We start from the raw sequence: 54,539 nt of genomic DNA on the forward strand, positions 1-54,539 counted from the left end.
GCAACACCGCAAAGCCGGGCAGGTTCTGGGCAGCCATGGTGACAAGATAGAGTGGAACTCCGATGCCGAGCATGGCGGCAATATCGAAGCGCGGCGTGACGAATTCGAGGCCGGTGAGCGCAATCTGCCTCGCTGGCCAGTGGGCAAGCCCGCCCACAAAGCTGATGGCTATGCCAGCGACCAGCGCCGCGATGACGCCCAGAAACGGGTTGAGCAACCGCGCCACGAGAAAGATCGCGAGCAGCGGCAGCACAAGCAGCGGGGATATCCGCATCTCTTCGAAGACGGCGACGACAAATCGGAAGATCACGCCGGCCAGCATGGCCGATGCGATCGGCATCGGAATGCGCTCGATCAGTTGGCCGAGGGGGCGGAGGGCCGCCGTCAGCATCATCAGCACGGCAGCGACGAAGAAGGCGCCGACGGCCGAGGCCATGTCGAAGCCGCTTGCCGCAGCGATCAGCGCAGCACCGGGCGTCGACCAGGCGCAGATCATCGGCATGCGGTAGCGCCAGGACAGCCAGATGCTCGGCAAGGCGGTGCCGATGGCCAGCGCGGCGACCCAAGAGACAGTCTGTTCTGCTGTGGCGCCGAGCGCTTGTGCGGCCGAGAGGATGACGGCAACGGAGGCGGCGAAGCCGACGAAGACCGCGACCAACGCTGAAAAGACGATCGACATGCAAACCCTGCGGCGAAAGCGGCCGGATGCGGCGAGGCGGGTGCCCCTTCAACCAGAAAGTGCTCCCGGCCGGAAGAGGCGAGACGCCGGTCACTCATGCCGAGGCTGCCGATTGAAGCCTGGCCCTGTGCATCAGCGCAGGTGCCGGGCGACCTTGCTCTCCAGCCGCGCGATAAGCGCGGGCGCCATGAAATCATGGTTGTCGGGGATATCGAGGCAAATCAGTCGCCCCATTTTCATGAATCGGCCGAAGCGCTGCTGCAATTTCGTACCGTGGACACGTTCCATGACGAAGGTGATGTCGGCCCAAAGCGACCAGCTCGCCAGTCAGGGGCACGTCGGCATCCCGGTTCGTGCCTGCCGACGCGACCTCGAGGTCAGGCCGCGTCGAGAAGATCTGTTCGGCGGTGGGGCTGCGCAGGCGGTTCCGGCTGCAGACGAACAGAAGTTTCGTCATGCGGCGGACCGGAGAAGGGTGGCGCGGGCGAAGACAGGCTCCGCCCGCGCCACAGCCCGGCTCACGCCGCCTTGCCGCCGAAAGTCGGGTCGAGTTCGCCCTTCGCGTAGCGCTTGGCCATTTCGGCGGTGGTCGCGACGCGCTTGATCTTGCTGGCCTGGCCGGCGGTGTTGAATTCTTTCAGGCGCAGGGAGCAGAGCTTCGTCATCGCCTCCATGGCGGGCTTGAGATATTTGCGCGGATCGAACTCGCCGGGGTGCTCGGAGAGGATCTTCCGGATCTGGCCGGTCATCGCCATGCGGTTGTCGGTGTCGATGTTGATCTTGCGCACGCCGTGCTTGATGCCGCGCTGGATCTCCTCGACCGGCACGCCCCAAGTCTGGGGCATCTTGCCGCCATACTGGTTGATGATGTCCTGGAGGTCCTGCGGCACGCTGGACGAGCCGTGCATGACAAGATGCATGCTCGGCAGCTTCTTGTGGATCTCCTCGATGACGTTCATCGCCAGGATGGCGCCATCGGGCTTGCGGGTGAACTTGTAGGCGCCGTGCGAGGTGCCCATGGCGATGGCAAGCGCATCGACCTTGGTTTCGGCAACGAACTTCACGGCCTCTTCGGGATCGGTCAGGAGCTGGTCGTGGCTGAGCTTGCCTTCGAAGCCGTGGCCGTCCTCCTTCTCGCCCTCGCCGCTTTCAAGCGAACCCAGGACACCGAGCTCTCCTTCGACGGAGATGCCGCCGAGATGGGCCATGTCGACGACGGTCCTTGTCACGCCGACATTGTAGTCCCAGTCGCCGGGCGTCTTGCCGTCGGCCTTGAGCGAGCCGTCCATCATCACCGAAGTGAAGCCGGCCTGGATCGCGGTCATGCAGGTCGCGGCCTCGTTGCCGTGGTCGAGATGCACGCAGACGGGGATATGCGGATAGATTTCCGTGACGGCGTCCATCATGTGCTTCAGCATGATGTCGTTGGCATAGCTGCGGGCGCCACGCGAGGCCTGGATGATGACGGGGGCATCGGTCGCGTCCGCCGCCGCCATGATGGCCAGCGCCTGCTCCATGTTGTTGATGTTGAAAGCGGGCACGCCATAGTCGTTTTCGGCAGCGTGATCGAGCAACTGGCGGAGCGTAATACGGGCCACGATGGAACTCCCCTTGAGGCAATGGATATGGGGAGCGTTTAAAAGCGAACTGCGACAAAGGTAAAGCGAAAGCGGGAAAGGGCCTTAAAATCAGGCGCCGCGCGCTTCCAGCACCCGGACACGCTCCTCTATCGCGGCGAGGTCCTCGGCGAACGTGCCGGTAACGGATTTCGCCATGACAAGGAGGCCAGCCGTGTCGCGGCGCTGCTTGCGGACGAGATCTTCGAGTCCGTCGAAACGAGCATTCACGCCGGCAAAAAGCTTACGATGCTCCGCAAGGTCTGCCTGAATCGACTTCAGGATTTCGAACATCGCTGTCTGCGCGTTCTCGCTCATGATGAGAACATAGCATAAACATGCTCTGTCGCAAGGGCAGAGCACAGGGGGCGTCTCAGCCCTTCCGAAGCGCCTCGACGCCCGGCAGGGCCTTGCCTTCCATCCATTCGAGGAAGGCGCCGCCCGCGGTCGAGACATAGGTCAGGTCGTTGGCCACGCCGGCATTGTTCATCGCTGCAACGGTGTCGCCGCCGCCGGCGACCGCGACGAGATTGCCCGCTCTGACGCGCTTTGCCGCGGCCCTGGCGACGGTGACGGTCGCCGTGTCGAAGGGCGGCAGCTCGAAGGCGCCGAAAGGGCCGTTCCAGACCAGCGTCTTGATCGAGTCGAGCCTGAGCACGACCTCGGCGACGCTGAGCGGGCCGGCATCGAGAATCATCTCGTCGGCGGCGACTTCGCCGATCTGGACGACGCGGTGGCCGGGATTTGGCCTGAATTCGCGGGCGACCAGCGCATCGACAGGCAGCATGATCTCGCAGCCTGCGGCCTTGGCCTTCTCCTCGATCTCGCGGGCGGTTCCGGCAAGGTCATGCTCGCAGAGCGATTTGCCGACATTGACGCCGCGCGCCGCGAGGAAGGTGTTGGCCATGCCGCCGCCAATGACGAGGACGTCGACCTTCTTCACGAGATTGCCGAGCAGTTCGAGCTTGGTCGAGACCTTGGCGCCGCCGACGATCGCCATGACCGGGCGGGCGGGGTTGTCGAGGCCGGCGGACAGCGCCTCGAGTTCGGCCTGCATGGTGCGGCCGGCATAGGCCGGCAGCACATGGGCGAGGCCTTCCGTCGAGGCATGGGCGCGGTGGGCGGCGGAAAAAGCGTCGTTGACGAAGAGGTCGCCATTGGCGGCGAGCGCCTTGACGAACTCAGGGTCGTTCTTCTCGTCGCCGGCGTGGAAGCGGGTGTTCTCCAGCAGCAGAACCTCGCCGTTCTTCGCGGCGGCGACGGCCCTGGCGACGTCCTCGCCGATGCAGTCGGACACGAAGGTCACGGGGGCACCCAGCGCATGCGCCAGCGCCGGCACGACCTGCTTCAGGCTGTTCTTCTCGTCGGCGCCCTTGGGCCGGCCGAAATGAGCGAGCAGGACGACCTTGGCGCCCTTCGCCGACATCTCGCGGATCGTTGGCAGGATGCGGTCGATACGCGTCGTGTCGGTGACCTTGCCGTCCTCCATCGGGACGTTGAGGTCGACGCGGACAAGCGCGCGCTTGCCCGCGAGGTCGGCGTCGTCGAGCGTCCTGAAGCTCATCGCGGCAGCAAGCCCCCGAACAGCCCCGGCACGCCGAATTTCAGCACCAGGATGGTGAGGATGACGGTAAGGACGGCCGTGACGACCGCCGTAGTGAAGAGGGTGGCTGCGCGCGGCGTCGCGTCGACGCGGTCGCGAAGGCTCGCCATCTCACCGCGGATCGCGGCGAAATCCATGGTTCCGGCGGCGGCATCGACCTTGTGGGCGCTGCGCTCCAGCGAAGCCTCGGCGCGGGTCAGGACGGCTTCGTAGCGGGCGAACTTCTCCTCGATGCGCGCGGCCTTCTCCTCGATCCGGGAGAGCTGGTCGAGCTGGCGCGGCTCGGTGAGGAGCGCGGCATCGGGCGAAGCGGTGGCGCTGCCGACGACATAGGGTGTGCCGTAGGTCGGTGCGGGTGTGACGGTCGTCGGGACGGAAGCGTCGGCAGGCGACGCGACGGTCGGCTCGATCTTGGCCATGGTCGTTCCGTTCGATTCGAGAAGGGAGCGGGGCCGCGCCAGCGCGGCTCCGGCAGGTTTCGAGCGCGGAGGGCATTGCCGATGCGGAAAACAGGTTCCCGCGTTGTCGCGCAATGCCCTTGCGTCGGATCAGAGCAGCTTGCCCATGGCGACGGCGGTGTCGCTCATGCGGTTCGAGAAGCCCCACTCGTTGTCGTACCAGGCGACGACGCTGACGAACTTGTCGTCCATGACCTTGGTCTGGTCGAGCGCGAAGGTCGACGAGGCCGGGTCGTGGTTGAAGTCGATCGAGACGTTGGGCTGGTCGGTGACCGCGAGGATGCCCTTGAGCGCGCCACGCTTGCTGGCCTTGACGATGGCGTCGTTGATCTTCTCGACCGTGGTCTTGCGCTTGGCGATGAACTTGAAGTCCACCATCGAGACGTTGGGGGTCGGCACGCGCACCGAGGAGCCGTCGAGACGGCCCTTGAGCTCGGGGATGACGAGGCCGATCGCCTTGGCGGCGCCGGTCGAGGTCGGGATCATCGAGAGCGCGGCGGCGCGGCCGCGGTAGAGATCCTTGTGCATCGTGTCCAGCGTCGGCTGGTCGCCGGTATAGGCGTGGATCGTGGTCATGAAGCCCTTGTCGATGCCGACGGCGTCATGGAGCACGCGCACGACCGGCGCGAGGCAGTTGGTGGTGCAGGAGGCGTTCGAGACGACGACATGGTCGCTCGTCAGCTGACCGTCATTGACGCCGAAGACGACGGTCAGGTCGGCGCCGTCGCAGGGCGCCGAGACCAGAACGCGCTTCGCGCCCGCGGCAAGATGCGCCGAGGCCTTCTCCTTGGTGGTGAAGATGCCGGTGCATTCCAGCGCGATATCGACGCCGAGCGCCTTGTGCGGCAGATCCTTGGGGTCGCGCACGGCGGTGACCTTGATCGGGCCGCGGCCGACATCGATCGTGTCGCCGGAAACCGTCACCGTGCCGGGGAAGCGGCCATGGACGGAATCGAAGCGGAAGAGATGGGCATTGGTCTCGACCGGGCCGAGATCGTTGATCGCCACGACCTCGATGTCCTTGCGCTTCGACTCGATGATCGCACGCAGTACGTTGCGTCCGATGCGGCCGAAGCCATTGATCGCCACCTTGACCGTCATCTCAAACCTCTCCTTCAGCCCTAACCACAGCGCTTGCACGCCATTCATGCGGGCAATTCGGCCAAAGCGTGGCCGAACGCAAGTGTTTCGATGAGAAAATCATCGCCGCTGCCGGGGCTTTCTCACGCTTTAGGCGATGATCAGCCGTTATGGCGCTTGATCGCGGCCTCGGCCACCGCTTCCGGCGTGATGCCGAAATGCTTGTAGACCTCCTTGTAGGGTCCGCTCGCCCCGAAGGAGGACATGCCGACGAAGATGCCGTCATGCCCGATCACGGCATCCCAGCCGAAGCGCACGCCGGCCTCGATCGCGATCTTCACCGGAGCGGTGCCAATGACGGCGGCCTGCGTCGCCTCGTCCTGCGCCTGCAGCAGTTCAAGCGAGGGCACGGAGACGACGCGCGCCTTGATGCCCTTCTCGGCCAGCAGCTTGCGCGCGGCGACCGCGATCTCGACCTCGGAGCCCGAGGCGAAGAGCGAGACCTCGGCTTTGCCGGCCTCGGCCGGCAGAAGCTCGTAGCCGCCCTTGGCCGAGCGGTTGGTCGCGGTCGCATCGGTGCGCAGCTGCGGCAGGTTCTGGCGCGAGAGGGCGAGCACGGTCGGCCCCCCGGTGTTCTCCAAGGCGAACTGCCAGGCCTCGGCGGTCTCGATCGTGTCGGCCGGGCGGAAGACGTGCATGTTCGGCATGGCGCGCAGCGAGGCGATCTGCTCGACCGGCTGGTGCGTCGGGCCGTCCTCGCCGAGGCCGATCGAATCATGGGTCATGACGTAGACCACCGGCAGGCCCATCAGGGCGGCAAGCCGCATCGAGGGGCGGGCATAGTCGGCGAAGACGAGGAAGGTGCCGCCGCCGGTGCGGAAACCGCCATGCAGGGTGATGCCGTTCATCGCGGCGGCCATGCCGTGCTCGCGGATGCCGTAGCGGACATAGCGGCCCTTCGGGGTCTTCGGCGTGAAATCCTCGGCCGCCTTGGTGCGGGTGTTGTTGGAGGGCGTCAGGTCGGCCGACCCCATCACCAGCTCCGGCATCACCGGCGTGATGGCCTCCAATGCGAGTTCCGAAGCCTTGCGGGTCGCGACCGCCTGTGGCGCGGCGATCAGCGCTTTCTTGTGGGCAAGGATCACCTTGTCGAGCCTGGCCGGGATTCTGTGCGCCAGGCGGCGGTCGAATTCGGCGCGCTTGCGCTCGGAGAGGGCGCCGAAGCGGCCCTTCCATTCGGAGTGCGCGGCGGCGCCGGCCGCACCGAAGCCGCGCCAGGCCTTGAGGGTGTCGGCTGCGACCTCGAAGGCGCCTCCGGTGATGCCGAGCGCCTTCTTGGCGGCGGCGAGTTCCTCGGCGCCGAGCGGCTCGCCATGGGCCTTGGAGGTGCCGGCCTTCTTCGGCGCGCCGAATCCGATCACCGTCTTGCAGGCGATCATGGTCGGCTTGCTCGACTTCTGGGCGCGGCGGATCGCGGCCTCGATCGCCACGGGATCATGGCCGTCTACCCGCTCGGAACGCCAGGCGCAGGCCTTGAAGCGAGCGACCTGGTCGACCGAATCGGAGATCGTCAGCGGGCCGTCGATCGAGATGCCGTTATCGTCCCAGAGCACGATCAGCTTGTTGAGCTTGTGGTGGCCGGCGAGCGCGATCGCCTCCTGGCTGATGCCCTCCATCAGGTCGCCGTCGGAGGCCAGCACGAAGGTATGGTGGTCGACGACTTTCTTGCCGAATTCGGCGGCGAGCATGCGCTCGGCCATCGCCATGCCGACGGCAGTCGCCAGGCCCTGGCCGAGCGGACCCGTGGTGGTCTCGATCCCGGCGGTCATGAAGTTCTCGGGGTGGCCCGGCGTCTTGGAGTCGATCTGGCGGAACTTCTTGAGGTCGTCGAGCTCCATGCCGGGCACGCCGGTCAGGTAAAGCAGGGCGTAGAGCAGCATCGAGCCATGGCCGGCCGAGAGCACGAAGCGGTCGCGATCGGGCCAGCGCGGGTCGGCGGCATCGTATTTCATGACGCGGGTGAAGAGCACGGTGGCGACGTCGGCTGCGCCCATCGGCAGGCCGGGGTGGCCGGATTTCGCCTGCTCGACGCCGTCCATGGCGAGGCCGCGAATGGCGTTGGCGAGCTTGTCGTGCTGGGTGCGGTCGGTCGATGTCATGATGGTCTATGGCTCCGTCTGGCGGGAGGACGAGGCCGCGGCCAAATCCTGCGCTTGCGGCAGGCCGGGGACGGTCCGAATTCCGATGTCGCTGTATCGTTTCGAATGGTGGCCCGGATTAGGCCGCTGGCTCGGTTCGAGTCAATTCGGCCGGAGCCCGCGCCGGCTGCCGGAGCGGCGCCGCAATCGGCGTCTGCTGCAACCGCGAAAGCAGCAACCGGGCTCAAGCCCTTGGGATCGGGCGGCATCTCCGGCAGGGAGATTCACGTTTTCAGGCGACATGGGCTAGGGTCCCGAATCGTGTGAGCCGGCTTCGATCTGAAGGGGGAGCGACGGTGGCGAGCCTGATGCTGGAGAATGCCCTGACGCGGCTCGATGGCGCGCTGGCGCAACTCGAGGCCGCTGCGCGGCGGCGCGTCGACGCCGAGCGCGGGCGGGCCAATCTGGAAACGGAACTGGCACTGATGCAGGATGATCGCGCGCGGCTCGCGGCCGAGCTCGACGGGGCGACGGCGCGGCTCGGCGATGTCGAGACCGCGGCGGCCGATGTGGACCAGCGCCTCGAGCGCGCCATGAATGTCATCGGCGCCGTGATCGCGCGTGCCCAAGCCGATGCCGAGCCGCAGGATGCGGCCGGCATGGGGCCGGGCGAGCTGGAACCAGCCTATCCGGAGCCGGCGGAAGCCGGGCCCGGGCAGCGGGAGCATTGAGCGGGGACAAGCCATGCCGCAAGTCAATGTCACCATCGCCGGCAAGGCCTACCGCATGGCCTGCGGAGAGGGCGAGGAGCCGCATCTCGAAGATCTCGCCCGAATCTATGACGGCAAAATCCAGGAGATGCGCCAGGCTTTCGGCGAGATCGGCGACATGCGCCTGCACGTCATGGCCGCGCTGATGGTTGCCGACGAGGCCTCCGAATTGCAGCGGCGCGTCTCCAGACTGGAAGCCGACCTCGCTTTGCTGCAGGGCGATGCGGGCTCGGCCGACCGGCGCCTCGGCGAGGTCGAGGACAGGGCTGCCGAGGCGCTGGTCGCCGCGGCCGAGCGGATCGAGGGCATCGCGAAGAGCCTGATTCCGACGTCGGTCGGCTAAAGCACACTGGCGCTTTGCCGGCGCATTCCCTACATTGTTGAAGCTGGGCTGCCTGGTGCGTGCAGAGAATGTATTCCCGGGCCCATACGACTCCCTAGGGAGCTGTCCCTGACCGGGTCCCTGGACCCGGACACACGGCGCCCACCTACTTTGTAGGTGTCCCGGGATCGAAATCTCCACGGCCAAGGTGGCTCAGCACTGTTCCATGACGGATACCTCCTCTCCGATCAGCGCCGCCCAACGGAAATCCGCGCTGCGCGGGGCCGCGCTGGCGCATCGTGACGCGCTCGAAATCGACGACCGCCTCGAATGGGACCCGCTGATCGCAGAACGCGTGCTAGCCCTGCCAGCCTTCGGCGAGAGCGCCGGCCCGGTTTCAGCCTATTGGCCGATGGGCTCCGAGGCCGATCCACGCCCGATCGCGGAGGGCCTGCATGCGCAGGGTCTACCGCTTTGCCTGCCGGCCATCGTCGCGAAGCGGATGTTGTTCCGGCGCTGGGCGCCCTATGAGCCGATCGTGCCCGGCGGCTTCGGCACGCTCGTCCCGCAGCCCGCGCAGCCCGAGGCCGTGCCCGCCATCCTGATCGTGCCGCTCGCAGCTTTCGACCGGCGCGGTTACCGCATCGGCTACGGCAAGGGCTATTACGACGCGAAGCTCACCGAGCTGGGCGACGTGATCAGCATCGGCATCGCCTATGCCGCGCAGGAGATCGATGCGGTGCCGGACGAAGCGCATGACCGGCGCCTCGACTGGATCGTGACCGAACGCGAGACGATCCGCTGCGGTTGATTCCCGGCCGCATTCGCGCGACGGAGGGGCTTGGTTCCGTCCGGACAAGCTCACATGCGTTTTCTCTTCCTCGGTGATGTCGTCGGCCGCCCCGGGCGGATCGCGGTGCAGGACCGCCTGCCGACCTTGCGCCGTGCCTGGGCGCTGGACTGCGTCGTCATCAATGGCGAGAACGCGGCGGGTGGCTTCGGCATCACCGAGACGATCTGCGACGAACTCCTGGCGGCGGGGGCGGATGCGGTCACGCTCGGCAACCATTCCTGGGACCAGCGCGAGGCGCTCGTCTTCATCGAGCGTCAGGACAGGCTGGTGCGCCCGGCCAATTATCCGAAGGGCACGCCCGGACGCGGCGCCGCCGTGATCGAGGCCAGGAACGGCGCGCGCGTGCTCGTCGTCAATGTGATGGGCCGCATCTTCATGGATGCGCTCGACGACCCGTTCCAGGCGATCGAGCGCGAGTTGTCGGCCTGCCCGCTGGGCGAGGTCGCCGACGCCGTGATCGTCGATTTCCATGCGGAGGCGACCAGCGAGAAGCAGGCGGCAGGCCATTTCCTCGACGGCCGCGCCAGCCTCGTCGTCGGCACGCATACCCATGTGCCAACCTCCGACACGCGTATCCTGCCGGGTGGCACGGCTTACCAGTCCGATGCCGGCATGTGTGGCGACTATGATTCTATCCTCGGCATGCAGAAGGAGGAGCCGGTGCGGCGCTTCCTGCAGAAGACGCCGGGCGCACGGCTCGAACCTGCGACCGGCGAAGGCACGCTGTCGGGCGTTGCGGTCGAGATCGACGATGCCACCGGGTTGGCGAAGGCGGTCTGGCCGATCCGGATCGGGCCGCATCTGAGCGAAGCGCTGCCGACGGGCTGGCTCGGCGGCTGAGGCTGGCGAGCGGCCGCAACTACGATTTGGCACTCCTCGCGAGCAGTCCTGCCCCAAGCATCGCCAGACGGCAGACCGTTCGGACGCCCAGGGCGCCGATGTCGTTCTCCGGCACGAACTCGACGAGGTTGAAGCCGATGATCGGTGCGCGAGCCGCCACACCGTTCAGCAGTTCGACGATGTCGGCATAGCCGAGCCCGCCCGGCGCAAAACCGGTGATGCCGGGCACCACGGACGGGTCGAGGCCGTCGACATCGAGGCAGATGACGACCGGGCGGCCCTCGGGCACGCAGTTGCTGGCATGGCCGAGGCCTTTCGCCCGCAGCGTCCGCATGTCGATGATCTGCGATCCCGCTGCTTTGGCATCGGCGACATCCGAGGGGCGGGCGCTGCCCATGCCGCGCGCGCCGATCTGCACCATCGCCTTGACGCCGGCGAATTCCGACGCCCGCCGCATCGTGCTCGACAGGCCCCAGCGCTCGCCCTGGACCTCGTCGCGCCAATCGATATGCGCGTCGATCTGGACGATGGTGATGTCGGTATGCGCCGCAAAGGCGGCCAGCGCCGGGATCTGGACGCTGTCGTCGCCGCCGAGCAGCAGCGGTGCCGCTCCCCGGCTCAGCAATCTGGCGTAGGTCGTCTCGATCCGAGCGCGGTTGGCGGCGAAGTCGCTGGGGTCGAAAGCGATGTCGCCGCTATCCAGCAGCCGTGTTTCGGGCGGGAGCAGCGGGCCGCCGAGATCGAAATCGTAATGCGCGCGATTGGGCCCATGGCGTTGGCTGGCGGCGCGGATGGCTGCTGGCGCGGTGCCGCATAGGAGAGCGCCGGAACCATAGGGCGTCGCGCCGGGGATGCCGATCGCAACGACGGCTCCCTTCGCAACGGCATCGACCGCGACGATGTCGGAACCGAGGAAGGCGGAGCCGCCGGCGGGACGGTCGGGACTGTCGAGGCGCATGCGAAAACCCTGAGTGCGGCGAAGGCCCGAGATATGCGGCGGCGGTCGGCCGTCAGGCAAGCGAACTCATGATCATGGCGCTGTGCCGGCTTGCCTGTCTGCGAAAGCGACGCCTATAAGGCCGACGATCCGCCGCGTGCCCGTGATGGGGCTGCGAGCGTCATTTGACCGCTGCAAGATCAAGAGGCTGAATTCCCATGGCCGGCCATTCCCAGTTCAAGAACATCATGCACCGCAAGGGCAAGCAGGACGCGGTGCGCGCCAAGCTGTTCTCGAAGCTCGGCCGCGAAATCACCGTCGCCGCCAAGATGGGCATGCCCGATCCCAACATGAACCCGCGCCTGCGCATGGCGGTGATCGCCGCGCGCGCCGAGAACATGCCCAAGGACAATATCCAGCGCGCCATCAACAAGGCCGCCGGCGGCGAGGGCGATAATTATGACGAGGTCCGCTACGAGGGCTATGGCCCGGGCGGCGCCGCCGTCATCGTCGAGGCGCTGACCGACAACCGCAACCGCACCGCGTCTGCCGTGCGCTCCTACTTCACCAAGTCGGGTGGAGCGATGGGCGAGAGCAACTCGGTGTCGTTCATGTTCAACCGTGTCGGCGAGGTCAGCTATCCGCCCGCGGCCGGCGATGCCGACAAGGTGATGGAGGCCGCGATCGAGGCTGGTGCCGACGACGTCATCTCCGACGAGAACGGTCACACCATCCTGTGCGCTTTCGACAGTCTGAACGAGGTCTCCAAGGCGCTGGAAGTGTCACTCGGCGCGCCGGCCTCGGCCAAGCCGGTCTGGCGCCCGACGACCTCGGCGCCGCTCGACGAGGAGAAGGCGGCCTCGATGATGCGGCTGATGGAGGCGCTCGACAATGACGACGACGTCCAGAACGTCTTCGCCAATTTCGAGATCGCCGACGACATCATGGCGAAGCTCAGCGCCTGAGCGGGGCTCGCGTCATTCTCGGGCTTGACCCGAGAATCGGGTCCAGGATTGAGCCGGGAGCGCCAGCGTCGACGAGATGCCCGGGTCAAGCCCGGGCATGACGCGTGGGCCTAACGCCCGACCAATCCATCCCACAGCGGCAGGCTCACCATCGCGCTTAGGAAGATCACGGCATAGGCGATGCGACGGAAGGTGCTTTCGCTCGCCAGCTGGAAGCCATGCGTGCCGGCCCAGAGCGCGACGCCATAGCCGGCGAAGAGCGGCACGGCCATCATCATTGCGGCCATCGTCAGGATGCCCTTCTGCCAGAGGATCGCGCCGCTGATCAGCGTGGAGATGCCGAAGAAGGTCTGCAGGTTGGCGCGCGTCTTGTGCCGGTCGTTGCGCTGGGCGCCGAGCCAGAACACCGCGAGCGGCATGCCGCCGATCGAGGCCATGCCGTTGAACAGGCCCGACAGCACGCCGACGCCGAGCGAGAGCGGAATGCCCGGCCGGCCGTGATAGCGCCAGCCGGAGGCCATCAGCGCGACGGCGGTGAGGACAAGCCCGGCGAGGATCCAGCGCATCGTCTCGCGGTCGAGCCAGAGCAGCAGCCAGAGGCCGGCGGGCAAAGCGAGCGTCGCGGTCAGAAGCAGCGGCAGGACCTCGCGCCACTCGGCCTGCCTGGCGTTGCGCGCCGCGATCGGCAGGGCGAACGGCAGGTCGATGCACCAGATCAGCCCGAGAGCCGCCACGGGGCCGATCACCATCGAGGCCAGCGGCATGAACACCATCGCGAAGCCGAAGCCGGTGAAGCCGCGCACAAGGCCGCCGAGCATGGTCGCCGCCAGCAGGACGGCCAGGCCGGCGGCGGAGACGCCGGGAAACAGGGAGCCGAGGAGATCGTTCATGCCGTCCGGGGTCGCAGATGAGAAAGCAGGCGCAGTCCTTCGCACCAACAGCCAAGCGGGCGCAGGGGCAACCCCTCTCCTTGTGATGCGACCGATGCGCGGCGCTCATCGGTTGGCGGAGGATCGAAGGGGATCGTTAGGATGATGCATGGAACAAAGCGTGTCCAAGGGCTAGGCTGCGCACGACATGAACCCACCGATTCGCATTCTCGGCATCGACCCCGGCCTCCGGAAGACGGGCTGGGGTGTCGTCGTTTCGGAGGGCAGCAAGCTTGGCTTCGTCGCCTGCGGCTGCGTCGAGAGCGAGGCCGCCCTGCCGTTGTCGGAGCGGCTGCGGCAGTTGCATGAAGGATTGACGCGGATCGTCGCATCGTTCGCGCCCGACGAGGTCGCGGTCGAGGAGACCTTCGTCAATCGCGATCCTCAATCGGCGCTGAAGCTCGGCCAGGCGCGCGGGGTCGCCCTCGTCGTACCGGCGCTGGCCGGGCTCAGCGTCGCTGAATACGCCGCCAACCTCGTCAAGAAAACGGTGGTCGGTGTCGGTCATGCCGACAAGAAGCAGATTCAGATGATGATCCGCGTCCTGTTGCCCAAAGCCGAGACCAGATCGGCCGACGCGGCGGATGCTCTGGCGGTCGCGATCTGCCATGCCCAGCATCGCGGCATGCGTGCGCTGGTCGCGCAGATGCGGGCGGGGTGAGAGTGTGCCGGATGACGGGGGAAGCATGACATGATCGGCAAGCTCAAGGGCATCGTCGATTCCTATGGCGAGGATCATGTCATCCTCGACGTGCAGGGCGTCGGCTATGTGGTGCAGTGCTCGGCGCGCACGCTGCAGCGCCTGCCCAAGCCGGGCGAGGCCGCGGTGCTCTCGATCGAAACGCATGTGCGCGAGGATGCGATCCGGCTCTACGGCTTCATGTCAGACAATGAGCGGGACTGGTTCCGGCTGATGCAGATGGTCCAGGGCGTCGGTGCCAAGGTCGCGCTCGCGATCCTCTCGACGCTCGATCCCGGAGCGCTCGCGACCGCGCTCGCCACCAACGACAAGGCGGCGATCGCGCGGGCGCCCGGCGTCGGGCCGAAGCTGGCGCAACGCATCTGCGCCGAACTCAAGGACAAGGCGCCGGCCTTCGGCCATGTCGATCCGGGCGTGGCACAGCTCGCCGGCGCACTTGGCGACAAGACGCTGCCGCAGCCCGTGGCGGATGCGGTCTCGGCACTGAGCAATCTCGGCTATCCGCAGGCGCAGGCGGTGGCGGCCGTGGCGGCGGCGTCGCGCGAGGCGGGCGAGGGCGCGGGGACGGCGCAACTCATCAAGCTGGGGTTGAGGGAGCTGGCGAAGTGAGCGGCAGCAGCAGGCTGACCGTCGCTCCGGTCGAGGACAAGTCCGCTTTCCTCGCGCTGATGCTGGCGAGCTGGGGCTCGCACAGCATGATGATCGACCTCACCGTCTATGATTGCGCGGAGCTCGATCTGCTGGGCGTCGCCGGCAAGGACGGGGCTATCATGGCCTATGCGAGCTGGACGATGCGGGGGGATGTGGCGCTGCTTTGCGCGCTGCATTCGGTCGCGCCGGGGCAGGGTGCCGCGGTTCGCTTGCTCGAAGGGGTGAAGGCGGCGGCGCGGGCGCGGGGGGCCGCGCGGCTGAAGGCGATGCTGACGAACGACAATATGCCGGGCCTCGCCTTCTACCAGACATGCGGCTTCCGCTTTTCCCGGCTCCATATCGAGGCCATCGACAATTTCCGCTCGGTGGTTCCGACCATCGTGCGGACGGGTTACATGGACATCCCGATCCATGACGCGCTCGAACTGGAGATTGAGCTTTGAGCGAGGCGCGCCGCCCCGGACTGCTCTCTGCCGAGAAGCGCGAAGACGACAGCGAGACCTCGCTGCGGCCGCTTTCGCTCGTCGATTTCACCGGCCAGGCGGCGGCGCGTGCAAACCTGCAAGTGTTCATCGAGGCGGCAAAGGCACGCGGCGATGCGCTCGACCATGTGCTGTTCGTCGGCCCGCCGGGCCTGGGCAAGACGACGCTCGCCCAGATCGTGGCGCGGGAACTCGGCGTCAATTTCCGCTCGACCTCGGGGCCGGTCATCGCCAAGGCCGGCGACCTCGCGGCGCAGCTCACCAATCTCGAAGAGCGCGACGTGCTCTTCATCGACGAGATCCACCGGCTCAACCCGGCGGTCGAGGAAATCCTCTATCCGGCGATGGAGGACTACCAGCTCGACCTGATCATCGGTGAGGGGCCGGCGGCGCGCTCGGTCAAGATCGACCTGCCCAAGTTCACGCTCGTCGGAGCCACCACCCGGGCGGGCCTGCTGACGACGCCGCTGCGCGACCGTTTCGGCATCCCGATCCGTTTGCAGTTCTACACGGTCGAGGAACTGCAGAGCATCGTGGCGCGAGGCGCGCGCGTGCTCGGCGTGCCGATGTCGGATGACGGGGCCAACGAGATCGCCAAGCGCTCGCGCGGGACGCCGCGTATCGCGGGACGGCTGCTGCGGCGCGTGCGCGACTTCGCCATCGTCGACGGCGACGCGATCGTGACGCGCAGCGTTGCCGACAAGGCGCTGAAGCTTCTCGATGTCGATCCGATCGGCCTCGACCAGATGGACCGGCGCTACCTGACCACGGTGGCGATCAATTTCGGCGGCGGCCCGGTCGGGATCGAGACGATCGCGGCTTCGTTGTCGGAGCCGCGCGACGCGATCGAGGAGATCATCGAGCCCTTCCTGCTGCAGCAAGGCTTCATCCAGCGCACGCCGCGTGGCCGTATCCTGACGCCGCACGCTTTCCGGCATCTCGGCATGCCGGAACCCAGCCGCGAGGCGGCGCAATTCGGGCTGTTCGGGGACGGGGAGGAATGACGATGCAGGTTTCGAGGCGGGCGTTCGCGACGGTTCTGACCATGCTCTTGCTGTCCGGTCCCGCTCCTTCCCTCGCGGCCGAACCTGCCCCCGAGGCCCCGGTCCGCGAGGGCTACGCGATCACCATCCGCCAGCTCGCCGGTTCCGGGCCCAATCCGGTGCCGGCGCCCTGGCAGCCGCCGCATCGCGACAGGCTGATGAGCAAGGGGCTGGCGCTGCTGTTCGCGCGCGACGACCTCTATCAGAAGGAGGCCGGTGAAATCGGCAATCTCGGTGCCGATCCCTTCCTCAGCGGGCAGGATGGCGAGGTGAAGAACCTGCGCGTCACGGTCACCGGGAAGCCGGCGAACGGCAAGGCGCTCGTGACCGCGTCCTTCGTCAGCTTCAAGCAGCCGGTCAGCGTCCGCTTCCGCATGATCGACGAGGGCGGTGCCTGGAAGATCGACGACATCGTCAACCGTGTCGACGGCAAGGACTATCCGGTTCGCGAAACGCTGACGCAGCCCTATGCCTGCGGGTCCTTCATGAAGAAGCCCTGCAAGCGCTGAACGCGTGCAGGGCCTCGTCTCCTTGCCCGCGCTTCGCTTGTCAGCCTGTGCCGAAAGGCTCAGCGCGCAAATTTGGAGCGATGCATCGCAGAGCGCTGGCCGCCGTGGTCGAGCGCGCCGGACTTGGCCGTCTTGCGGGTCGTGACGGATTTCATGCCGGTATCGGCGGTACGGCTGGTCGGGCGCTGCGCCGCCTGCTGACGTTGCTTCAGCGCCAGCGCCTTGCGGGCGAGGCTGCGCTGGCTCGGCTGGTGCAGCTTCTCGGTGCGGCGGGTCTGCTCCGCCCCGACGCGCTTGAGCGCGACGGTGAGGGCGTCGGCCTTGGCCTTGGTGCCGCTGTTGTCGCTTGCTGCTTCCGTGCCCTGCGGAGCGACCTTGCCGCGGAATTCGCGGCGCTGGCGGCGAGCCCTGTCGCGGGCCTTGTCGCGACGCTCGCGCAGTGTCTTCGCGAGATCGGGCAGGTCGGCGTCCGGCACATCGCCGATCGCCCTGCTGCGGGTGCGGGCGACGAGGTCGAACTCGCTTTTGTCGAGGAGCCGTTCGAGCTGCTTGGTCGATAGCGACATGGGTTTTTCCTTTTCTTGTGGTTCTGGTCTCCCTGGAGGAACAACGCCCCTGCGCCCGGGTTCCGCGGCGCGGCGGCATCTCCCCTGCCGACTATGCCGCCCCGCATCCGCAGTTTAAAGCTCGCACCTCCCGCCGCTCGTTTTTTGCGATGTCATGACCGCCTCTCACAGCCTGCCCGTCCGGGTCTATTATGAGGACACGGATTTCTCCGGCGTCGTCTACCATGCCTCCTATCTGCGCTTCATGGAGCGCGGGCGCACCGAACTGATCCGCTCGCTCGGAATCGGGCAGCGCGAATTGTTCGATGGCGCGACGGCGCTGGGATTCGCGGTCCGCAGCATGGCGATCGATTTCCTCAGGCCCGCCGTGATGGACGACCTCCTGACCATCGAGACGCGATCGGTGGCAGCGCGGGGCGCGACCATGGATGTCGAGCAGCGCGTGCTGCGTGGCGAAGAGGTTCTGGTGACGGCAAAGGTCAAGGTCGCCTGCGTCGGCGGCGGGCGGGCGCGGCGGATTCCCGATGGCTTGCGGCTGCGTCTCGGGATCGAGGATTAGCGCTACGTCTGATTAGTCTTCAGGAAGAAGATCATGATGGTGAGGATATACATCAGCGAATTGCCGATGCTGAGGATCGTGGTCTTGAAGGCGGTCGCGGCGTCGATCTGGGCCGAGACGCCGTTGATTTTTTCCTGAAGCGCTGTCAGTTGCCGGCTGGCATCGGCGATCATGCCGCTTTCGAAGGCCTGCAGTTGCTGCACGATGTCGGGCTCGCCGTAGTCCTGCTGGACGATCTCCTCATAGGGCTGCATCCGCGCCTTCCATTCTTCCGGATAGAGCGTCCCGGCGACGCGGCGCATCGAGCCCTGGGCATTCAGGCGGAACAGCTTGTCGAGCGCGTAGCGCAGCTTCGCCTGGCTGTCCTGACCCGCCATCACCAGCAGCAGCGAGCCGCGATCGAGCTGGAAACGCTCGACGTCGCGGGTGAAGCTGTCGAGCTGGCGAGAGGTCTCTGTCATCTTGTCGCGCTGCTGCGTCAAGGCGGCAATCTCGGCATCGACGGAGCGCGACATCGCGAATGCGCCGATGGCCGTCAGTATCGCGGGGGAGGATAGGAGGATCGCGTTGAAGGTCGTGCGATTCCAGACGAAGCGCCGGAAAGACCGCATCAGCGGGTTCCAGAGGCCATGGCGGAAGGCGCGGGCTGCCCGGTCGAACAAGGCCATGACGACGTTCCATCTGCGCCCCTCGGGCGCCCGAGCCAAGCATGCCCGCGCCGTCGGGCGGCGTCGAGCGGCAAGCGCGCAGCGTGGCATAGTGTGTCGGTCGGCCTTGTGCCGAGGGCTGCCTTCTCCGGGCGGCTGTCGACGGCTGCACGCCTGCATGTTAGCGCTCGTCACATGAGCTGGAAACGCGACAAGCCGGAGCCGCCGCCACGCGGCTATCACCATGGCAACCTCAAGGAGGAGCTGGTGCGGGCGGCGCTGGGGCTGATCGGCGAGAAGGGCCCCAACGGCTTTACCTTCGCCGAGGCCGCGCGGGTCGCCGGCGTGAGCCCGGCTGCGCCCTACCGGCATTTCCGCGACCGCGACGACCTGCTGGCCGATGTCGCGACGCGCGGCTTCGTGGTGTTCGAGGCGGCGCTGGCGCGGGTCTGGGACCAGGGCCGGCCCGATCCGGAGACAGCTTTCCACCGGCTGGGGCGGGCCTATCTGGCTTTCGCGCATGACGAACCGGCCTATTATTCGGCGATGTTCGAGGCCGGCGTTCCGCTCGATGCCAGCCCGGAGCTGCGCGCCGCGGCCGACCGCGCCTTCAAGGGGCTGCGCGCCGCCTCCGAGGCGCTGATCGCCCTGCTGCCGGTGGGAAAGCGCCCGCCGGCGCTGATGATGGCGCTGCATGTCTGGTCGATGTCGCATGGCGTCGCCGCCCTGTTCGGGCGGGCGGATGGCGGACGCCGCCCGCTGCCGATGTCGGCGGCCGAGCTGCTGGAGGCCGGCATGCTGATCTATCTGCAGGGGCTCGGCATCGGGCGCGACGCCGGTTCGGCCATCCACGACTGACGCCCGCGATGATCGATGCTTGACAAAGCGCAGGGGCAGGACCATTTATGTAAATGTTATTTACATTCACGCTCTGTCATGGTGAGGGAACGATGCCGATCGTCGAGAAGCTCGATGAATATGGGAAGGGAGCCTGGATCGCCTTCGCGGTTCTCGGCTTCATCGTGTTCTGGCCTCTGGGTCTGGCGACCCTGGCCTTTCTTTTCTGGAGTGGACGCATGGGTTGCGGATTTGGCGGTTCCGACCGCTACGAGCACAGGATGAACCGGCTTCAAGGCAAGATGGAGCGCCTGCGCGAGCGCATGGGTGGCCGTGAGGGCGGCTTCGGCGGAGGCTTTGGCGGCGGTTGGCACCGCGGTCCGTCGAGCGGTAACCGCGCCTTCGACGAATACCGCGCGGAGACGCTGCGCCGCCTCGAGGACGAGCAGAAGGAGTTCCAGGACTTCCTGGGCCGCCTGCGCATGGCTCGCGACAAGGCGGAGTTCGACCAGTTCATGGCCGATCGCCGTGGCGACGGGCCGGCAGCCCAGCCGAGCGCCGGCTGAAAGCGCCCGCGAAGCCTGCCGCTTCCGGCGGCCCCGATATCTCCAGCGTCCGCCCCGGGAAACCGGGGCGGGCGTTTTCGTGGGATGTCAGGCCGGATTTCCCCCGCCCCTCACAGACAGGTCGGTCAGGCGCGCGCGATCCAGCCCCGCCAGGTGAAGGCAGCATAGAACATGGCGATGTCCGAAAACCCGGCATCGCGCAGAATGCGTTCGTCTTCGTGCGGATCCAGCAGGTTGAGATGCGCGTCGACCGCATCGCGTCCCCTGGCGGCTTGCTGTGGGTCGGCACCCGATGCAACCGCATAGGCGGCGTATCGCGCCAGCCAGTCGGTCCTCGACGAGGGGTCCTGCGGGAAGCTGCTATGTGCGGCCACGAACGGCGCGCCGGGCTTCATCCGGGCACGGATGGCTTGCGCGGTGCGAAGGCGCTCCGGTGCATCAAGGAAATGCAGCGTGAGCAGGCAGGTGGCTGCATCGAAGGGACCGGGCGGCGCATCGTCGATATAGCCGTGAACCAGTTCGACGCGCTCCATCAACGGCCCCAGCGTCCGGCGGGCCATGTCGAGCATAGGCTCGGCCGGATCGACGCCGACGAAGCTCCAGCCCGGGTGAGCCAGGGCAAGCGCGTTGAGTTCGAGGCCACCGCCGGCTCCCAGCACCAGCACGCGGGCTGCAGCGGGAGCGTTCTCAGCGAGCAAGATCGCCGTCATACGGTGCAGCGCGTCGAATCCCGGAACAAATCGCGGCGGACCATCGGCATAGCCGGCGATAGCCTCATGGTTTTTGAAGCTGTCGAGGACAGAGCGGGCGCCTTGCGTCGATTCAATCGTCATGGGCATGAACTTTCCGGTCGTCTTCTCAGGGCCAGACGCGCATGGAAATCGGTGCTCAGCGTCTGGAGCGTGATCCCGCCGAGTCTCGCGAGCAGGAACGCCTCGGCCTCGTGGAAGCTGTCGGCCAGTGCGGCATTGACGGCCTGTTCGACCAGGCAGGTGGGCTGTTCGCTCCGGTGGCCGATCGCGAGCAACGCAGGGTCGCCGAGCGCTTCATACACATCTCGCAAGCTGATCTCAGCCAGATCGCGGGCAAGGATCCAGCCGCCGCCATGGCCCTTCTCAGAGCGGACGTAACCGCGCTCGCGCAGGCCGGCCAGGATCCGCCGGATGACGACCGGGTTGGTCTGCATGGCGCGAGCCAAGACTTCGGATGTGACCGGGCCGGCAGATTCGGCCATGTGCAGCAGGACATGGAGGACGCCCGACAGGCGGCTGTCATTTTTCATGTAACTTATGTAGTTGCATGATGCGGGAAGGGCAAGCCCTCAGGGCGCTGCGGGTGGGCCAAAAGGTCGCTGCCGCCGGGGCGTATACCCGGCATTAACCTTGCTGGAGGCTTAACTCCATCGCGAGTATGCGTTTCGCAGGAAACCCCGTTTCGGCCCATCTTTCGCCGGATTCAAAGGCGATTGACGGGGACGGCATTTCCCCGGATCGCGGATCGGGCGGCGTCGCGGGGTCACCCGCGTCGCGTATGGCGGGGCGTTGGCCGGGAGACCGGCTCAAGCCGCCAGGGCAAAAGGATGACAGAATGAACCCCGCCGACGTCGCGCAGGCCGCGCCGCAGATCGACATGTCGTTCTGGACCCTGTTCTGGCACGCCCATATCGTCGTCAAGCTGGTCATGATGGGCCTGCTCGGCGCCTCGATCTGGTGCTGGTCGATCATCATCGACAAGACGCTGCTCTACCGGCGCACGCGCCGCGACATGGATGCCTTCGAGGAGGTGTTCTGGTCGGGGCGTTCGCTGGAGGAGCTTTATCGCGACCTCGCCGCCAAGCCCGCCAACGACATGGCAGCCGTTTTCGTCGCGGCGATGCGCGAATGGAAGCGCTCGTTCGAGAATGGCGGGCGCTCGGTCGCCAGCCTGTCGCAGCGCATCGACAAGGTGCTCGACGTCACGATCCAGCGCGAGACCGAGCGGCTCGAAAACAAGCTGCTGGTGCTGTCGACGATCGCGTCGGCCGCGCCCTTCATCGGCCTGTTCGGCACGGTCTGGGGCATCATGCATTCCTTCACCGCGATCGCGGTCTCCAAGAACTCCTCGCTCGCCGTGGTGGCGCCCGGCATCGCCGAGGCGCTGTTTGCCACCGCAATTGGCCTCTTCGCCGCGATTCCGGCACTGATGGCCTATAACAAGCTGCAGTCCGAGGTCGCCAGGGCGTCGAGCCGGCTGGAGGCCTTCGCCGACGAGTTCTCCGCGATCCTGTCGCGGCAGATCGACGAGCGGCTGGCGGCGTGAGGGGCTGAGCCATGGGCATGTCAGCAGCATCCGGCGCCAAGTCCGGGGGACGACGCGGCCGGCGCGGCCGCAAGCACGGCGCCATCGCCGAGATCAACATGACGCCGTTCATCGATGTCATGCTGGTGCTGCTGATCATCTTCATGGTCGCGGCGCCGCTGATCGCGACCGGGGTGCCGCTCGACCTGCCGCAGACCGGCGCCAAACCGATCAATGTCGACCAGAAGCCGATCACGATCGCGATCGACGGCAAGGGCCAGATCTTCCTGCAGGATCAGCCAACGCTGGAGCCGGACCTGGTCACCAAGCTGCAGGGGCTCGCGAAGCAGGGCTTCGACGAGCGCATCTATGTGCGCGGCGACCGCATGGTCGATTACGGGCGCGTCGCCTCGGTGATGTCGACGATCACCTCGGCTGGCTTCAAGCGGGTCGCGCTCGTCACCGAGCCGGCGACGAAGTGACGACGGCTATAGCGAGGGTTTTTCGGGCGTGAAGCTTTCGACCTCCGAACCGGGCATGGTGATGTCGGCGCTCGGCCACGCGACGTTCCTCGTCGCGGGGCTGTTGGCGTTTTCCTCGCCTGCGCCGTTGCCGGAGAACGAGGAGGCGATCGCGGTCGAGATGGTCGATGCGAGCGCGCTGAATCAGGTCACGCGCGGCGAGCGCAAGGCCGAGAAGGTCCAGGCGCAGCCGATCCAGCGCGCCGAGCGCCAGTCCGAGATCGTCGAGCGCAAGGAGGAAGGCGAGGCCAAGCAGGACGCGCCCGCGCCGCCGAGCCGCCCGGCCGAACTCAAGACCGCCGACGACAACGCATCCGCCCCGCTGCCGCCCTCGCGCGCCGCCAATCTGCCGAAGCCCGAGCAGAAGCCGCCGGAGCCGGTCAAGCAGCCGCCGCAGAAGACCGGCCCGAGCGCCGCCGAGATCGCCGAACAGAAGCGCGAGGAACTGGCGAAGCTGGCCGAGGAGGCCGAACTCGCCTCGAAGGCCAAGCAGGCCGAGGAGGCGGCCAAGGCCGCCGCCAAGGCGAAGACCGAGGCTGAGGCGAACGCGCGGGCCGAGGCCCAGGCCAAAGCCAAGGCGGAAGCCCTGGCCAAGGCCGAAGCGGCGGAAGCCGCGAAGGAGAAGGCTGAACTCGCCGCCAAGGCGAAGGCCGAAGCCGAGGCCAAGGCCAAGATCGCCGCCGCCGCCAAGGCCAAGCAGGAGGCAGAGGCCAAGGCCAAGCGCGAGGCGGAGATCGCCAAGAACTTCAATCCGAGCGACATCTCCAAGCTGCTGCAGTCGAAGGAACAGGCCCAGTCGACCGGCTCGGCCGCGCCGCAGGTCAACCGCACCGCGTCGCTCGGCACGGAGCGGGGGGCTTCGCAGAAGCTCAGCCCGTCGTTGCGCGGCCAGTTGATCGGCATCATCCAGGACCAGCTCATGAAGTGCTGGAATGTGCCGATCGCGCTCGCCAATGCGCGCGGTGCCGTGGTGCCGCAGGTCCGGATGAAGCTGAACACGGACGGCTCGCTCGTCGGCCAGCCGGGCGTGGTGAATTCCTCGTCCGATCCGCTTTTCGCGGTCGCTGCCAGCTCGGCCCTGACCGCCACCCGCCGCTGCGCGCCTTTGCGCATCCCGGCTCAATTCGCCGCCTATTATGACGACTGGCGCGATGTCGTCGTCAATTTCGACGCAAGGGACGTCCTGTGACCCTGATGGACCGCAATTCTCTCCCGCTTGTGACGGCCGCGCCGACGCGCCGTGGGATGCTCGCTCTTGCCGGAGCTTCGCTGCTCGCGCCTGTGGCCGCTCGTGCCGAACTCGTGATCGATCTGCGCGGCGGCTCGTTCCAGCCCTTGCCGATCGCGATCGCGGACTTTGCCGGCGAGGGCGGGGTGCTGGTCTCCGGCGTCGTCACCAACAACCTGAAGCGCTCGGGCTACTTCGCTCCGATCGACAAGGGCCGCCACCCCGAGAAAAACCCGCCCTTCGATGCCGCGCCCGAGTTCGGCGCCTGGAAGGCGGCCGGCGTGCAGGCGCTGGTGACCGGTCGCGTCTCGCGCGACGGTTCCGGCCGGATCAAGGCCGAGTTCCGGCTCTGGGACGTCACCACCGGGACGCAAACCGACGGGCAGCAATATTTCACCGACCCGAACAATGCCCGCCGCGTCGGGCACATCATCTCGGATGCGATCTTCACGAAGATCACCGGCGTCGGCGGCTTCTTCGACACACGTGTCGTCTTCGTCGACGAATCCGGGCCGAAGGAGAACCGCCGCAAGCGCCTCGCCATCATGGACCAGGACGGCGCCAATGTGCGCTACCTGACCGACGGCAGCGTCTCTGTGGTGACGCCGCGCTATTCGCCGGTGTCGCAGGAAGTGACCTACATGTCGCAGCGCATGGGCGAACAGCCGCGCGTGCATGTGCTCAACATCGAGACCGGCCAGCGCCAGATCGTCGGGAACTTCCCCGACATGACGTCCAGCCCGCGCTTTTCGCCCAACGGCGCCAGGATCGCGCTCAGCCTGCAGCAGGGCGGCAACGCCAATCTCTACTCCATCGATATCGGTTCGCGCACGACGATGCGGCTCACCTCGACGGGTGCGATCGACACCTCGCCGTCCTATTCGCCCGACGGCACTCAGATCGTCTTCGAGAGCGACCGGGGCGGCTCGCAGCAGCTTTATGTGATGAGCGCCGGGGGCGGCGAGGGCAAGCGCCTCTCCTTCGGCCAGGGCTCCTATTCGCAGCCGACATGGTCGCCGCGGGGAGATCTGATCGCCTTCACCAAGCGGGGTTCCGGCGGCTTTGCCATCGGAGTGATGCGGTCGGACGGCTCGGGCGAGCGCCTGCTGACCGAGGGCTTCCACAACGAGGCGCCGAACTGGGCGCCCAACGGCCAGTACATCATGTTCTTCCGCGATCCGGGCGGGCAGTCCGGCGGCAAGCTCTACATGGTCGATATCACCGGCCGTGTCGAAATTCCGGTGCCGACCCCGGCCTTCGCCTCGGACCCGACCTGGTCGCCACTCCTGACGGCGGCGCGCTGACAAATCTCGTCATTGCTTCGCTGCGCGCGCAATGATGCTGGACGTCCATTCCTGGCCGGGCATTCCAGACTGGGCTGACGGATGCAAATCGGTCACATCCGGCCAAAACCGGCTCTTCACAGGATTTGGTTAACCATACGCCGCAATGCCGCCACTTCGCCTTGTTCTGGCAAGGTCTCGTTTAGGTTGACGCTTCATTGATGCATGCAAGTGCATCGCAGCCCTGTTCATTCAACGTCGTCCGTGAAACGCGCCTCGCACAGATCGAACGCCCCGGAGTCCATCATGTTCGCAACCCTTTTCGCTGGCGGCCGCGCCGTCCGTTTCGCCGCTGCCATCGCCGCCTCGCTGGCGCTCGGCGCCTGCGCCAACAACCAGAACGCCGATGCAGGCTTCGGTGCCGGTGGTGCCGCGACGCCCGGCAGCGCACAGGACTTCGTCGTCAATGTCGGTGATCGCGTCTTCTTCGAGACCGACTCGACCGACCTGACCCCGACGGCTGTCGCGACGCTCGACAAGCAGTCGGCCTGGCTGCAGCGCTACCCGCGCTACACCTTCGTCGTCGAAGGCCATGCCGACGAGCGCGGCACCCGCGAATACAACTTCTCGCTCTCGGCGCGCCGCGCCCAGACCGTGCGCGACTATCTGTCGTCGCGCGGCATCCAGGGCAACCGCATGCGGATCGTCTCCTACGGCAAGGAGCGCCCGGTCGCGGTCTGCAACGACATCTCGTGCTGGTCGCAGAACCGCCGCGTCGTGACGGTGCTCGATGGTGCGGCTGCCGGGGGCGGCGTCTGACGCAGAACGCAATTTCGAGGCAAGGGCCGGCGCCTTCCTTTCGGGAAGGCGCCGGCCCTTTCATATTTTGGCCGTGGTCGTGACGTGTTATAGGCCGGCCTTCTCGCTCAACCCCGGTTTCCGATGATGCTCCGACAGTTTCGCCTCGATGCCAGGGTCCGTTCCGGCCTCGCCGCGCTTGCCCTCGGTGTGGCGGTATCCTGCCTCAGCCTGCCCGCGACGGCGCAGGATGCTGCCGATCTGGTCGTGCGGACCGCGCGGATGGAGAATCAGATCCGTCAGCTTTCGGGGCAGATCGAGCAGTTGCAGTTCGAGAACAAGCGCCTGAGCGAACAGCTTCGCAAATTCCAGGAAGACGTCGATTTCCGCCTGACCGAGCGCGGCGGTGGACGTTCGAGCGGGGCTGCCGCGCCGGGCAATGCCGCGCCTCCGGCGGGTGCCGCTCCCCGGCCGCAGCCCCAGCGCCGCGGCGATGCCTTCGATCCCAGCGTACAGCAGGGCGCGGCGGGTGCGCCGCGTCCGCTCAATGGCAGCATCGGCGCCATCCTGGAGGACGAGTTCGCCGAGGGCGGCGCGGGCCAGGGGCCGCTCGACCTGCAGGGCGTCGGACGCAACGTGCCGCAGGGCGGGCTGCCTCCGCAGACCGCTCCGCGCGGGCCCAGCGTGGCTGCCGCCAGCGGGCCGGCGAGCGCCAAGGACGCCTACGACCTCGCCTATGCCTCGATCCTGCGCAAGGAATACGAGCAGGCGGAGATGGGTTTCCGCCAGTTTCTGCAAAGCTATCCGCGCGACCGCCTCGCCATCGACGCGACCTATTGGCTGGGCGAGAGCTATCTGCAGCGCAAGCGTTACCGCGAAGCGGCCGAGCAATTCCTGAAGGTTAGCAGCGACGCCCCGAAATCGACCAAGGCGCCCGAAAGCCTGCTGCGCCTCGGCATCTCCCTGAATGGGCTCGGCGCCAGGGACCAGGCCTGCGCAACCTACGCCAAGGTCGGGGTCGAGTACCCGTCCGCGCCGAATTCGGTGCGGCAGGGTATCGAACGCGAGCGGCGGCGTTCAGGCTGCGCTTGAGCGCGGTCCCACAGACCTCCAGCGATCATCCGCCGCTCGGCAGCCGGGAGGCCGCCGCGCTGTTTGCCGGCCTCGCCCGCAAGGCGAGGCTGCTCGTCGCCGTTTCCGGTGGACCGGATTCGGTTGCCCTGCTGGCGCTGCTCGCCGAATGGGCACGGGAGCCGGGCCGGCCGGCGCTGCATGCCGCGACTGTCGATCACGGGCTGCGCGCGGCCTCCGCCGACGAGGCTGAGGGCGTTGCGCTCTTGTGCGGCAGGTTGGGAGTCCCCCATAGCATCCTGCTCTGGGAGGGCCGCAAGCCGGTGGCCGGCCTGCAGGAGCGGGCGCGCGCCGCCCGCTACGGCCTTCTCGCCCGGGAGGCCGAACGGATCGGCGGGGCGGTGCTGGTGAGCGCGCATACGCAGGACGATCAGGCCGAGACATTGCTGATGCGGATGGCGCATGGCTCCGGCCCCGGCGGGCTGGCCGCGATGCGCGAGCGGGCCGACAAGGGCGGGCTGATGCTGGTGCGGCCGCTGCTCGGTATGCCCAAGGCGCGGCTCGTCGCGACGGCCGGGGCGCTGGGTCTGCCCTTCGTCATCGATCCGAGCAATGGCGACCGGCGCTTCGAGCGGGTGCGCTGGCGCGCCCTGATGCCGGGACTTGCCGAGGAGGGCCTGAGCGCGGAGCGACTGGCGCTGCTGGCAAGGCGCATCGCCCGGCTCGACGAGGCCGTCGCGCTGCGGGCGCAGGCCCTGCTGCCGGTCTTGCTGTTGCCGGCCGGTCCGGCGCCGGTGTTGCGCCTGCAGTTCAAGGCGCTGCTGGCGGAGCCTGAGGAAATCGCCCTGCGCGTCGTCGCGCTCGCGCTGAAGGAGGTCGCCGGCGAGAGCGGCGCCGCGCTCCGGTTGGAGCGTCTCGAAGCCTGCGTCGAGACGTTGTGCGAGGCAGCACGGAACGGGGCGCCGGCGGCGCGAACCTTGTCCGGCTGTGTGGTAGCCCTCGGCTCCGACGGGGTGCTGACCTTGCGACGCGAAGGTCCGCGCCGGCGCGGCGTTCACCCTGCGACGTCATAGGAGAGCGCCGTTTTTCTGTTTCCCTTGGCAAGGGCCCCCGTCGCACCTAGATTAGTCGGGCAAACGCGTTTGAACTTGCAAACTCCTGGCCTCTTCCGGTTGGTCCGGCAGGCCCGATCGGACAGATGATGAATCCGAATTTCCGCAATTTCGCCCTCTGGGTGGTGATCTTCCTGCTGGTGCTGGCGCTCGTCACGCTGTTCCAGAGCCCGAGCCAGCGCGCCAGCACGAACGAGATTCCCTACAGCCAGCTCATCAACGAGTCCGAGGCCGGGCGCATCTCGAACGTCGTCGTGGCGGGGCAGGAGATTTCCGGCACCTTCTCGGATGGCCGCAGCTTCGTGACCTATGCGCCCTATGGCGATCCGCAGTTGCTGAAGACGCTGGCCCAGAAGGGCGTGCAGGTTTCGGCCCGCGCTCCGGCCGAGGGCACGCCCTGGTTCATGGCACTGCTGGTCAATTCGCTGCCTTTCGTCATCTTCATCGGCCTGTGGATCTTCATGTCCCGGCAGATGCAGAACGGTGCCGGCCGCGCGATGGGCTTCGGCAAGTCCAAGGCCAAGCTCCTGACCGAGGCGCATGGTCGCGTCACCTTCGAGGACGTCGCGGGCATCGACGAGGCCAAGGAAGACCTCCAGGAGATCGTCGAGTTCCTGCGCGACCCGCAGAAATTCCAGCGGCTGGGCGGGCGTATCCCGCGCGGCGTACTGCTGGTCGGCCCTCCGGGCACCGGCAAGACCCTGACGGCGCGTGCCGTTGCGGGCGAGGCCAACGTGCCGTTCTTCACCATCTCGGGTTCGGATTTCGTCGAAATGTTCGTCGGCGTCGGCGCCAGCCGTGTGCGCGACATGTTCGAGCAGGCCAAGAAGAACTCGCCCTGCATCATCTTCATCGACGAAATCGACGCCGTCGGTCGTCATCGCGGTGCCGGTCTCGGCGGCGGCAATGACGAGCGCGAGCAGACGCTGAACCAGCTCCTCGTCGAGATGGACGGCTTCGAGCCGAACGAGGGCGTGATCATCATCGCCGCGACCAACCGGCCGGACGTGCTCGATCCCGCGCTGCTGCGCCCGGGCCGCTTCGACCGCCAGATCGTTGTGCCGAATCCCGATGTCGCCGGGCGCGAGAAGATTCTCAAGGTCCATGTCCGCAAGGTGCCGATGGCGCCGGATGTCGATCTGCGCATCCTCGCCCGCGGCACGCCCGGCTTCTCCGGCGCCGATCTGATGAACCTCGTCAACGAGGCGGCGCTTCTGGCGGCCCGCCGCGGCAAGCGCATGGTCACCCATGCCGAGTTCGAGGATGCCAAGGACAAGGTCATGATGGGCGCCGAGCGCAAATCCATGGCGATGTCCGAGGAGGAGAAGAAGCTCACTGCCTATCACGAGGCCGGCCACGCGATCGTCGGCCTGTATGTTCCGGCCGGCATCCCGGTGCACAAGGCGACGATCATTCCGCGCGGCCGCGCGCTCGGCATGGTCAAGTTCCTGCCGGAAGGCGACCGCTACTCGATGAAATACAAGGAGTTCACCTCGCAGCTCGCGGTCGCCATGGGCGGACGTGTCGCGGAGGAGATGACCTTCGGCCGCGAGAACGTGACCTCGGGCGCGACCGGCGACATCCAGCAGGCGACCAAGATGGCCAAGGCCATGGTCACCCAGATGGGCTATTCCGACGAACTCGGCATGGTGGCCTATGGCGACAACCAGGAGGAGGTCTTCCTCGGCATGTCTATGGGCCGCAGCCAGAGCGTCTCCGAATCCACGGCGCAGAAGATCGATGCCGAGGTCAAGAAGCTGGTCGATACCGGCTATCAGGACGCCAAGAAGATCCTCACCGACAATCACGAGCAGTTCGTGGCGGTCGCCGAGGCCCTGCTCGAGTTCGAGACGCTGACCGGCGAGGAAATTCGCGATCTGATCGCCGGCAAGCGCCCCTCGCGCGATCTCGACGATACGCCGTCCGCGCCGCGTGGTTCTGCCGTGCCGAGCGCCGGCAAGGGCCGCAAGCGTGGCGAGCCCGATGCCGGGCTGGAGCCGCAGCCGCAGGCCTGAGGCGGGATTTTCTGGATTGATCGGGAAGGGCGCATCGCAAGGGCGCCCTTTCTGCTTTGGGGTGACCGGAGCGCTTCAGCCGAGCGCCAGCGGCGTATGCCTCGCCTCGCCACGCGATGTCCCGTCATGGATGACGAAGGTATTCCGGCCGCTCTGCTTGGCGGCGTAGAGCGCCGTGTCGGCATGGCTGGCGGCGTCGGCCAGCGTCTCCTGAGCTGTGACGAGACAGGCGCCGATACTGACCGTGACGGGCAGCGACAAGTCCTCCGCCAGCATGACGGGCATGTCGCGCACCGCCGCGATGATCTTGGCCGAGACCGAAGACAGCGAGGCGGTGCTGGCATCGTCCAGCAGCAGGATGAACTCGTCGCCGCCCCAGCGGGCGCAGATGTCGTAATTACGCAGGTGTTCGCTCAGGCGGCGGGCGACTGCGACGATGACCTTGTCGCCGGCATGATGGCCGTGGATGTCGTTGACCGGCTTGAAGTCGTCGATGTCGATCAGCAGCAGCCCTGTCGGATGCCCGGCGCGGCTGGCCCGGTTCTGCTCGGCGGCGAAGGCGCGCTCGAAACCGCGGCGGTTGAAAATACCGGTCAGCGGATCGAGATGAGCGAGGCGTTCCAGCGTCTGGGTGCGCTCCTGCACCATCTGCTCGAGGCGGTCTGTGTTGTCGCCGACGGCCTTCGCCATGTCGCCGAAGGCGCGCGAGAGCCGGCCGATCTCGTCATCGCCGGAATCGGTCGCGACCGTGTCGAAGTGCCCGGCCTGGACGCGCTGCACGCCGCCTTCCACGCGCGCCAGCCGGTCGAGCACGCGACGCTTGAACAGCAGCGTCATCAGCGCGGCCGCAGCCAGCAGCATGACGGCGAGCAGCAGTGCGATCGGGACGAAAAGGCGCCGATCGATGATCTGGTCGACATCCATCAGGGTGACGTTGAACCAGCCGAGCCTATCGAGATAGCCGACGCCGACGAGCACCTGACGGCCCTCGATCTGCATGAAGCGCGAGCGGACGAGCGCGCCGCCGGCGGTGACCTGTTCCATCATCGTGGCCAGTGCACTGCGGTCGCGCTCGCGATCAAGCTGGAGGAAGATCGTCTTCTTCGCCTTGATGTCCTTGGTCAGGCTGTGGAAATCGACCAGCTTCGGGTCACGATGCGCCTGCACGGCGCCGTTGCGGTCGACGAACATGCTCTGCACGCCGGTCTGCGGGATGTCGACAACCTCGCGGATGAACTGGCTCAGGTCGACGCCGGTGCCGACGACGCCCAGTACCTGTTCGCCGCGGCGGATGATGCAGTTGATCCAGACCTTGGTGACCTTGAGGTTGTCGTCGTGATCGACATTGAGATGGCAGCCGGAACCGAGCGCCGCCGTCTTGTAGTACCAGCCGTCCCGGGGATTGGTGCGGGAGAGGACGTAGCGCCTGCGGCCGTGCTCGTAATTGTTGTCCTTGTCGTTGAAATAGTAATTGCCCGAGCCGTCGAGCACCACGAAATAGCTCTGGTCCTTGAAGGAGAGCCGGTAGTGCTCGAGTTCGGCCAGGCCGCGCTCGGCCTTGCCCGGATCAGCCTCGTCCTGCGCCCATTCCAGGATGGCCGGGGAGCGCGCCACCGTCTCGGCCAGCGAGACCTCGCGCATCAGCGATTCCAGGCCGCGATAGCGGTCGAACAGAATCTGCTTTTCGGCGAAGAGCGTGCCGAGCTTCACCACCGTGCTGTCAACGAGCCAGATGAAGACGCCGGCCGTCGGCAGCGCGACTGCGATCAGGATAGCCAGGGTCCAGCCCAGCACCCGGGCCCGGAGGCCCCGGGGCAGCAGCGCGGCTCCCGCGACGAATCTCATCGGTACGACGTCTCCTCGGGCCGGCCGCTGCGAAACGCTGCGAGCCGGCAGCGCTGGAATCCTGTCGGCAAGGCTTTAAGAAACCGCCAAGGATTGCCGCCGGCCACCAGCGCTCCCGTCAGAACAGGCCTTCGATGCGTCCTTGGGCGTCGATATGGATGCGTTCGGCCGCCGGAACGCGCGGCAGGCCCGGCATCGTCATGATGTCTCCGCAGATCGCCACGACGAACCCGGCGCCGGCCGAGAGCCTGACCTCGCGCACGGGAACGATATGGCCAGTCGGTGCGCCGCGCAGGGTCGGGTCGGCAGAGAAGGAATATTGCGTCTTCGCCACGCAGACCGGAAGGCGTCCGTGACCGGCGGCCTCGAGTTCGGCGAAGCGGGCGCGCACCCTGGCGTCGCCGGAGATGCCATCGGCGCCATAGATCTCGCGGGCGATGGTTTCGAGCTTGTCCCAGAGCGGCAGGGCATCGGGGTAGAGCGGCGCAAAATCGGCCTCGCCGCTCTCCGCCAGCGCAACGACCTTGCGCGCGAGGTCCTCCGTGCCGGCGCCGCCATCGGCCCAGTGCCGACAGATCACGGCCTCGACGCCGAGATGGTTGCGGCAGAAGCTCGCGATCAGCTCGTGCTCGGCCCGGGTGTCGCTGGTGAAGTGATTGATCGCGACGATCGGGGGCACGCCGAACTTGCGGATGTTGCCGACGTGGCGCGCAAGGTTGGCAAGGCCGGCCTGCAGCGCCGCCAGGTCCTCCTGGCCGAGCGCTTCCCGAGCCGCGCCGCCATGCATCTTCAGCGCCCGCACGGTCGCGACGACGACGGCGGCGGCGGGCTTGAGCCCGGTCTTGCGGCATTTGATGTCGAAGAACTTCTCGGCGCCAAGATCCGCGCCGAAGCCGGCCTCGGTCACGACATAGTCGGAGAGCTTCAGCGCGGTGCGCGTGGCGATCGCCGAATTGCAGCCATGGGCGATGTTGGCGAAGGGGCCGCCATGGACGAAGGCGGGGGTTCCTTCCAGCGTCTGCACCAGATTGGGCATCAGCGCGTCCTTCAGGAGCACGCTCATCGCGCCGGTCGCCTTGAGGTCGGCCGCCGTCACGGGGTGCTTGTCGCGCGTCCGGCCGACGACGATCCTGCCCAGCCGCGCCTCGAGATCATCGAGATCGGTCGCCAGGCAGAAGATCGCCATCACCTCCGACGCGACGGTGATGTCGAAGCCGTCCTCGCGCGGGAAGCCGTTGCTGGCGCCGCCGAGCGAGGAGACTGTTTGGCGCAGGGCGCGGTCGTTCATGTCCATGACGCGCCGCCAGGTGATGTGGCGCGTGTCGAGGCCGAGGCCGTTGCCCCAGTAGACATGGTTGTCGACGAGAGCCGCGAGCAGGTTGTGCGCGCTGGTGATGGCGTGGAAGTCGCCGGTGAAATGCAGGTTGATCTGCTCCATCGGCACGACCTGCGCATGGCCGCCGCCGGCCGCGCCGCCCTTGACGCCGAAGCAGGGGCCGAGAGAGGGCTCGCGCAACGCGATCACGCAGCGCTTGCCGATGCGAGTGAGACCGTCGCCGAGCCCGACCGTGGTTGTCGTCTTGCCTTCGCCGGCGGGCGTCGGGCTGATCGCGGTGACGAGGATCAGCTTGCCGTCGGGGCGGGTCGCGAAATCCGGGATCTCGTGCGTGTCGACTTTGGCGATGAACTTGCCGTAGGGGTGGAGGGCGGCTGCCGGGATGCCGGCCGTAGCCGCAGTATCCGCGATCGGCTGAAGCCTGGCCGCGCGCGCGATCTCGATATCAGTCGGCATCCATACCCTCTTCCTGGTCCCGTCCGCCGGTTCGTGCCGGTGCGGAATCGTTTCGCGACACTGCCGCGAAAGCGGGCGCTCTGCCACTGCTTTCGCGGCAGCGGGAGTGCTGCTGCGCTGCAGGCCGGGCCGGAAACGGATATGTCATTTGACGTGCGACGCTCCTGTCCCGCCTGCTAGTGCTGCGCGGCGAGCGCCAGTTGGCCTTGCCGGCTTGGGCGCGGGCTGGCAATGGCCTAGTTTGGAATCGTACAAAAATGCATGCCGGTCGGCTCGGGGGAAACGGCCATGTCTGAGCGATTGTGGCCGGTCGGCGGCGGCGAGGTCGGGGCGCTCCTGCGGAGCTGGACCGGGGCCGAGACCGTGCTTGGCCCGTCCTCGGCATGGCCCGAGCGGCTGAAATCGACGCTACAGCTCGTTCTGGCCTCTCCGACACCCATGGTGATGTTCTGGGGGCCGTCCGGGCTCTTGCTCTACAATGACGCCTATGGGGTGATCGCCGGCGCGAAGCATCCGGGAATTCTCGGCCTCGGCGTGTTTGACGCCTGGCCGGAGGTGATCGATCTGCACGAGGAGGTGATGCGCACCGTGTTTGGCGGTGCGCCCCTGTCCTATCGCGATCTGCCGCTCGTCCTGCACCGGAACGGGGTGGCGGAGGATGTCTGCCTGAACGTCGATTACAGCCCGATCTTCGATGAGGGCGGGGAGGTGCTTGGCGTTCTCGCCGTCGTCATCGAGACGACGGCGCTGGTCGGCACCCAGCGCGCGCGCGACGAGGCCGAGCAGGCGCTGCGCAGACGCGAACGGGAGCTCGCCCAGGTCCAGAAGATCGGCAAGGTCGGCGGTCTCGAGGTCGATCTCCGCGACGGCTTCCACAACAAGCGCTCTCCGGAATATCTGCTGATCCACGGGCTGCCGCCCGAGGCCGTGCATGAAAGCCATGAGAATTGGGTTCGGCGCATCCATCCGCAGGAGCGGGCGATGGTGGAGAGCCATTTCCGCGAAACCCTGGCCGGGACGGCCCGCGACTACCAGATCGACTATCGGATCATCCGCCCCTCGGACGGCGCCGTGCGCTGGATCTCGGCCGTGGCGCAGATCGAGCGTGACGAGGCCGGGCAGCCGGTGCGGCTGGTCGGGGCGCATCTCGACATCACCGAGCGCAAGGAGGCCGAAGCGCAGCAGCGCCTGCTGATGCAGGAGCTGGCCCACCGGGTGAAGAACACGCTCGCCATGATCCAGGCCATCGCCTCGCAGACGCTGCGCGGCGCCACCTCGCTCGAAGCCGCCAACGAGACCTTCAGCGCCAGGCTGGCGGCGCTTTCGCGCGCCCATGATCTCGTTGTCGGAGGCCACAGGGCCAATGCGCGCATGGTGGATATCGCCGGAAGCGTCGTCGGCATCCAGGGCGACCCCGCCCGGTTCCAGATCAGCGGTCCGGACGTCCTGCTCGGCCCGCGGCCCGCGCTCGCGCTGACCCTCGTGCTGCACGAGCTGGCGACGAACGCGGTCAAATACGGCGCCCTCTCGAACCAGTCGGGAATCGTCGTCCTGTCATGGCGGGTCGACGAGATCGACGGCGCGCCGCAGTTCCGCCTGCGCTGGCAGGAGAGCGGCGGGCCCCCCGTCGTCGCGCCGTCGCGGCGCGGCTTCGGCTCGCGCCTGATCGAACGAACCTTCCCCTCGGCGCAGGGGCGGGCCGAGAGCGCCTATCTGCCGACGGGGCTCGTCTTCACGCTGGACGCTCCGCTCGAGGCGCTGAAGGACGGCCGCGAGGAGAACGGCGAACCGGCCTGAGGCCGGCGGCGCTGTTCACCTCCGTCGCTACCGCATCGGCTTTTCCGAAAACCGGAAACCCGTTTTCGGGCCGATGCTTCAGCCGGCGAGGTGGACGTTCTGCGGGAAGAGGAACTTGCGGGCCTCGTCGTCGAACTCGGTCTTGAAGGTGAAGGCGTCCTTGAGCGCGACGGCGCGCTGGGCGGCCGGGCGTGCCGAGATCTCGTCGAGATGGCGCTTCACATTCGGGAATTTCGTGGCCCATTCCTCGCCGACCGCAAAGGAGAGCCGCGTCGCCCAGCCCCAGACCGACATGTCGATCAGCGTGTAGGTCTCGCCCAGCATGTAGCGCTGCTTGCCGAGCTGAGCGTCGATGATGCCCCAGTGGCGCTCGGCCTCGCGGGCGTAGCGGTTGATCGCATAAGGGATCTTTTCGGGTGCGAAGCGGGCGAAGTGCACGGCCTGGCCGCAATAGGGGCCGATGCCGGTCGCGACGAACATCAGCCAGGAGAGCATCTCGCCGCGCGCCTTGGGCGTGTTGTCAGGCAGGAACTGCCCGGTCTTCTCGGCGAGGTAGAGCAGGATCGCGTTGCTGTCGAAGACCGTCACGTCGCCATCGGTCAGCGCCGGCGTCTTGGCATTGGGATTGATCGCCAGGAACTCCGGCTTGAACTGCTCGCCCTTGCGGGTGTCGACCGGCACCATCTCGTAGGGAAGCCCGGCCTCCTCCAGGAAGAGCGCGATCTTCGCCGGGTTCGGCGAGGGGTGGTAATAGAGCTTGATCATCGCGGGCTCCTCGGGCGGCGGGACGCGTCAGCCCTGGTGTCGGTCGTTCTGTCGGGCGGCATAGGAAACCAGATCGGTCAGGGCGGCAATACTCACATCGGCATCGAGGCCGAGTTGCTCGGGCTGCATCCGCAGCGCCTTGAACATCAGCGCGGGCCCGATCGTGCCGGCGCCGGCCAGTTCCCGGCGCAGGGTCTCCCGGGGAAGGCGTGCGATCCGGGCGACGCGAAAGCCGTGAGCCTTGGCGCCGGCGATGTCGAAGCCGTTCGAGGAAACGAAGAGGATTTCCTGCCGATCCAGCCCGAGACGCATCTCGACATGCCGGTAACCGCGCGGATCCGGCTTGTAGACGCCGATCTCGTCGACGCTGATCACGGCCTCGAACAGGCCGCCGATGCCGGCCTGGGCGACCAGCCGTTTCAGCATGGCGGCGCTGCCATTGGAAAAGATCGCCAGTCGCAAGGGAGCGAGCTCTTCCAGCGCCTGCCGCGCCTCCGGATACAGCGCCAGCCCGTCATAGGCTTCGGCGATCTTCGCGACGAGATCCGGCGTTGCGGCGAGGCCGAGCGTCTCCAGCGTATAGGCGAGAGAATCCTGGGTGACGGTCCAGAAATCCGCATAGCGCCCCATCAGGGCGCGCAGCCAGGTGTATTCGAGCTGCTTCAGCCGCCAGATCTGGGTGATGACCTCGCCATGGCCAGGGAAGGCCGCATCGGTGACACCCGCGACGGATTGCACGTCGAACAAGGTGCCGTAGGCGTCGAAAACCAGAGCCTTGATCGCCATGGCCACCCTCGTGCCGCGTGCTTTTGTCATCTCTTCTTAGCACTCGCGTTTTCGGCGCGCGGCGTGATACTCGCACAATGGCTTTCCCGATTGCTCACAGGTCGACCATGTCCTTGCGTCCCGTCATGCTGATGATCCTCGATGGCTGGGGCTGGCGCGAGGAGAGCGAGAACAACGCCGTCCGGCTGGCGCATACGCCGAATTTCGACCGACTCTGGGCAAGCTCGCCGCGCGCCTTCCTGAAGACCTCGGGGCTCGATGTCGGCCTGCCCGAGGGGCAGATGGGCAATTCGGAAGTCGGCCATCTCAATCTCGGCGCAGGGCGGGTGGTGATGCAGGACCTGCCGCGCGTCAACCAGGCGATCCGGGACGGCTCGATTGCGCAGGTGCTGGCCGCGTCCGGGCTGATCGCCGCGCTCAAGGCGAGCGGCGGCTCCTGTCATCTGCTCGGGCTGGTCTCGCCCGGCGGCGTCCATGCGCATCAGGACCATGCGGTGGCGCTGGCGCATATCCTGGTCGGGCAGGGCATTCCGGTGTGCGTCCACATCTTCACCGACGGGCGCGATACGCCGCCGCGATCGGCGGCCGGCTTCGTTCGCGATTTCATCGCCGCCCTGCCGCCGCAGGCCAAGATCGCGACGCTGTCGGGCCGCTATTTCGCGATGGACCGCGACAACCGCTGGACGCGTGTCCAGCAGGCCTGGCAAGCGATGGTGCTGGGGGCGGGGCGGGTCTTCGCGGATGCTCCAGCGGCAATCGCGAGCGCCTATGCCGAGGGGATCAATGACGAATTCATCCCGCCGGCGGTGATCGGCGGCTATACCGGCATGCAGGACGGCGACGGCCTGCTGAGCTTCAACTTCCGCTCGGACCGGATCCGGGAAATTCTCGACGCGGTGCTGTTCCCGGATTTCTCCGGTTTCGTGAGGCCGCGCCGGCCGCTTCTGGTCAAGGCCGTCAGCATGACCTCCTACAGCGCCGAACTTGACCAGGTCATGCCGGCCTTGTTCGCGCCGCAGACGCTCGCCAACGGGCTCGGCGAGACCGTCGCGAAGGCAGGTCTCGCGCAGGTCCACATGGCCGAGACGGAGAAATATCCGCACGTCACCTATTTCTTCAACGGCGGCGAGGAGACGCCCTATCCGCGCGAGGACCGGATCATGGTGCCCTCGCCCAAGGTCGCGACCTATGATCTCCAGCCGGAGATGTCGGCATCGGAACTGACCGACCGTGCCGTCAAGGCGATCGCGTCCGGCCGCTACGACCTCGTCGTGCTGAACTTCGCCAATCCGGACATGGTCGGCCATACCGGCGTGCTCAGCGCGGCGATCAAGGCGGTCGAAACCGTCGATGCCGGGCTCGGCCGCATCGCTGATGCGATCGCGCAGGCGGGAGGGGCGCTGTTCGTCACCGCCGATCACGGCAATTGCGAATTGATGGTCGATCCGGTCACCGGCGCGCCCCACACGGCCCATACGACCTTTCCGGTGCCCGTGATGGTCGTCGGCAGCGGGGCCAAAGGGCTCGCGGACGGGCGGCTCGCCGATGTCGCGCCGACGCTGCTGGCGCTGCTCGGCATCGCCCAGCCGGCCGAGATGACCGGCCATTCGCTGCTGCGCTGAGCGTTCCGCTCGCGCCCAAGCAAAAGCGGCGCGGACCAGGGTCCGCGCCGCCTTGATGGTCAGGTGTCGGGTTCAGTATTTGCGGACGGTCGGGGCCGGCGCGTAGATCGGACGCTCGACCGGGCCGCAGCAATCCGGCTCGCCGAAGTTCCAGCGCATGCCGATCTTGATGTCGTGGCTCTCGATTTCCTTGGCCTTCAGCGGCGCATAGGTCTGCGGCAGGAAGGCGTTGCGGATGTAGCCGGACTGGCCTTCGCCGAGGTTCAGGTAGCGATAGCCGACTTCGAGGGTGAGGTTCTTGTTCACCTCGTAGCCGACGCCCGCCATCAGGGCCCAGGCGACATTGGACTTGGTGCCGTTGCCGGCCGTGCCGAGCGTCGCCGAGGACGGGCCGCCGGCGAAGACGATGCCCTGGTCGGTCAGGCCGCTGATGCGGTTGCTGGCGTAGCCGATACCGCCGCCGATATAGGGCGTCAGGCAGTTCCAGGTCCCGAGATCGACATAGGCGTTGAACAGGGTCACCATCGAGCTGAGATTGCCCTTGTAGGTGTTGGTCTGCTGAACGATGCCGAAGCCGTTATTGTAGCTCAGCGAGTCGCTGACGCCGATGGTCGAGGAGCCGCGATATTCGCCGGTCACGTCGACACGGAACCAGTTGCTGAAGCGATAGCCCGCGCCGATACCGGCAAAGACCGAGAAATTGTCCGTCTCGCCGAAGAAGCTGCCACCGACGGCGGCAACGTCCTGCTGGTGGTACTTGCGCACCCTGGTCTCGCCGACACCGATGTCGCCGCGGAGATAGAAGCCGCTGTTGATCGTGCCCCTCAGGACCGGCGGCTCCGGGGGAGGCGGAGCGTAGGCGAGATCCGCGGCGGTGGCGGCGGAGGCCCCGAGCGCCAAGGCGCCTGCCAGCGCGAAAGTTTTCAGGCTGCCCATGGCAGTGTCCCTTGAGTTTGCGCGACGCCAAGAACGCGGCCCGCGCGAGTTACCGACAGGACAACCATGCTCGCAATTTCTTAAATGAGACTTAACCTTAGCAATTAACCTCAAGAAAGTCTGAAGGGCGGGCGAATACTTTCCGAGGCGTTAATCCCGCCGCGAGCGGCCGGGCCGTCATCACGGACACGCGGCCTCCGCGGCGGCGCACTGGCGCCCATCGAGGGCGCTGGAGCTGCATGATCAAGTCCGGGCCAGGCCCGGCATGATGGAATGGCTCGAGCGATGGCGAGCGTCGCTCAGGCCGCCGCCTTGGTCACCGCATCGACGATGTCGTCGACGGCGCGCATCACGAGGTCGCGGTCGTCGCCTTCGGCCATCACGCGGATCACCGGCTCGGTGCCGGAGGGGCGGATAACGAGGCGGCCGCTCTCGCCGAGCATCTGCCGCGCCGCCTCGATGGCGGAGACGACGGGCTTCTCCGAAAGGGGCTGGCCCTGCTTGTAGCGCACGTTCTTGAGGATCTGCGGCAGCGGCTCGAAGGCGTGGCAAACCTCGGAGACCGGCCTGTCCTGTCGCTTGACGGCTGCCAGCAACTGCAGCGCCGCGACGAGACCGTCCCCGGTCGTGCCGAAATCCGAAAGAATGATGTGGCCGGACTGCTCGCCGCCGAGATTGAAGCCGTGGCTGCGCATATGCTCGAGCACGTAGCGGTCGCCGACCGCAGTGCGCGCGAGGCTGAGGCCCAGCCCGGCGAGATAGCGCTCGAGGCCCAGATTGGACATTACGGTTGCGACCACACCCGGCTGCGACAGGCGGCCATCCTCCTGCCAGTCGCGTGCGATCACGGCCATGAGCTGATCGCCATCGACGACATGGCCGAGTTCGTCGACGATCAGCACGCGGTCGGCGTCGCCGTCGAGCGCGATGCCGATATCGGCGCGCAGCTCGCGCACCTTCGCGATCAGGGCGTCCGGCGCCGTCGAGCCGACATTCTCGTTGATGTTGAAGCCGTCCGGTTCGACGCCGATCGAGATGACCTCGGCGCCGAGCTCCCAGAGCGCTTCCGGCGCGACCTTGTAGCCGGCGCCATTGGCGCAATCGATGACGATGCGCAGGCCTTCGAGGCTCATATTCCGTGGCAAGGTGCGCTTGGCGAACTCGATATAGCGGGCATGGGCACTGTCGATGCGCTTGGCCCGGCCCAGCTCAGGTGACTTGGAAAGACGTGGCGAAAGATCGGAATCGATCAGCTTCGAGATCGCGGCTTCGACCTCGTCGCTGAGCTTGTAGCCATCGGGACCGAACAGTTTGATGCCGTTGTCCTCGTAGGGGTTGTGCGAGGCGGAGATCATCACGCCGAGATCGGCGCGCATCGAGCGGGTCAGCATCGCCACGGCGGGCGTCGGCATCGGGCCGAGCAGCATCACGTCCATGCCGACCGAGGTGAAGCCGGCGACCATGGCGTATTCGATCATGTAGCCCGACAGGCGGGTGTCCTTGCCGATCACGACACGGTGGCGGTGGTCGCCACGATGAAAGGCAAGGCCCGTCGCCTGGCCGACCTTGAGGGCGAGGTCCGGCGTGATCACGCCATTGGCGCGGCCGCGGATGCCATCGGTGCCGAAATATTTGCGTGTCATGTTACAGATGTCCAAATCGGGGGTCGAACCCGTTCCGGCGCGTTTTATAGCGGGAATTGGTTTCCGCCTTCTCACGTTTTGTGACGGATCGTAGACGGTCCGCGGTTTTCTGCTTCGCGCGCCAAATGCCGTGTCATCCCTGGCAGGCCGCAAAGCGGCGCCGATCGGGAATGACGGGAGGGGAAAGCATCCTCACCCGAAGGCGAGCTGGACTTTCATCGCGCGCGACTTGTCAGCGGCGAGGTCGAAAGCCTCGATCGCGCGCTCGACCGGAAGCGTCGCGGTCAGCAGCGGCGAGAGATCGATCGTCTTCGAGCCGATCATGGCCACGGCCCAGTCGAACTCCTCATGGAAGCGGAAGGAGCCGCGCAGATCGAACTCCTTGGCGACGACGACGTTCATCGGCAGCGTGAAATTACCGCCGACGCCGATCTGGACGATGGTTCCGCCCGAGCGCAGGACATCGAAGGCGCCGGTCAGTGCGTGCTGGTTGCCGGAGGCCTCGAACATCACGTCGAAGGCACCTTTCTCGGCGCCGTATTCGGCCTTGAGCCGGTCGGGCTCGGCCATCACGTTGATGGCGCGGCTCGCGCCCATCTTGAGCGCCGTTGGAAGCGGGCCGTCGACCACATCGGTCGCGACGATCTCGGCCGCGCCGGCTGCCTTTGCCGCGACGATGGCGAGGATGCCGATCGGGCCCGAGCCGGTGATGAGGACGCGCTTTCCGAGCAGCGGGCCGGCGCGCTTGGCGGCGTGCAGGCAGACGGCGAGCGGCTCGGCGAAGGCGGCCTCGGCCGCCGTGACGTGATCTGCGACCTTCACCGCCTGCCGCTCCTCGATGACGAGCATTTCGCGGAAGCCGCCCTGAACATGGGGGAAGCGCATGGCGCTGCCATAGAACAGCATATCGGTGCAGTGTTGCTGCAGCCCCATCTGGCAATAGCGGCAATGGCCGCAGGCGCGGCTCGGATTGACCGCGACACGGTCGCCGACCTTGACCCGCGTAACCTCGGCGCCGACGGATTCGACCCGGCCGGCGATCTCGTGCCCGAGGATCAGGGGCTCGCGGACGCGGATCGTGCCGAAGCCGCCATGCAGATAGTAGTGCAGGTCCGAGCCGCAGATGCCGCCGGCCTCGATCTTGACGCGTACCTGCTGCGGGCCGGGCTCGCCGGCGGCGACCTCGTCGACGCGGAGATCCTTCTCGGCATGGATGACGACGGCACGCATGGCGGCTTCTCCCTGCGAGGGGTGACCATCGCCATCCCTCATTGTCTAATCGTTTGAAAGATGCTTACCGAAAGCGGCGGCACCGGCGCAAACGCAAACTGCCGCGCACGCCCCATTCGTCGCGAGGATCGGCCATGTCTCTGTCGCTGTTCAATCTCGAGGGCAAGATCGCCCTGGTCACGGGTTCGGGGCAGGGGATCGGGCTCGCCCTGGCGGAAGGCCTCGCGGAGGCGGGTGCGCATGTCGTGCTTAACGGTCGCGACAGGGCCAAGCTGGACAGGGCGGCGCAGACCATGTCGGCGGCCGGCCGCAAGGTGTCTGTTGCGCCTTTCGACGTCACCGACCAGCCGGCCGTCGAGGCGGGGGTGGCTGCGATCGAGGCCGAGATCGGGCCGATCGACGTCCTGATCAACAATGCCGGCATGCAGAAGCGCGCGCCCTTCACCGAATTCCCGGTCGAGGGCTGGCATGAGGTGATGGCGACGAACCTGCATTCAGTGTTCTACGTCACGCAGGCGGTGACGAAGCGGATGCTGCCGCGCAAGCGCGGCAAGGTCATCAGCATCGGCTCGGTGATGAGCGAACTCGGCCGCGCCACCATTATCCCCTACACGGCTTCCAAGGGCGCGGTGAAGATGATGACGCGCGGCCTCGCCGCCGAGCTCGGCAAGCACAATATCCAGGCGAACGCGATCGGGCCGGGCTATTTCGCTACCGAGATCAACAAGGCGCTCATCGCTGACGAGGCCTTCACCGCCTGGGTCTGCAGCCGCACGCCGGCCGGACGCTGGGGTGAGACGAAGGAGCTGATCGGCGCCGCGATCTTCCTGTCCTCGGCGGCATCCGACTATGTCAACGGCCATCTGCTGATGGTCGATGGCGGGCTCACGGCTGTCGTCTGAGGTTTTCGCCTCGATCGTGCCCTGAGCTTCGTTTTCTGGCGGGTGGCTAGCTGCTGCGGGCCTTCTCGGCGCGCTTCTCGAACTCTCGCCGGATCGACTCGATCGCCTCCTCGTCGAGCTCTTCCAGATCCATCAGCTCCTCGCGGGCGCCCTCGATCTTCGAAAGCAGCTCGTCGAGCTTGATCTGCATCGCGGCGGTGTCGCGGTTCTGGCTGTTCTGGATGATGAACACCATCAGGAAGGTAACGATGGTGGTCGAGGTGTTGATGACCAGTTGCCAGGTGTCGTTGAAGCCGAAGACCGGCCCCGACGCGGCCCAGATTACGATGACCGACAGCGCGACGAAGAATGTCTGCGGCTTTCCCGCCCAATGGGCCGTTGCCTGCGACAGGCGCGTGAAGAGCGAGCGGCGCGGCGATTGCTGATCGGCCATGGCATGTCCCCCGGCGCGCGGGATGGGCGCGCCGGATCAACACGGATGACGGGCGATGCGTTCCCCGATGCGGCTCAGGGCGCCGTCAGCCTTTCCGCATGCCAGGCGATGTGCTGCGCCATGAAGGTCGAGATGAAGTTGTAGGAGTGGTCGTAGCCGTCGCGCATCTGCAGTTCGAGCGGGATGCCGGCCGCGGCACAGGCGACCTCCAGGAGCTGCGGCCGCAAGCCCTCGTCGAGGAAGCCGTCGGCGGTGCCCTGGTCGACCAGCAAATCCTTGACGCGATGGCCGTCGGCGATCAGCAGGGTCGCGTCATAAGCGCGCCAGCTCCGCTCGTCGGTGCCGAGATACTTCTCGAAGGCCGGGCGCGACCAGCCGGCGGTCGAGGGCTGCGCGATCGGCGCGAAGGCGGAGACGGAGGCGTAACGCTGCGGGTTCTTCAACGCGAGGGTGATCGCGCCATGGCCGCCCATGGAATGACCGAAGATGCCCTGGCGAGCCATGTCGACCGGGAAATGTCGGGAGACGAGGCCCGGCAATTCGTCGCGGATGTAGCTCTCCATCCGGTAGTTCTTCGCATAGGGCTCCTGCGTGGCGTCGAGATAGAAGCCCGCGCCCGAGCCGAACTGCCAGTTGTCGGGCTCGTCGGGCACGCCCTCTCCGCGCGGGCTGGTGTCCGGGCAGATGATGGCGATTCCGTTGGCGGCGGCGGCCGCGCGGTACTCGCCCTTGTCCATGACGTTCTGGTGCGTGCAGGTCAGTCCCGAGAGATACCAGAGCAGCGGAACCGGGCCGTCCTCGATCTGGTGCGGCAGATAGATCGCAAAGGTCATCGGGCCGGCGCAAGCCGCGCTGTCATGGCGATAGACGCGCTGCGAGCCGCCGAAGGCCTTCGAGGAGGAGAGGAGTTCCATGTGGGGTTCCTTCAACGGTCATGGCACGACGCCCGTCATTCCGGTGCGGCCAAAGGCCGAACCCGGAACCCACGACCGGGCGAGCCCTCACCCGGTCGGTTGTTCACGCGTCGTAGCCAGTCGTGGGTTCCGGGTTCAGCGCTTCGCGCTGCCCCGGAATGACGGAGGTCGTGCTTCAGTGCCCGGCAGATAAGGCGGGAAAGCGGCGCCTCAGTAGACCACGACGCTGCGGATCGACTTGCCCTCGTGCATCAGGTCGAAGCCGTGGTTGATTTCGTCAAGGCTGAGCTTGTGCGTGATCAGGTCGTCGATGTTGATCTTGCCGTCCATGTACCAGTCGACGATCTTCGGGACATCGGTGCGGCCGCGCGCGCCGCCGAAGGCCGTGCCCTTCCAGACACGGCCGGTGACGAGCTGGAACGGGCGGGTGGCGATCTCCTTGCCGGCCTCGGCGACGCCGATGACGATCGATTCACCCCAGCCGCGATGGCAGCATTCGAGCGCCTGGCGCATAACGTCCGTGTTGCCGGTGGCGTCGAAGGAGAAATCGGCGCCGCCGCCGGTCAGGTCGACGATCGCCTGCACGACCTTGTCGTTGCCGACCTCCTTCGGGTTGATGAAGTCCGTCATGCCGAACTTCTTCGCCATCTCGACCTTGGCCGGGTTGATGTCGACGCCGATGATCTTGTCGGCGCCGACCATGCGGGCGCCCTGGATGACGTTCAGGCCGATGCCGCCGAGTCCGAAGACCACGACATTCGCGCCCGGCCAGACCTTGGCCGTGTAGATCACCGCGCCGATGCCGGTCGTGACGCCGCAGCCGATGTAGCAGATCTTGTCGAAGGGAGCGTCCTCGCGGACCTTGGCCAGCGCGATCTCGGGCAGGATGGTGAAGTTCGCGAAAGTCGAGCAGCCCATATAGTGGAAGATCTCGCCGCTATCGCAGGAGAAGCGCGAGGTGCCGTCGGGCATCACGCCCTGACCTTGCGTCGCGCGGATCGAGGTGCAGAGATTGGTGCGGCGCGACAGGCAGGACTTACAGCTCCGGCATTCCGGCGTGTAGAGCGGGATGACGTGGTCGCCGGCTTTGAGCGTGGTCACGCCGGCGCCGACCTCGCGCACGATGCCCGCACCCTCATGGCCGAGGATCGCCGGGAATTTCCCTTCGGAATCGAGGCCCGACAGCGTGTAGGCGTCGGTGTGGCAGATGCCCGTCGCCATGACCTCGACAAGCACCTCGCCGACCTTCGGTCCGCCGATCTCGATGGTTTCGATGGTGAGCGGCTTGCCGGCTTCCCAGGCGACTGCGGCGCGTGTCTTCATCGGATGGTTCCTTCTTCTCGGGCGTTATTTCAGATAGGGGCGGATGATACGCATGATCTGGGCGATCTCGGCGTCGCCGTCGGCGATCCGGTCTGATCGATCGCCAGGTGCCGGAGCATGCAGCGTCTCGCGCAGATGGCTTTCCAGGACTTCCGCCATCAGCCCGGTCGCCGCGCCACGCAAGGCGGCAATCTGCTGGAGCAGGGCGCCGCACTCCGCGCCTGCCTCCACCGCGAGTTCGAGAGCCTGGGCCTGGCCTTTGATCCGGCGGAGCCGGGCAATGGCGCGCCGCTTCTCCGATGGGGTGTGAGGCATGACGTCCGTATACTGGGAGGGAGTATCTAGGCCGTGGTTCTAGGATACTGTGCCTGGGGCGTCAACGCGGCCGAGCGCACGGGCCCGGGGAGCCGGCTGCGACCTGTCGCGAAATCAGGCGCAAGGGGATACCGTTGGCGAGATTGATCGTCAGAGGCCGGCGGCCTGCGTACTCAGCCCTGCCGCCTCGCCTGCAGATAGGCCTTGCGGCGTCGGTAGGATACGAAGGATCGCGCGGCATAGCCGAGCAGGATGCCGGTCAGCAGCAGGACAAGCGCGCCCGCCGGCCTGGCGAGGATCGCGCCGATGACGACGCCCATCGCCAGGGTCGCTCCGGCGTAGACCCTCACCGTCTTGCGGGGATCGTCGCCGGCAATGCGCCAGACGAGCGCGATGCGCGCTTCGTCGAACCAGTCCCTGAAGTTATGCATGCCGTCCTCAGTTGCGACGGCAGGCTTCTAACAAGCAGATATCGCCACTTCAACTTCGGGCGTCGGGATCGTCAGGAGGGCTGTGTTCTCCGGCCGTTGCGGAAGCCCTCCCGATCTCTTCAGAAGCTGTAGGCGGCCTTCACCTTGACGAGGTGCTGGCTGAAATTGACCAAATCGAGATCGCCGGGCTGGCCCTTGGCCTTGCCAGCGACCTGGACATTGTAGGCAGCCGAGATCGCAAACTGCTTCGTCGCCTGCCAGAACACGCCCGGGCCGGCGAAGGTGGCGTAACCGGCCTGTTTGTCGAAGCCAAGCGTGTTGTGGGCGCGCTGGTGGCGAACCTCGCCGCTGAGATAGACGCCGTCCAGCACCTGCCAGGCGAGCGAGCCGCCGATGGTGAAGGTGGAGGAGCGCCCATAAGGGTCGGGCCCGGTCCAGGTCAGGTCGTGGGAGAGGTTGAGCGCGGCATAGAGCTTGCCGGGGACGAGCGTCTTGTCGGCGAACAGGCGCAGGCCCGCATTATAGGTGGTGAAGCGGCCGGCGCCGTCGGGGTCGATGCGGTTGAAGCTCGGGTCGATCACGGCAGTCAGGCCGATGCCGTGCATGTCGCGGCCGAGGATTTTGTACTTGGTCTCGAGGCCGGCACCGAAGCTGCGCTCGTCTGCGCTGACGCCACCGAGGGAGGCCTGAGAGAGGCCGCCGAGCAGATAGGGACCGACCTCGAGGCAGGGCAGGAGGCCGTAGGAGCCCTGAAGCTGCAGGCCATGGCTGTTGGATGAACCGAAGCGGGTGCCATAGGCGCCGCCATAGGTCAGGCTCGTGCCGAAGGAGCCGGGATCGGCCACGTCCGAGCCGGTGGTGAAGCCGAAGGCGTCGGTCGGGATGCCCTCGCTCTCGGAACAGGCGGACACGACAGGCGGTGCGACCGGCGCGCCCTTGCGCGAAGGCAGATCGGCGGCGAGCGACACGCTCGCGGCGCTGGAGACGAAGGCGGCGACGGCAAGGTGCTTCAGGGACATGGCGCGGGTTCCGGTGGCGGCGGGATTCAGTTTTATGCAAATGCGAATGAATTGCAACAATTCGGACTCGCATTGTCGACCGGCAGGATCATCGGCCGGTTTTCGCGCCGCGGCGAGGGTTATCGCGCCGGTTTAAATGTAATAATGTTACATGTTGCGGCGGCGCAACATTCGGGCCGCCGGCGTCAGCCCGGCACGGTCAGGCTCTGGATCCGGCCGAGTGCGAGCGGCGCGATGTCCGCGAGGTCCTGCAGCGGCTTCCATGCAGCCGCATGGACCTCCTCGATCTGGGCGACGAGGGCCGAGGCCGGATCGGCCAGGAAGAGATATTGCAGGTCGTGATGGACATGGGCGGGCTCGTTGCGGGCGGACTTGCCGGGCACGTCATGGCTGTCGATGACGAAGGGCAGATCGCCGCCTTTGTGCCAGGGGTGCAAGGCGAGGCCCTGCACGCCAGTCTCCTCCAGCGCTTCGCGCGCAGCCGATTCCGCGAAGGTCGCTGCGTCCTCCCAATGGCCACCGGGCTGGAGCCAGCGGCCGATCACGACATGGTCGATCAGCAGGATGCGGGCATGGTCGGGCGACAGCACATAGGCGCTGGTCGTGACATGGCCGGGAAAGGTGTCGCGCCGGTCGAGTGCATCGCCCTGGGCGATCTGCCAGCGCAGCAGCGAGAGATGCTCGCGCGGGGAGGCGACCTCGGCGCGATAACGCGCGACGGCTTCGATGAGGCGGGTGCTGAAGGTGGTGCTCATGACAGCGCGATAGATGATTCGGGTTTGCCGCGCAGCCCATGACGTAGGGGCGGTGCGGCTGAAATCGCCAAATCCGTGCGGATTCCGCAGCTGTAGCGCCCGGATTTGCTTGCGCAAGGTGGAGAGTTGTGGCTTTGAGCGTGCGCTTCCCAACAAGGCCGCGAATGTCTGTGCAGAACCAACTCGTCTGCCCCTATTGCGATGCCACGCTCAACGGCAGCGCCTTGTCCTGCCGCTGCTGCGGGCGGGATCTGACGCCGGTCCTGCCGCTGCTGCGCCGCCTCGATGCGCTCGAAGGGCGCCTCGCCCAACTCGAGCAGGGCCGGGAGGCCAGCCGCTTCCAGGCCGAGACCGTCCCTGCGTCCGACACCATCGATGTGCCGGGTGCAGAAACGGGCGAGGCTGCGAGCCCGTTCCTGGTCCCGCTTTCGCGGCGGCGCTTCTGGGTCCTTCCGGTCGGCTTCGCCGCGCTGCTTGCAGCCTATTGGACGGTCGTCATGGGACTCGACCTGTCGCTGTCGGTGCTGCGGCTGGCCTCGATGGTCATTCCGTTCTGCACGGGGCTCGTCTATTTCGGCGTCCGTCCGCGCCTGTCCTGGTTCGATGTCGGTGTCGCGATCCTGTTCGCATTTTTTTCCGTCGCGAGCATGAACGCATTGCTGGGCTGGGTCGACAACATCCCGTTGCTGCCTCAAGGAGTCACCGCCTGGCGCGAAACGATGTTCTACGCGCTCAGCATAGGCGCCTCCATGTTCGCCGGCATGCTGCTGCGCGTCTCGCAGGCTGCCTTGAGCGCGAAGGGCCTCGCCTCGCTTCCGGAGCTGAGAAAAGGGCTGCTGTCGGTGAACGGCAAGCTGCCCATGGACACGCTCAAGGCGATCGAGATGACCATCCTGCTGGCCAGCACCGCATTGTCCATCATGACCGGCCTGATCGCCGGACTTCTGGGAGTGAAGTGAAACGATGACCAAGACGACGTTCATCCGGCGCATCCTGCCTGTCACCCTGATCGCCGCGCTGGCGCTGAGCGCAGCGCGAGCCGCCGAGCCTGTCCAGCTCATCACCCGGGAGGAAGCCGGATTGCCGGCAACGGACGCGGCCGGCGGGGCGGTGCGCAACCTGACCCGTGGTCCCGGCATCGACACACAGGGTACGCTCGGAAGCGGCGTCGCCGGCAAGCCGCTGCGGCTGGCGGTGAAGTTCCTGCCGAGCAATGGCGTGCCGGTCGATCCCAACAGCGTGCGCGTGATCTATCGCCGCCAGCCGGCGCTCGACGTGACGATGCGGGTCAAGGCCTTCATCACCGCGCAGGGCATCGAGGCGCCGGCCGTGCTAGTACCGCCCGGCAAGCACGTCATCGAGATCGAGGCGGTCGACAAGGAGGGCCGCGTCGGGCGCAGCCAGATGACGCTGACCGTCGCACCAGCGCAGTAGGCGCACTGGCTGCGTCATGGTCGGGCTTGACCCGGCCATCTCGGAAACCAGCGCGAGCCCGGCCTGAGATTCTCGGGTCGAAGCTTCGCTTCGCCCGAGAATGACGTCCAAGACACGCCAAACCCCGCCCGCGCCGTTGGCGTCAGCCAATATAGTGTCGAACATGCGCAACGGGTGCACGACAGCGCCGCTTATCAAGAGGCTATGGCGTTGCTCGGCAACGGCGCCGAACGAGACATCCGCATTGTCGAGGGCGTGTGACGTGCAGGGCGAAGTCTTTCAACTGCTCGTAGGTCATCAGCTTTCGACCCATGGCAAAAAAAGGGCGCTGCCTCCCGGCAGCGTCCTCTCAGCCTCAATTCCTCAGTATCCTCGACCCCTCACAGCTTCCCGTAAGCCGGCACGGTGAGGAACTCCTCGAACTCGGGCGCCAGCGACAGCTTCGAGAACAGTTCGATCGCCTCCGGGAAACGGCCCCTGGCGTAGTTCTCCGGGCCGACCTCGCCTTTCACGCGCTCCATCTCCTCGGCGAGGCAGCGCTTAAACAGCTCGGGCGTGACCGTGGTCTTGCCGTCGACCTCGACGCCGTAGCTGACGAACTGCCAGATCTGGGCGCGGCTGATTTCGGCGGTCGCGGCGTCTTCCATCATATTGTAGATAGGCACCGCGCCACGGCCGCGCAGCCAGGCTTCGAGATACTGCACGCCGACGCGGATGTTCTCGCGGAAGCCCTCTTCCGAGCGCGTGCCCTGATGGACTTCCAGCAGGTCCTCGCGCCCGACCTTCACGTCGTCGCGCGCCTTGTCGAGCTGGTTGGCCTGCGGCATCAGCCGGTCGAAGACCTCCATGGCGACCGGGACGAGGTCGGGATGGGCAACCCAGGTGCCGTCATGGCCGTTGCCGGCCTCGCGCTCCTTGTCGGCCTTGACCTTGGCGAAGGCGGCGGCGTTGGCCTCGGGGTTGTTCTTGACCGGGATCTGCGCGGCCATGCCGCCCATCGCGAAGGCGCCGCGGCGGTGGCAGGTCTTGATCAGCAGCAGCGAATAGGCGTTCAGGAAGGCCTTGGTCATGACGACCTGCGAGCGGTCGGGCAGGACGAAGGCCGGGTTGCGGGCAAGCTTCTTGATGAAGGAGAAGATGTAGTCCCAGCGGCCGCAGTTGAGGCCGGCCATGTGGTCGCGCAATTCGTAGAGGATCTCGTCCATCTCGAAGGCTGCCGGCAGCGTCTCGATCAGGACGGTCGCCTTGATCGTGCCGATTTTCAGGCCAAGCGCATTCTGGGCGGCGACGAAGACGTCGTTCCAGAGGCGCGCCTCGAGATGGCTCTCGAGCTTGGGCAGGTAGAAATAGGGGCCCGAGCCCGCTGCCAGAGCGGCCTTGGCGTTGTGGAAGAGATAGAGGCCGAAATCGACCAGCGAGCCCGAGGCGATCTCGCCGTCGATCTCGATATGGGCCTCCGGCAGATGCCAGCCGCGCGGGCGGATGATCAGGACGGCCGGCTTGGCACCGAGCTTGTAGGCCTTGCCCGTCACCTTGTCGGTGAAGTCGATGGCGCCCGCCCAGCGGTCCTTCAGGTTGATCTGGCCCTCGATCATATTGGCCCAGACCGGTGAGGAGGCGTCCTCGAAATCGGCCATGAAGACCTTTGCGCCGCAATTCAGCGCGTTGACAATCATCTTGCGGTCGACCGGGCCGGTGATCTCGACGCGGCGGTCCTGCAGGTCGGCGGGGATGGCCGCGACCTTCCAGTCGCCCTCGCGGATATGGCGGGTCTCGGCGAGGAAGTCCGGCGTCTCGCCGGCGTCGAAGCGCTTCTGGCGCTCGATGCGCAAAGCGAGGAGGCGCTTGCGCGTCTCGTTGAAGCGGCGCTGCAGCTCGGCGACGAAGGCGAGCGCGTCATGGCTCAGCACCTCCTCGTAGCGCTCGGCAATGGCGCCCTTGACGACGACGCCTTTGGGCAGGGTGACGGAAGGCTGCGACATGATCGTTTCCTTTTCGACGCGGTGCCGGTTGCGGCGTTGGCAATCGTTATGGAGCGAAATCCGGTTTCTCGAAATCCGGAAAAAATCGAGATCACCTTTGCTGAATTGGAAAAGATAGAGTTCGGGTGCGGTTGCGGACGGGCTTCCTTCGCGCCGGCGTCGAAAACAGGCCGGATCGACATTTTCTCATAAAAACTGCGCCGAATTCGACAGATGCACGGAAATACGGGGAATCGATTTCATGACTTCGTAACGGCCGCGGGAGCACCTCTTCTGTCGCAACGTCACAGCCGGGGGGAACCGCGCCATGGCAATTCGAGACTTCCTGCGTCGACGCTGGCGTGAATTGCAGACCAGCGAGCGCGGCAACGTGATGTTGATGTTCGCCTTCGCGATGGTGCCCGTGATCGGGCTGACCGGCGCCACGATCGACTACTCCCGCGCGACGACGGCCCATCAGGTGCTCAACGCGGCCGTGGACTCCGCGGCGCTGATGGCGGCCCGCGACGCGGCCAAGCTCTCGGACACCGAGGTCCGCGACCGGATCAACAAATGGATCAAGGCGAACCTGCACGGAGACGCCGCCAGGACCTTCACGAGTGCCAACATCACCATCGACCGTACGGCACGCACCATCGCCATCGACTCTCAGGTGAGCATCGATACGAGCCTGACGCGCGTGATCGGCCAGGATGCGATGGTCATCAAGAGCAAGTCGCAGTCGACCTGGGGCACGAACACGATCGAACTGGCGCTGGCGCTCGACAACACCGGCTCGATGGACTCGTCGGGCAAGATGACCGCGCTGAAGACGGCGGCGACAAACCTGATCGACATCATGAAGGACGCGACGACGGAGACCGACCAGATCAAGGTTTCGATCGTGCCCTTTGCCACGCAGGTCAAGATTGCGACCAGCTTCAAGAACGAGGCTTGGCTTCGCTTCGACCAGACCAAGACGACGTGCACGACGAACAAGGGCAAGCAGACCTGCACCACGACCGCGATTACCAAGTCGACCTGGGCCGGCTGCGTCAGTGACCGCGATCAGCCGAACGACGTGAAGGACAATGAGAGCGTCCTCGCCTACGCCACGCTGTATCCGGCCGATTTCTGCGCGCAATCGACGCTGGCGCCGATTCTGCCGCTGACCGCCGACTGGGCGGCTCTGAAGACCGCCATCAACGGCATGACGCCGGTGGGCAACACAAACGTCACGATCGGCGCGACCTGGGGCATGGCGACGCTGACGCCGGGTGTTCCTTTCACGCAGGCACGCCCCTTCGCGACGCCGCGCCTGAACAAGTACATGATCCTGCTGACGGACGGTGAGAACACGCAGAATCGCTTCACCAGTGACGGCGCTGCGATCGACGCCCGCACGAAGCTCGCCTGCCAGACGGCGAAGGATGCGGGCATCCGGGTCTACACCGTGCGCGTGATCGACGGCGACCGCACTTTGCTGCAGAACTGCGCCAGCGAAGTGGGGATGTATTACGAGGTCAGCAGCGCCGCGCAGCTGACTCCGGTGTTCCAGCAGATCGCGCGCGAGATCAGCCAGGTCCGCCTGACCCATTGAGGGGCTCCCGGACCGTCGGACCGGATACGCCATCAAGTCCGGTGGTCCGGGCCTTGTCCCGCTTCGGCCTGTCGGACAACCGCAATCCCTATTGGGCCGATGCTGCCGACATCTTCAGCCGGGGCTGAGCGCGGCGAAGCGTTCGAGGAAGCGATCCTGCGCGGCTTGCGTGTCCAGCGGCGAAAGCAGGGCGGTCACCGCCCGCGGCAACGCCTGCGGCCGGCCGAAATAGCGCAGGGCCTCCTCGCGGCCGAATCCCGCCAGCTCTGTCGCCTCCAGGAAGGCGGCGATGGTGTCGGCCTCCTTGGTCTTGCGCTTGAGCAGGGCCGGCGGGGCAGCCGGCAGGCCGAAGCGCAGATGGATCGCGCCGAGCAATCGTGTCTCTACTGCCTTGTAGGCGTCGCCCATCACCAGCTTGAACGGCGAGATCATGTCGCCGATGACGTATTCCGGTGCGTCGTGGAGCAGTGCCATCAGCCGCCAGGCATCGGACCAGCCGGGGTTGAGATGATCGGCGATGGCCTCGACCAGCAGGCTGTGCTGCGCGACCGAGAAGGAATGCGGCCCTTTCGTCTGGCCGTTCCAGCGGGCGACGCGGGCGAGACCATGGGCGATGTCCTCGATCTCGACATCGAGCGGGGAGGGGTCGAGCAGATCGAGCCTGCGGCCCGACAGCATGCGCTGCCAGGCGCGGGGCGGGGCAGGGGCGCGTGCCATGATCAGGCGGCGGGCCGCTGGTCGCGCGCCAGCGCGGCGCATTCCTGCCAACGGAAGCAGCCGGTGAGGTGGTCGTTGACCAGCCCGCAGGCTTCCATGAAGGCGTAGACGATGGTGGGGCCGCAGAAGGTGAAACCGGCCTTCTTCAATTCCTTCGCCATCGCCTCCGACAGCTTCGTCTGCGTCGGCACCTCGCCCTGGGTGCGGAACCTATTCTGGAGCACGCGGCCGTCGAGATGCTTCCAGAGGAAATCGGCGAAGGGC

At 66.6% G+C, this 54,539-nt stretch carries 58 protein-coding genes, 1 other RNA gene and 1 pseudogene (2 of these 60 only partly in view); 29 read left to right on the forward strand and 31 right to left on the reverse strand.

All coding sequences use genetic code 11. From position 1 onward, the window contains the following. The 8 genes and pseudogenes from C8D03_RS14280 to tkt all read right to left on the reverse strand — a co-directional run. Nucleotides 1-679 carry the 5' portion of a benzoate/H(+) symporter BenE family transporter gene (locus tag C8D03_RS14280; protein ID WP_108047050.1) on the reverse strand. Its footprint begins 476 nt before the window's first position, so only the first 679 of its 1,155 coding nucleotides appear in the window; it begins with the start codon at nt 677-679; the stop codon falls past the left edge of the window. 132 nt (nt 680-811) lie between these two features. Further along, nucleotides 812-1,136, reverse strand: a pseudogene (locus C8D03_RS14285) (low molecular weight protein tyrosine phosphatase family protein). Between the two features lie 61 nt (nt 1,137-1,197). After that, a complete protein-coding gene (gene fba / locus C8D03_RS14290; RefSeq protein WP_108047052.1) occupies nt 1,198-2,277 on the reverse strand; it encodes a class II fructose-bisphosphate aldolase in 1,080 nt (359 codons plus the stop codon). 90 nt (nt 2,278-2,367) lie between these two features. Beyond that, a complete protein-coding gene (locus C8D03_RS14295) occupies nt 2,368-2,613 on the reverse strand; it encodes a hypothetical protein (protein WP_108047054.1) in 246 nt (81 codons plus the stop codon). Between the two features lie 55 nt (nt 2,614-2,668). After that, on the reverse strand, nt 2,669-3,859 hold the full coding sequence (locus C8D03_RS14300) for a phosphoglycerate kinase (RefSeq protein ID WP_108047056.1): 1,191 nt from the start codon (nt 3,857-3,859) through the stop codon (nt 2,669-2,671). Further along, nucleotides 3,856-4,317: a hypothetical protein gene (locus C8D03_RS14305; protein WP_108047058.1), complete on the reverse strand. Its 462-nt coding sequence runs from the start codon at nt 4,315-4,317 to the stop codon at nt 3,856-3,858. Before C8D03_RS14305 ends, C8D03_RS14300 begins: the two co-directional genes overlap by 4 nt. A gap of 129 nt (nt 4,318-4,446) precedes the next feature. Beyond that, on the reverse strand, nt 4,447-5,457 hold the full coding sequence (gap, locus tag C8D03_RS14310) for a type I glyceraldehyde-3-phosphate dehydrogenase (RefSeq protein WP_108047060.1): 1,011 nt from the start codon (nt 5,455-5,457) through the stop codon (nt 4,447-4,449). 140 nt (nt 5,458-5,597) lie between these two features. Beyond that, the gene (tkt, locus tag C8D03_RS14315; RefSeq protein WP_108047062.1) at nt 5,598-7,595 is read right to left on the reverse strand and encodes a transketolase; all 1,998 of its coding nucleotides are present in this window, start codon (nt 7,593-7,595) and stop codon (nt 5,598-5,600) included. Nucleotides 7,596-7,930: 335 nt separating this feature from the next. Between tkt and C8D03_RS14320 the strand changes: the two genes are divergently transcribed. The 5 genes from C8D03_RS14320 (at nt 7,931) to C8D03_RS14340 (ending at nt 10,359) form a co-directional block, all read left to right on the forward strand. Further along, the gene (locus C8D03_RS14320) at nt 7,931-8,305 is read left to right on the forward strand and encodes a DUF4164 domain-containing protein (protein WP_348981701.1); all 375 of its coding nucleotides are present in this window, start codon (nt 7,931-7,933) and stop codon (nt 8,303-8,305) included. A 13-nt stretch (nt 8,306-8,318) separates the two neighbouring features. Further along, nucleotides 8,319-8,687: a cell division protein ZapA gene (locus C8D03_RS14325; RefSeq protein WP_108047066.1), complete on the forward strand. Its 369-nt coding sequence runs from the start codon at nt 8,319-8,321 to the stop codon at nt 8,685-8,687. Nucleotides 8,688-8,729: 42 nt separating this feature from the next. Continuing rightward, nucleotides 8,730-8,885: non-coding RNA, 6S RNA (gene ssrS / locus C8D03_RS14330), on the forward strand. A 7-nt stretch (nt 8,886-8,892) separates the two neighbouring features. After that, nucleotides 8,893-9,477 (forward strand): 5-formyltetrahydrofolate cyclo-ligase, encoded by a 585-nt coding sequence (locus tag C8D03_RS14335; RefSeq protein WP_108047068.1) that lies wholly within the window; start codon nt 8,893-8,895, stop codon nt 9,475-9,477. A 54-nt stretch (nt 9,478-9,531) separates the two neighbouring features. Further along, nucleotides 9,532-10,359: a TIGR00282 family metallophosphoesterase gene (locus C8D03_RS14340; protein WP_108047070.1), complete on the forward strand. Its 828-nt coding sequence runs from the start codon at nt 9,532-9,534 to the stop codon at nt 10,357-10,359. Between the two features lie 19 nt (nt 10,360-10,378). Here the strand turns inward: C8D03_RS14340 and C8D03_RS14345 are convergent, their stop codons facing one another. Next, on the reverse strand, nt 10,379-11,317 hold the full coding sequence (locus C8D03_RS14345; protein WP_108047073.1) for an arginase family protein: 939 nt from the start codon (nt 11,315-11,317) through the stop codon (nt 10,379-10,381). Nucleotides 11,318-11,514: 197 nt separating this feature from the next. Here C8D03_RS14345 and C8D03_RS14350 point away from each other — a divergent pair, with 197 nt between their 5' ends. Then, nucleotides 11,515-12,261 (forward strand): YebC/PmpR family DNA-binding transcriptional regulator, encoded by a 747-nt coding sequence (locus C8D03_RS14350; protein ID WP_108047075.1) that lies wholly within the window; start codon nt 11,515-11,517, stop codon nt 12,259-12,261. Nucleotides 12,262-12,371: 110 nt separating this feature from the next. Here the strand turns inward: C8D03_RS14350 and C8D03_RS14355 are convergent, their stop codons facing one another. Then, the gene (locus C8D03_RS14355) at nt 12,372-13,151 is read right to left on the reverse strand and encodes a sulfite exporter TauE/SafE family protein (protein ID WP_108047077.1); all 780 of its coding nucleotides are present in this window, start codon (nt 13,149-13,151) and stop codon (nt 12,372-12,374) included. A gap of 187 nt (nt 13,152-13,338) precedes the next feature. On the opposite strand from C8D03_RS14355, the gene ruvC reads away from it, so the two are divergent. From ruvC to C8D03_RS14380, 5 genes are read left to right on the forward strand one after another with little or no spacing between them, the layout of a single operon-like run. Beyond that, nucleotides 13,339-13,851 (forward strand): crossover junction endodeoxyribonuclease RuvC, encoded by a 513-nt coding sequence (ruvC, locus tag C8D03_RS14360; RefSeq protein ID WP_108047079.1) that lies wholly within the window; start codon nt 13,339-13,341, stop codon nt 13,849-13,851. Nucleotides 13,852-13,881: 30 nt separating this feature from the next. Further along, a complete protein-coding gene (gene ruvA, locus C8D03_RS14365) occupies nt 13,882-14,499 on the forward strand; it encodes a Holliday junction branch migration protein RuvA (protein WP_108047081.1) in 618 nt (205 codons plus the stop codon). Beyond that, nucleotides 14,496-14,984, forward strand: a complete 489-nt coding sequence (locus C8D03_RS14370) for a GNAT family N-acetyltransferase (RefSeq protein WP_108047083.1) — start codon at nt 14,496-14,498, stop codon at nt 14,982-14,984. The genes ruvA and C8D03_RS14370 overlap by 4 nt, the downstream gene beginning before the upstream one ends. After that, nucleotides 14,981-16,027: a Holliday junction branch migration DNA helicase RuvB gene (ruvB, locus tag C8D03_RS14375; RefSeq protein WP_108047085.1), complete on the forward strand. Its 1,047-nt coding sequence runs from the start codon at nt 14,981-14,983 to the stop codon at nt 16,025-16,027. Before C8D03_RS14370 ends, ruvB begins: the two co-directional genes overlap by 4 nt. Further along, entirely contained in the window at nt 16,024-16,575 is a 552-nt protein-coding gene (locus C8D03_RS14380) for a DUF3828 domain-containing protein (RefSeq protein ID WP_108047087.1), read from the forward strand. Before ruvB ends, C8D03_RS14380 begins: the two co-directional genes overlap by 4 nt. A 59-nt stretch (nt 16,576-16,634) precedes the next feature. Here the strand turns inward: C8D03_RS14380 and C8D03_RS14385 are convergent, their stop codons facing one another. Further along, nucleotides 16,635-17,141, reverse strand: a complete 507-nt coding sequence (locus tag C8D03_RS14385) for a hypothetical protein (protein WP_108047089.1) — start codon at nt 17,139-17,141, stop codon at nt 16,635-16,637. Between the two features lie 154 nt (nt 17,142-17,295). Between C8D03_RS14385 and ybgC the strand changes: the two genes are divergently transcribed. Then, nucleotides 17,296-17,700 carry a tol-pal system-associated acyl-CoA thioesterase gene (ybgC, locus tag C8D03_RS14390; protein WP_108047091.1) on the forward strand — a complete coding sequence of 135 codons (405 nt, stop codon included), beginning with the start codon at nt 17,296-17,298 and terminating at the stop codon, nt 17,698-17,700. Between the two features lie 2 nt (nt 17,701-17,702). Here ybgC and C8D03_RS26470 read toward each other — a convergent pair whose 3' ends face one another. Next, entirely contained in the window at nt 17,703-18,368 is a 666-nt protein-coding gene (locus C8D03_RS26470; RefSeq protein WP_181300978.1) for a hypothetical protein, read from the reverse strand. 174 nt (nt 18,369-18,542) lie between these two features. Here C8D03_RS26470 and C8D03_RS14400 point away from each other — a divergent pair, with 174 nt between their 5' ends. Together C8D03_RS14400 and C8D03_RS14405 are read left to right on the forward strand one after the other, a co-directional pair. Then, nucleotides 18,543-19,205 (forward strand): TetR/AcrR family transcriptional regulator, encoded by a 663-nt coding sequence (locus C8D03_RS14400; RefSeq protein WP_108047093.1) that lies wholly within the window; start codon nt 18,543-18,545, stop codon nt 19,203-19,205. Between the two features lie 92 nt (nt 19,206-19,297). Beyond that, the gene (locus tag C8D03_RS14405) at nt 19,298-19,750 is read left to right on the forward strand and encodes a DUF2852 domain-containing protein (RefSeq protein WP_108047095.1); all 453 of its coding nucleotides are present in this window, start codon (nt 19,298-19,300) and stop codon (nt 19,748-19,750) included. A 125-nt stretch (nt 19,751-19,875) separates the two neighbouring features. On the opposite strand, the gene C8D03_RS14410 is transcribed toward C8D03_RS14405, so the two are convergent. Together C8D03_RS14410 and C8D03_RS14415 are read right to left on the reverse strand one after the other, a co-directional pair. Next, on the reverse strand, nt 19,876-20,589 hold the full coding sequence (locus C8D03_RS14410) for a class I SAM-dependent methyltransferase (RefSeq protein ID WP_348981702.1): 714 nt from the start codon (nt 20,587-20,589) through the stop codon (nt 19,876-19,878). Beyond that, a complete protein-coding gene (locus C8D03_RS14415; RefSeq protein WP_108047099.1) occupies nt 20,580-21,032 on the reverse strand; it encodes an Rrf2 family transcriptional regulator in 453 nt (150 codons plus the stop codon). Before C8D03_RS14415 ends, C8D03_RS14410 begins: the two co-directional genes overlap by 10 nt. 305 nt (nt 21,033-21,337) lie before the next feature. On the opposite strand from C8D03_RS14415, the gene tolQ reads away from it, so the two are divergent. The 8 genes from tolQ (at nt 21,338) to ftsH (ending at nt 30,055) form a co-directional block, all read left to right on the forward strand. Next, nucleotides 21,338-22,048: a protein TolQ gene (tolQ, locus tag C8D03_RS14420; protein WP_108047101.1), complete on the forward strand. Its 711-nt coding sequence runs from the start codon at nt 21,338-21,340 to the stop codon at nt 22,046-22,048. An 11-nt stretch (nt 22,049-22,059) separates the two neighbouring features. Continuing rightward, nucleotides 22,060-22,509 carry an ExbD/TolR family protein gene (locus tag C8D03_RS14425; protein ID WP_108047103.1) on the forward strand — a complete coding sequence of 150 codons (450 nt, stop codon included), beginning with the start codon at nt 22,060-22,062 and terminating at the stop codon, nt 22,507-22,509. A 28-nt stretch (nt 22,510-22,537) separates the two neighbouring features. Continuing rightward, complete coding sequence (gene tolA / locus C8D03_RS14430) at nt 22,538-23,737, forward strand: cell envelope integrity protein TolA (protein WP_108047105.1); 1,200 nt, start codon at nt 22,538-22,540, stop codon at nt 23,735-23,737. Between the two features lie 56 nt (nt 23,738-23,793). Continuing rightward, entirely contained in the window at nt 23,794-25,080 is a 1,287-nt protein-coding gene (gene tolB, locus C8D03_RS14435) for a Tol-Pal system beta propeller repeat protein TolB (RefSeq protein ID WP_248308472.1), read from the forward strand. Between the two features lie 285 nt (nt 25,081-25,365). Then, nucleotides 25,366-25,878 carry a peptidoglycan-associated lipoprotein Pal gene (gene pal, locus C8D03_RS14440; protein ID WP_108047107.1) on the forward strand — a complete coding sequence of 171 codons (513 nt, stop codon included), beginning with the start codon at nt 25,366-25,368 and terminating at the stop codon, nt 25,876-25,878. Between the two features lie 126 nt (nt 25,879-26,004). Beyond that, entirely contained in the window at nt 26,005-26,949 is a 945-nt protein-coding gene (gene ybgF, locus C8D03_RS14445) for a tol-pal system protein YbgF (RefSeq protein WP_108051660.1), read from the forward strand. Then, nucleotides 26,946-28,001, forward strand: coding sequence for a tRNA lysidine(34) synthetase TilS (tilS, locus tag C8D03_RS14450; protein ID WP_181300979.1), 1,056 nt, complete (start codon nt 26,946-26,948; stop codon nt 27,999-28,001). The genes ybgF and tilS overlap by 4 nt, the downstream gene beginning before the upstream one ends. Nucleotides 28,002-28,129: 128 nt before the next feature. Then, nucleotides 28,130-30,055: an ATP-dependent zinc metalloprotease FtsH gene (ftsH, locus tag C8D03_RS14455; protein ID WP_108051662.1), complete on the forward strand. Its 1,926-nt coding sequence runs from the start codon at nt 28,130-28,132 to the stop codon at nt 30,053-30,055. A 75-nt stretch (nt 30,056-30,130) separates the two neighbouring features. On the opposite strand, the gene C8D03_RS14460 is transcribed toward ftsH, so the two are convergent. Both C8D03_RS14460 and C8D03_RS14465 read right to left on the reverse strand, forming a co-directional pair. Beyond that, nucleotides 30,131-31,900: a sensor domain-containing diguanylate cyclase gene (locus C8D03_RS14460; protein ID WP_108047111.1), complete on the reverse strand. Its 1,770-nt coding sequence runs from the start codon at nt 31,898-31,900 to the stop codon at nt 30,131-30,133. Between the two features lie 118 nt (nt 31,901-32,018). After that, nucleotides 32,019-33,692 carry a formate--tetrahydrofolate ligase gene (locus C8D03_RS14465; protein WP_108047112.1) on the reverse strand — a complete coding sequence of 558 codons (1,674 nt, stop codon included), beginning with the start codon at nt 33,690-33,692 and terminating at the stop codon, nt 32,019-32,021. 288 nt (nt 33,693-33,980) lie between these two features. Between C8D03_RS14465 and C8D03_RS14470 the strand changes: the two genes are divergently transcribed. Then, complete coding sequence (locus C8D03_RS14470; RefSeq protein ID WP_181300980.1) at nt 33,981-35,489, forward strand: sensor histidine kinase; 1,509 nt, start codon at nt 33,981-33,983, stop codon at nt 35,487-35,489. Nucleotides 35,490-35,567: 78 nt separating this feature from the next. Here C8D03_RS14470 and C8D03_RS14475 read toward each other — a convergent pair whose 3' ends face one another. Both C8D03_RS14475 and C8D03_RS14480 read right to left on the reverse strand, forming a co-directional pair. Next, nucleotides 35,568-36,254, reverse strand: coding sequence for a glutathione S-transferase family protein (locus C8D03_RS14475; protein ID WP_108047116.1), 687 nt, complete (start codon nt 36,252-36,254; stop codon nt 35,568-35,570). Between the two features lie 27 nt (nt 36,255-36,281). After that, on the reverse strand, nt 36,282-37,040 hold the full coding sequence (locus C8D03_RS14480) for a haloacid dehalogenase type II (protein WP_108047118.1): 759 nt from the start codon (nt 37,038-37,040) through the stop codon (nt 36,282-36,284). A gap of 107 nt (nt 37,041-37,147) precedes the next feature. Here C8D03_RS14480 and gpmI point away from each other — a divergent pair, with 107 nt between their 5' ends. Further along, nucleotides 37,148-38,662, forward strand: coding sequence for a 2,3-bisphosphoglycerate-independent phosphoglycerate mutase (gene gpmI, locus C8D03_RS14485; RefSeq protein ID WP_108047120.1), 1,515 nt, complete (start codon nt 37,148-37,150; stop codon nt 38,660-38,662). A 72-nt stretch (nt 38,663-38,734) separates the two neighbouring features. Here gpmI and C8D03_RS14490 read toward each other — a convergent pair whose 3' ends face one another. The 3 genes from C8D03_RS14490 to C8D03_RS14500 all read right to left on the reverse strand — a co-directional run bounded on the left by C8D03_RS14490 (nt 38,735) and on the right by C8D03_RS14500 (nt 42,471). Beyond that, a complete protein-coding gene (locus C8D03_RS14490; protein WP_108047122.1) occupies nt 38,735-39,598 on the reverse strand; it encodes an outer membrane protein in 864 nt (287 codons plus the stop codon). A gap of 299 nt (nt 39,599-39,897) precedes the next feature. Next, a complete protein-coding gene (glmM, locus tag C8D03_RS14495) occupies nt 39,898-41,241 on the reverse strand; it encodes a phosphoglucosamine mutase (protein ID WP_108047124.1) in 1,344 nt (447 codons plus the stop codon). Nucleotides 41,242-41,433: 192 nt separating this feature from the next. Further along, nucleotides 41,434-42,471 carry an L-idonate 5-dehydrogenase gene (locus C8D03_RS14500; protein WP_108047126.1) on the reverse strand — a complete coding sequence of 346 codons (1,038 nt, stop codon included), beginning with the start codon at nt 42,469-42,471 and terminating at the stop codon, nt 41,434-41,436. A 134-nt stretch (nt 42,472-42,605) separates the two neighbouring features. Between C8D03_RS14500 and C8D03_RS14505 the strand changes: the two genes are divergently transcribed. Beyond that, nucleotides 42,606-43,373: an SDR family NAD(P)-dependent oxidoreductase gene (locus C8D03_RS14505; RefSeq protein ID WP_108047128.1), complete on the forward strand. Its 768-nt coding sequence runs from the start codon at nt 42,606-42,608 to the stop codon at nt 43,371-43,373. 46 nt (nt 43,374-43,419) lie between these two features. Here C8D03_RS14505 and C8D03_RS14510 read toward each other — a convergent pair whose 3' ends face one another. The 7 genes from C8D03_RS14510 to C8D03_RS14540 form a co-directional block, all read right to left on the reverse strand. Then, nucleotides 43,420-43,806: a low affinity iron permease family protein gene (locus C8D03_RS14510; protein ID WP_108047130.1), complete on the reverse strand. Its 387-nt coding sequence runs from the start codon at nt 43,804-43,806 to the stop codon at nt 43,420-43,422. A 74-nt stretch (nt 43,807-43,880) separates the two neighbouring features. After that, entirely contained in the window at nt 43,881-44,720 is an 840-nt protein-coding gene (gene fghA / locus C8D03_RS14515) for an S-formylglutathione hydrolase (RefSeq protein WP_108047132.1), read from the reverse strand. Between the two features lie 210 nt (nt 44,721-44,930). Next, complete coding sequence (locus C8D03_RS14520) at nt 44,931-46,043, reverse strand: S-(hydroxymethyl)glutathione dehydrogenase/class III alcohol dehydrogenase (protein ID WP_108047134.1); 1,113 nt, start codon at nt 46,041-46,043, stop codon at nt 44,931-44,933. Between the two features lie 24 nt (nt 46,044-46,067). Further along, a complete protein-coding gene (locus tag C8D03_RS14525; RefSeq protein WP_108047136.1) occupies nt 46,068-46,358 on the reverse strand; it encodes a metal-sensing transcriptional repressor in 291 nt (96 codons plus the stop codon). 173 nt (nt 46,359-46,531) lie between these two features. Further along, complete coding sequence (locus C8D03_RS14530) at nt 46,532-46,789, reverse strand: hypothetical protein (protein ID WP_108047138.1); 258 nt, start codon at nt 46,787-46,789, stop codon at nt 46,532-46,534. Between the two features lie 119 nt (nt 46,790-46,908). Beyond that, a complete protein-coding gene (locus C8D03_RS14535) occupies nt 46,909-47,808 on the reverse strand; it encodes a hypothetical protein (RefSeq protein ID WP_108047140.1) in 900 nt (299 codons plus the stop codon). A gap of 185 nt (nt 47,809-47,993) precedes the next feature. Then, the gene (locus tag C8D03_RS14540; RefSeq protein ID WP_108047143.1) at nt 47,994-48,563 is read right to left on the reverse strand and encodes an NUDIX hydrolase; all 570 of its coding nucleotides are present in this window, start codon (nt 48,561-48,563) and stop codon (nt 47,994-47,996) included. A gap of 164 nt (nt 48,564-48,727) precedes the next feature. On the opposite strand from C8D03_RS14540, the gene C8D03_RS14545 reads away from it, so the two are divergent. From C8D03_RS14545 to C8D03_RS14555, 3 genes are all read left to right on the forward strand, one after another. Then, nucleotides 48,728-49,522, forward strand: coding sequence for a hypothetical protein (locus C8D03_RS14545; RefSeq protein ID WP_108047145.1), 795 nt, complete (start codon nt 48,728-48,730; stop codon nt 49,520-49,522). Between the two features lie 4 nt (nt 49,523-49,526). After that, nucleotides 49,527-49,997 carry a hypothetical protein gene (locus C8D03_RS14550; protein WP_108047147.1) on the forward strand — a complete coding sequence of 157 codons (471 nt, stop codon included), beginning with the start codon at nt 49,527-49,529 and terminating at the stop codon, nt 49,995-49,997. Between the two features lie 63 nt (nt 49,998-50,060). Continuing rightward, nucleotides 50,061-50,258, forward strand: coding sequence for a DUF1330 domain-containing protein (locus tag C8D03_RS14555; RefSeq protein WP_108047149.1), 198 nt, complete (start codon nt 50,061-50,063; stop codon nt 50,256-50,258). Nucleotides 50,259-50,377: 119 nt separating this feature from the next. On the opposite strand, the gene aceB is transcribed toward C8D03_RS14555, so the two are convergent. Next, entirely contained in the window at nt 50,378-51,979 is a 1,602-nt protein-coding gene (aceB, locus tag C8D03_RS14560) for a malate synthase A (protein WP_108047151.1), read from the reverse strand. A 307-nt stretch (nt 51,980-52,286) separates the two neighbouring features. On the opposite strand from aceB, the gene C8D03_RS14565 reads away from it, so the two are divergent. Continuing rightward, nucleotides 52,287-53,558: a vWA domain-containing protein gene (locus C8D03_RS14565; RefSeq protein WP_108047153.1), complete on the forward strand. Its 1,272-nt coding sequence runs from the start codon at nt 52,287-52,289 to the stop codon at nt 53,556-53,558. A 114-nt stretch (nt 53,559-53,672) separates the two neighbouring features. Here the strand turns inward: C8D03_RS14565 and C8D03_RS14570 are convergent, their stop codons facing one another. Continuing rightward, nucleotides 53,673-54,275: a YfbR-like 5'-deoxynucleotidase gene (locus C8D03_RS14570; RefSeq protein WP_108051664.1), complete on the reverse strand. Its 603-nt coding sequence runs from the start codon at nt 54,273-54,275 to the stop codon at nt 53,673-53,675. Between the two features lie 2 nt (nt 54,276-54,277). After that, a protein-coding gene (locus C8D03_RS14575) for a DNA-3-methyladenine glycosylase I (protein WP_108047155.1) crosses the window boundary here: on the reverse strand, nt 54,278-54,539 show its 3' end. Its footprint extends 401 nt past the window's final position; the window shows 262 of its 663 coding nt (coding positions 402-663); its start codon lies beyond the right edge, outside the window; it ends in the stop codon at nt 54,278-54,280.

The sequence above is a fragment of the Bosea sp. 124 genome (genome assembly GCF_003046175.1).
Taxonomy (GTDB): Bacteria; Pseudomonadota; Alphaproteobacteria; order Rhizobiales; family Beijerinckiaceae; genus Allobosea.

Bases quoted from the DNA above. Each gene is read 5' to 3' on its own strand.
- C8D03_RS14295 (WP_108047054.1), bottom strand. From the start codon at position 2,613: ATGAGCGAGAACGCGCAGACAGCGATGTTCGAAATCCTGAAGTCGATT.
- C8D03_RS14300 (WP_108047056.1), bottom strand. From the start codon at position 3,859: ATGAGCTTCAGGACGCTCGACGACGCCGACCTCGCGGGCAAGCGCGCG.
- C8D03_RS14305 (WP_108047058.1), bottom strand. From the start codon at position 4,317: ATGGCCAAGATCGAGCCGACCGTCGCGTCGCCTGCCGACGCTTCCGTC.
- gap (WP_108047060.1), bottom strand. From the start codon at position 5,457: ATGACGGTCAAGGTGGCGATCAATGGCTTCGGCCGCATCGGACGCAAC.
- tkt (WP_108047062.1), bottom strand. From the start codon at position 7,595: ATGACATCGACCGACCGCACCCAGCACGACAAGCTCGCCAACGCCATT.
- C8D03_RS14325 (WP_108047066.1), top strand. From the start codon at position 8,319: ATGCCGCAAGTCAATGTCACCATCGCCGGCAAGGCCTACCGCATGGCC.
- C8D03_RS14335 (WP_108047068.1), top strand. From the start codon at position 8,893: ATGACGGATACCTCCTCTCCGATCAGCGCCGCCCAACGGAAATCCGCG.
- C8D03_RS14340 (WP_108047070.1), top strand. From the start codon at position 9,532: ATGCGTTTTCTCTTCCTCGGTGATGTCGTCGGCCGCCCCGGGCGGATC.
- C8D03_RS14345 (WP_108047073.1), bottom strand. From the start codon at position 11,317: ATGCGCCTCGACAGTCCCGACCGTCCCGCCGGCGGCTCCGCCTTCCTC.
- C8D03_RS14350 (WP_108047075.1), top strand. From the start codon at position 11,515: ATGGCCGGCCATTCCCAGTTCAAGAACATCATGCACCGCAAGGGCAAG.
- C8D03_RS14355 (WP_108047077.1), bottom strand. From the start codon at position 13,151: ATGAACGATCTCCTCGGCTCCCTGTTTCCCGGCGTCTCCGCCGCCGGC.
- ruvC (WP_108047079.1), top strand. From the start codon at position 13,339: ATGAACCCACCGATTCGCATTCTCGGCATCGACCCCGGCCTCCGGAAG.
- ruvA (WP_108047081.1), top strand. From the start codon at position 13,882: ATGATCGGCAAGCTCAAGGGCATCGTCGATTCCTATGGCGAGGATCAT.
- C8D03_RS14380 (WP_108047087.1), top strand. From the start codon at position 16,024: ATGACGATGCAGGTTTCGAGGCGGGCGTTCGCGACGGTTCTGACCATG.
- C8D03_RS14385 (WP_108047089.1), bottom strand. From the start codon at position 17,141: ATGTCGCTATCGACCAAGCAGCTCGAACGGCTCCTCGACAAAAGCGAG.
- ybgC (WP_108047091.1), top strand. From the start codon at position 17,296: ATGACCGCCTCTCACAGCCTGCCCGTCCGGGTCTATTATGAGGACACG.
- C8D03_RS26470 (WP_181300978.1), bottom strand. From the start codon at position 18,368: ATGGCCTTGTTCGACCGGGCAGCCCGCGCCTTCCGCCATGGCCTCTGG.
- C8D03_RS14400 (WP_108047093.1), top strand. From the start codon at position 18,543: ATGAGCTGGAAACGCGACAAGCCGGAGCCGCCGCCACGCGGCTATCAC.
- C8D03_RS14405 (WP_108047095.1), top strand. From the start codon at position 19,298: ATGCCGATCGTCGAGAAGCTCGATGAATATGGGAAGGGAGCCTGGATC.
- C8D03_RS14410 (WP_348981702.1), bottom strand. From the start codon at position 20,589: ATGCCCATGACGATTGAATCGACGCAAGGCGCCCGCTCTGTCCTCGAC.
- C8D03_RS14415 (WP_108047099.1), bottom strand. From the start codon at position 21,032: ATGAAAAATGACAGCCGCCTGTCGGGCGTCCTCCATGTCCTGCTGCAC.
- tolQ (WP_108047101.1), top strand. From the start codon at position 21,338: ATGAACCCCGCCGACGTCGCGCAGGCCGCGCCGCAGATCGACATGTCG.
- C8D03_RS14425 (WP_108047103.1), top strand. From the start codon at position 22,060: ATGGGCATGTCAGCAGCATCCGGCGCCAAGTCCGGGGGACGACGCGGC.
- tolB (WP_248308472.1), top strand. From the start codon at position 23,794: ATGCTCGCTCTTGCCGGAGCTTCGCTGCTCGCGCCTGTGGCCGCTCGT.
- pal (WP_108047107.1), top strand. From the start codon at position 25,366: ATGTTCGCAACCCTTTTCGCTGGCGGCCGCGCCGTCCGTTTCGCCGCT.
- ybgF (WP_108051660.1), top strand. From the start codon at position 26,005: ATGCTCCGACAGTTTCGCCTCGATGCCAGGGTCCGTTCCGGCCTCGCC.
- ftsH (WP_108051662.1), top strand. From the start codon at position 28,130: ATGAATCCGAATTTCCGCAATTTCGCCCTCTGGGTGGTGATCTTCCTG.
- C8D03_RS14460 (WP_108047111.1), bottom strand. From the start codon at position 31,900: ATGAGATTCGTCGCGGGAGCCGCGCTGCTGCCCCGGGGCCTCCGGGCC.
- C8D03_RS14465 (WP_108047112.1), bottom strand. From the start codon at position 33,692: ATGCCGACTGATATCGAGATCGCGCGCGCGGCCAGGCTTCAGCCGATC.
- C8D03_RS14470 (WP_181300980.1), top strand. From the start codon at position 33,981: ATGTCTGAGCGATTGTGGCCGGTCGGCGGCGGCGAGGTCGGGGCGCTC.
- C8D03_RS14475 (WP_108047116.1), bottom strand. From the start codon at position 36,254: ATGATCAAGCTCTATTACCACCCCTCGCCGAACCCGGCGAAGATCGCG.
- C8D03_RS14480 (WP_108047118.1), bottom strand. From the start codon at position 37,040: ATGGCGATCAAGGCTCTGGTTTTCGACGCCTACGGCACCTTGTTCGAC.
- gpmI (WP_108047120.1), top strand. From the start codon at position 37,148: ATGTCCTTGCGTCCCGTCATGCTGATGATCCTCGATGGCTGGGGCTGG.
- C8D03_RS14490 (WP_108047122.1), bottom strand. From the start codon at position 39,598: ATGGGCAGCCTGAAAACTTTCGCGCTGGCAGGCGCCTTGGCGCTCGGG.
- glmM (WP_108047124.1), bottom strand. From the start codon at position 41,241: ATGACACGCAAATATTTCGGCACCGATGGCATCCGCGGCCGCGCCAAT.
- C8D03_RS14500 (WP_108047126.1), bottom strand. From the start codon at position 42,471: ATGCGTGCCGTCGTCATCCATGCCGAGAAGGATCTCCGCGTCGACGAG.
- C8D03_RS14505 (WP_108047128.1), top strand. From the start codon at position 42,606: ATGTCTCTGTCGCTGTTCAATCTCGAGGGCAAGATCGCCCTGGTCACG.
- C8D03_RS14510 (WP_108047130.1), bottom strand. From the start codon at position 43,806: ATGGCCGATCAGCAATCGCCGCGCCGCTCGCTCTTCACGCGCCTGTCG.
- fghA (WP_108047132.1), bottom strand. From the start codon at position 44,720: ATGGAACTCCTCTCCTCCTCGAAGGCCTTCGGCGGCTCGCAGCGCGTC.
- C8D03_RS14520 (WP_108047134.1), bottom strand. From the start codon at position 46,043: ATGAAGACACGCGCCGCAGTCGCCTGGGAAGCCGGCAAGCCGCTCACC.
- C8D03_RS14525 (WP_108047136.1), bottom strand. From the start codon at position 46,358: ATGCCTCACACCCCATCGGAGAAGCGGCGCGCCATTGCCCGGCTCCGC.
- C8D03_RS14530 (WP_108047138.1), bottom strand. From the start codon at position 46,789: ATGCATAACTTCAGGGACTGGTTCGACGAAGCGCGCATCGCGCTCGTC.
- C8D03_RS14535 (WP_108047140.1), bottom strand. From the start codon at position 47,808: ATGTCCCTGAAGCACCTTGCCGTCGCCGCCTTCGTCTCCAGCGCCGCG.
- C8D03_RS14540 (WP_108047143.1), bottom strand. From the start codon at position 48,563: ATGAGCACCACCTTCAGCACCCGCCTCATCGAAGCCGTCGCGCGTTAT.
- C8D03_RS14545 (WP_108047145.1), top strand. From the start codon at position 48,728: ATGTCTGTGCAGAACCAACTCGTCTGCCCCTATTGCGATGCCACGCTC.
- C8D03_RS14550 (WP_108047147.1), top strand. From the start codon at position 49,527: ATGACCAAGACGACGTTCATCCGGCGCATCCTGCCTGTCACCCTGATC.
- aceB (WP_108047151.1), bottom strand. From the start codon at position 51,979: ATGTCGCAGCCTTCCGTCACCCTGCCCAAAGGCGTCGTCGTCAAGGGC.
- C8D03_RS14565 (WP_108047153.1), top strand. From the start codon at position 52,287: ATGGCAATTCGAGACTTCCTGCGTCGACGCTGGCGTGAATTGCAGACC.
- C8D03_RS14570 (WP_108051664.1), bottom strand. From the start codon at position 54,275: ATGGCACGCGCCCCTGCCCCGCCCCGCGCCTGGCAGCGCATGCTGTCG.